General features: G+C 70.7%; 61 protein-coding genes (1 of these 61 only partly in view). 9 read left to right on the plus strand and 52 right to left on the minus strand.

Annotated features, from left to right (window positions below; all coding sequences use genetic code 11):
- Window positions 1-140: 140 nt before the first annotated feature.
- From ACZ6MA_RS30040 to ACZ6MA_RS30065, 6 genes are all read right to left on the minus strand, one after another.
- The gene (locus ACZ6MA_RS30040) at window positions 141-326 is read right to left on the minus strand and encodes an LxmA leader domain family RiPP (RefSeq protein WP_469437616.1); all 186 of its coding nucleotides are present in this window, start codon (window positions 324-326) and stop codon (window positions 141-143) included.
- 85 nt (window positions 327-411) lie between these two features.
- Window positions 412-627, minus strand: a complete 216-nt coding sequence (locus ACZ6MA_RS30045; RefSeq protein ID WP_469437617.1) for an LxmA leader domain family RiPP — start codon at window positions 625-627, stop codon at window positions 412-414.
- Window positions 628-712: 85 nt separating this feature from the next.
- Entirely contained in the window at window positions 713-1,675 is a 963-nt protein-coding gene (locus ACZ6MA_RS30050) for a T3SS effector HopA1 family protein (protein ID WP_469437619.1), read from the minus strand.
- Window positions 1,672-2,841 carry a class V lanthionine synthetase subunit LxmK gene (lxmK, locus tag ACZ6MA_RS30055; protein ID WP_469437621.1) on the minus strand — a complete coding sequence of 390 codons (1,170 nt, stop codon included), beginning with the start codon at window positions 2,839-2,841 and terminating at the stop codon, window positions 1,672-1,674. The genes ACZ6MA_RS30050 and lxmK overlap by 4 nt, the downstream gene beginning before the upstream one ends.
- A 385-nt stretch (window positions 2,842-3,226) precedes the next feature.
- Window positions 3,227-3,934, minus strand: a complete 708-nt coding sequence (locus ACZ6MA_RS30060) for a response regulator (protein ID WP_469437622.1) — start codon at window positions 3,932-3,934, stop codon at window positions 3,227-3,229.
- Window positions 3,931-4,659 carry a DedA family protein gene (locus tag ACZ6MA_RS30065; protein ID WP_469437623.1) on the minus strand — a complete coding sequence of 243 codons (729 nt, stop codon included), beginning with the start codon at window positions 4,657-4,659 and terminating at the stop codon, window positions 3,931-3,933. The genes ACZ6MA_RS30060 and ACZ6MA_RS30065 overlap by 4 nt, the downstream gene beginning before the upstream one ends.
- A 727-nt stretch (window positions 4,660-5,386) precedes the next feature.
- On the opposite strand from ACZ6MA_RS30065, the gene ACZ6MA_RS30070 reads away from it, so the two are divergent.
- The gene (locus ACZ6MA_RS30070) at window positions 5,387-6,595 is read left to right on the plus strand and encodes a THUMP-like domain-containing protein (protein WP_469437625.1); all 1,209 of its coding nucleotides are present in this window, start codon (window positions 5,387-5,389) and stop codon (window positions 6,593-6,595) included.
- A 32-nt stretch (window positions 6,596-6,627) separates the two neighbouring features.
- Window positions 6,628-7,263, plus strand: coding sequence for a Uma2 family endonuclease (locus tag ACZ6MA_RS30075; protein ID WP_469437626.1), 636 nt, complete (start codon window positions 6,628-6,630; stop codon window positions 7,261-7,263).
- A 46-nt stretch (window positions 7,264-7,309) separates the two neighbouring features.
- Here the strand turns inward: ACZ6MA_RS30075 and tsaD are convergent, their stop codons facing one another.
- Genes tsaD through tsaB form a run of 3 tightly spaced genes read right to left on the minus strand, consistent with a single transcriptional unit; the run spans window position 7,310 to window position 9,766 of the window.
- Window positions 7,310-8,455: a tRNA (adenosine(37)-N6)-threonylcarbamoyltransferase complex transferase subunit TsaD gene (gene tsaD / locus ACZ6MA_RS30080; RefSeq protein WP_469437627.1), complete on the minus strand. Its 1,146-nt coding sequence runs from the start codon at window positions 8,453-8,455 to the stop codon at window positions 7,310-7,312.
- Window positions 8,448-9,074 (minus strand): ribosomal protein S18-alanine N-acetyltransferase, encoded by a 627-nt coding sequence (rimI, locus tag ACZ6MA_RS30085; RefSeq protein ID WP_469437792.1) that lies wholly within the window; start codon window positions 9,072-9,074, stop codon window positions 8,448-8,450. Before rimI ends, tsaD begins: the two co-directional genes overlap by 8 nt.
- A 23-nt stretch (window positions 9,075-9,097) precedes the next feature.
- On the minus strand, window positions 9,098-9,766 hold the full coding sequence (gene tsaB, locus ACZ6MA_RS30090) for a tRNA (adenosine(37)-N6)-threonylcarbamoyltransferase complex dimerization subunit type 1 TsaB (protein ID WP_469437629.1): 669 nt from the start codon (window positions 9,764-9,766) through the stop codon (window positions 9,098-9,100).
- Window positions 9,767-9,893: 127 nt separating this feature from the next.
- Here tsaB and ACZ6MA_RS30095 point away from each other — a divergent pair, with 127 nt between their 5' ends.
- The gene (locus ACZ6MA_RS30095; protein WP_469437631.1) at window positions 9,894-10,484 is read left to right on the plus strand and encodes a hypothetical protein; all 591 of its coding nucleotides are present in this window, start codon (window positions 9,894-9,896) and stop codon (window positions 10,482-10,484) included.
- 766 nt (window positions 10,485-11,250) lie between these two features.
- On the opposite strand, the gene tsaE is transcribed toward ACZ6MA_RS30095, so the two are convergent.
- From tsaE to alr, 3 genes are all read right to left on the minus strand, one after another.
- The gene (gene tsaE, locus ACZ6MA_RS30100; protein WP_469437633.1) at window positions 11,251-11,814 is read right to left on the minus strand and encodes a tRNA (adenosine(37)-N6)-threonylcarbamoyltransferase complex ATPase subunit type 1 TsaE; all 564 of its coding nucleotides are present in this window, start codon (window positions 11,812-11,814) and stop codon (window positions 11,251-11,253) included.
- Between the two features lie 75 nt (window positions 11,815-11,889).
- Window positions 11,890-13,116 carry an alpha/beta fold hydrolase gene (locus ACZ6MA_RS30105; protein WP_469437635.1) on the minus strand — a complete coding sequence of 409 codons (1,227 nt, stop codon included), beginning with the start codon at window positions 13,114-13,116 and terminating at the stop codon, window positions 11,890-11,892.
- 17 nt (window positions 13,117-13,133) lie between these two features.
- The gene (alr, locus tag ACZ6MA_RS30110; RefSeq protein ID WP_469437637.1) at window positions 13,134-14,312 is read right to left on the minus strand and encodes an alanine racemase; all 1,179 of its coding nucleotides are present in this window, start codon (window positions 14,310-14,312) and stop codon (window positions 13,134-13,136) included.
- A 99-nt stretch (window positions 14,313-14,411) separates the two neighbouring features.
- Here alr and ACZ6MA_RS30115 point away from each other — a divergent pair, with 99 nt between their 5' ends.
- On the plus strand, window positions 14,412-15,842 hold the full coding sequence (locus ACZ6MA_RS30115) for an NAD(P)H-hydrate dehydratase (RefSeq protein WP_469437639.1): 1,431 nt from the start codon (window positions 14,412-14,414) through the stop codon (window positions 15,840-15,842).
- On the opposite strand, the gene ACZ6MA_RS30120 is transcribed toward ACZ6MA_RS30115, so the two are convergent.
- The 9 genes from ACZ6MA_RS30120 to ACZ6MA_RS30160 form a co-directional block, all read right to left on the minus strand.
- Window positions 15,834-19,214: an NACHT domain-containing protein gene (locus tag ACZ6MA_RS30120; protein ID WP_469437641.1), complete on the minus strand. Its 3,381-nt coding sequence runs from the start codon at window positions 19,212-19,214 to the stop codon at window positions 15,834-15,836. The genes ACZ6MA_RS30115 and ACZ6MA_RS30120 overlap by 9 nt on opposite strands.
- Before the next feature lie 105 nt (window positions 19,215-19,319).
- Window positions 19,320-19,745, minus strand: a complete 426-nt coding sequence (locus tag ACZ6MA_RS30125; protein ID WP_469437643.1) for an ATP-binding protein — start codon at window positions 19,743-19,745, stop codon at window positions 19,320-19,322.
- A gap of 357 nt (window positions 19,746-20,102) precedes the next feature.
- A complete protein-coding gene (locus ACZ6MA_RS30130; protein ID WP_469437645.1) occupies window positions 20,103-21,287 on the minus strand; it encodes a helix-turn-helix domain-containing protein in 1,185 nt (394 codons plus the stop codon).
- A 95-nt stretch (window positions 21,288-21,382) separates the two neighbouring features.
- Window positions 21,383-21,760 carry a fic family toxin-antitoxin system, toxin component gene (locus tag ACZ6MA_RS30135; protein WP_356449089.1) on the minus strand — a complete coding sequence of 126 codons (378 nt, stop codon included), beginning with the start codon at window positions 21,758-21,760 and terminating at the stop codon, window positions 21,383-21,385.
- On the minus strand, window positions 21,760-21,999 hold the full coding sequence (locus ACZ6MA_RS30140) for a hypothetical protein (RefSeq protein ID WP_469437647.1): 240 nt from the start codon (window positions 21,997-21,999) through the stop codon (window positions 21,760-21,762). The genes ACZ6MA_RS30135 and ACZ6MA_RS30140 overlap by 1 nt, the downstream gene beginning before the upstream one ends.
- Before the next feature lie 132 nt (window positions 22,000-22,131).
- On the minus strand, window positions 22,132-23,067 hold the full coding sequence (locus ACZ6MA_RS30145) for a MerR family transcriptional regulator (RefSeq protein WP_469437649.1): 936 nt from the start codon (window positions 23,065-23,067) through the stop codon (window positions 22,132-22,134).
- Window positions 23,068-23,184: 117 nt separating this feature from the next.
- Window positions 23,185-23,553 (minus strand): holo-ACP synthase, encoded by a 369-nt coding sequence (locus ACZ6MA_RS30150; RefSeq protein WP_469437651.1) that lies wholly within the window; start codon window positions 23,551-23,553, stop codon window positions 23,185-23,187.
- Window positions 23,550-25,397 (minus strand): glutamine--fructose-6-phosphate transaminase (isomerizing), encoded by a 1,848-nt coding sequence (gene glmS, locus ACZ6MA_RS30155; RefSeq protein ID WP_469437652.1) that lies wholly within the window; start codon window positions 25,395-25,397, stop codon window positions 23,550-23,552. Before glmS ends, ACZ6MA_RS30150 begins: the two co-directional genes overlap by 4 nt.
- Before the next feature lie 24 nt (window positions 25,398-25,421).
- On the minus strand, window positions 25,422-25,658 hold the full coding sequence (locus tag ACZ6MA_RS30160) for a hypothetical protein (protein ID WP_469437654.1): 237 nt from the start codon (window positions 25,656-25,658) through the stop codon (window positions 25,422-25,424).
- 259 nt (window positions 25,659-25,917) lie between these two features.
- Between ACZ6MA_RS30160 and coaA the strand changes: the two genes are divergently transcribed.
- Both coaA and ACZ6MA_RS30170 read left to right on the plus strand, forming a co-directional pair.
- Entirely contained in the window at window positions 25,918-26,910 is a 993-nt protein-coding gene (gene coaA / locus ACZ6MA_RS30165) for a type I pantothenate kinase (protein ID WP_469437656.1), read from the plus strand.
- A gap of 169 nt (window positions 26,911-27,079) precedes the next feature.
- On the plus strand, window positions 27,080-28,030 hold the full coding sequence (locus ACZ6MA_RS30170; RefSeq protein WP_469437658.1) for a DUF389 domain-containing protein: 951 nt from the start codon (window positions 27,080-27,082) through the stop codon (window positions 28,028-28,030).
- A gap of 97 nt (window positions 28,031-28,127) precedes the next feature.
- On the opposite strand, the gene glmM is transcribed toward ACZ6MA_RS30170, so the two are convergent.
- The 4 genes from glmM to ACZ6MA_RS30190 form a co-directional block, all read right to left on the minus strand.
- Window positions 28,128-29,486 (minus strand): phosphoglucosamine mutase, encoded by a 1,359-nt coding sequence (glmM, locus tag ACZ6MA_RS30175; RefSeq protein WP_469437660.1) that lies wholly within the window; start codon window positions 29,484-29,486, stop codon window positions 28,128-28,130.
- Window positions 29,487-29,665: 179 nt separating this feature from the next.
- Window positions 29,666-30,178, minus strand: coding sequence for a 30S ribosomal protein S9 (gene rpsI, locus ACZ6MA_RS30180; RefSeq protein ID WP_469437662.1), 513 nt, complete (start codon window positions 30,176-30,178; stop codon window positions 29,666-29,668).
- 44 nt (window positions 30,179-30,222) lie between these two features.
- On the minus strand, window positions 30,223-30,669 hold the full coding sequence (gene rplM / locus ACZ6MA_RS30185) for a 50S ribosomal protein L13 (RefSeq protein ID WP_469437664.1): 447 nt from the start codon (window positions 30,667-30,669) through the stop codon (window positions 30,223-30,225).
- Window positions 30,670-31,069: 400 nt separating this feature from the next.
- A complete protein-coding gene (locus tag ACZ6MA_RS30190; protein ID WP_469437666.1) occupies window positions 31,070-32,689 on the minus strand; it encodes an ABC-F family ATP-binding cassette domain-containing protein in 1,620 nt (539 codons plus the stop codon).
- 54 nt (window positions 32,690-32,743) lie between these two features.
- On the opposite strand from ACZ6MA_RS30190, the gene ACZ6MA_RS30195 reads away from it, so the two are divergent.
- Window positions 32,744-33,748 (plus strand): hypothetical protein, encoded by a 1,005-nt coding sequence (locus ACZ6MA_RS30195; protein WP_469437668.1) that lies wholly within the window; start codon window positions 32,744-32,746, stop codon window positions 33,746-33,748.
- A 47-nt stretch (window positions 33,749-33,795) separates the two neighbouring features.
- Here ACZ6MA_RS30195 and ACZ6MA_RS30200 read toward each other — a convergent pair whose 3' ends face one another.
- Window positions 33,796-34,596, minus strand: coding sequence for a hypothetical protein (locus ACZ6MA_RS30200; RefSeq protein WP_469437669.1), 801 nt, complete (start codon window positions 34,594-34,596; stop codon window positions 33,796-33,798).
- Window positions 34,597-34,745: 149 nt separating this feature from the next.
- Entirely contained in the window at window positions 34,746-35,507 is a 762-nt protein-coding gene (locus tag ACZ6MA_RS30205) for a hypothetical protein (RefSeq protein ID WP_469437671.1), read from the minus strand.
- A gap of 225 nt (window positions 35,508-35,732) precedes the next feature.
- On the opposite strand from ACZ6MA_RS30205, the gene ACZ6MA_RS30210 reads away from it, so the two are divergent.
- Together ACZ6MA_RS30210 and ACZ6MA_RS30215 are read left to right on the plus strand one after the other, a co-directional pair.
- The gene (locus tag ACZ6MA_RS30210) at window positions 35,733-37,901 is read left to right on the plus strand and encodes a glycosyltransferase family 4 protein (RefSeq protein ID WP_469437673.1); all 2,169 of its coding nucleotides are present in this window, start codon (window positions 35,733-35,735) and stop codon (window positions 37,899-37,901) included.
- 151 nt (window positions 37,902-38,052) lie between these two features.
- Window positions 38,053-40,167, plus strand: coding sequence for a glycosyltransferase family 4 protein (locus ACZ6MA_RS30215; RefSeq protein WP_469437674.1), 2,115 nt, complete (start codon window positions 38,053-38,055; stop codon window positions 40,165-40,167).
- Between the two features lie 89 nt (window positions 40,168-40,256).
- On the opposite strand, the gene truA is transcribed toward ACZ6MA_RS30215, so the two are convergent.
- From truA to rplV, 25 genes are all read right to left on the minus strand, one after another.
- Window positions 40,257-41,111 (minus strand): tRNA pseudouridine(38-40) synthase TruA, encoded by an 855-nt coding sequence (truA, locus tag ACZ6MA_RS30220; protein ID WP_469437676.1) that lies wholly within the window; start codon window positions 41,109-41,111, stop codon window positions 40,257-40,259.
- 82 nt (window positions 41,112-41,193) lie between these two features.
- Window positions 41,194-41,658 (minus strand): 50S ribosomal protein L17, encoded by a 465-nt coding sequence (rplQ, locus tag ACZ6MA_RS30225; protein ID WP_130878998.1) that lies wholly within the window; start codon window positions 41,656-41,658, stop codon window positions 41,194-41,196.
- Window positions 41,659-41,827: 169 nt separating this feature from the next.
- Complete coding sequence (locus tag ACZ6MA_RS30230) at window positions 41,828-42,850, minus strand: DNA-directed RNA polymerase subunit alpha (RefSeq protein ID WP_004946635.1); 1,023 nt, start codon at window positions 42,848-42,850, stop codon at window positions 41,828-41,830.
- Between the two features lie 204 nt (window positions 42,851-43,054).
- Window positions 43,055-43,459 (minus strand): 30S ribosomal protein S11, encoded by a 405-nt coding sequence (rpsK, locus tag ACZ6MA_RS30235; protein WP_003948617.1) that lies wholly within the window; start codon window positions 43,457-43,459, stop codon window positions 43,055-43,057.
- Between the two features lie 68 nt (window positions 43,460-43,527).
- Window positions 43,528-43,908 (minus strand): 30S ribosomal protein S13, encoded by a 381-nt coding sequence (gene rpsM, locus ACZ6MA_RS30240; RefSeq protein ID WP_130878997.1) that lies wholly within the window; start codon window positions 43,906-43,908, stop codon window positions 43,528-43,530.
- A gap of 181 nt (window positions 43,909-44,089) precedes the next feature.
- Window positions 44,090-44,203 (minus strand): 50S ribosomal protein L36, encoded by a 114-nt coding sequence (gene rpmJ, locus ACZ6MA_RS30245; RefSeq protein WP_003956441.1) that lies wholly within the window; start codon window positions 44,201-44,203, stop codon window positions 44,090-44,092.
- Window positions 44,204-44,263: 60 nt separating this feature from the next.
- A complete protein-coding gene (gene infA / locus ACZ6MA_RS30250) occupies window positions 44,264-44,485 on the minus strand; it encodes a translation initiation factor IF-1 (RefSeq protein ID WP_003956442.1) in 222 nt (73 codons plus the stop codon).
- Window positions 44,486-44,681: 196 nt separating this feature from the next.
- The gene (gene map, locus ACZ6MA_RS30255) at window positions 44,682-45,518 is read right to left on the minus strand and encodes a type I methionyl aminopeptidase (protein WP_469437679.1); all 837 of its coding nucleotides are present in this window, start codon (window positions 45,516-45,518) and stop codon (window positions 44,682-44,684) included.
- Between the two features lie 221 nt (window positions 45,519-45,739).
- Window positions 45,740-46,390, minus strand: coding sequence for an adenylate kinase (locus ACZ6MA_RS30260; RefSeq protein ID WP_469437680.1), 651 nt, complete (start codon window positions 46,388-46,390; stop codon window positions 45,740-45,742).
- On the minus strand, window positions 46,390-47,703 hold the full coding sequence (gene secY / locus ACZ6MA_RS30265; RefSeq protein WP_469437681.1) for a preprotein translocase subunit SecY: 1,314 nt from the start codon (window positions 47,701-47,703) through the stop codon (window positions 46,390-46,392). The genes ACZ6MA_RS30260 and secY overlap by 1 nt, the downstream gene beginning before the upstream one ends.
- 203 nt (window positions 47,704-47,906) lie before the next feature.
- Entirely contained in the window at window positions 47,907-48,362 is a 456-nt protein-coding gene (rplO, locus tag ACZ6MA_RS30270; protein ID WP_130878993.1) for a 50S ribosomal protein L15, read from the minus strand.
- A 1-nt stretch (window position 48,363) separates the two neighbouring features.
- On the minus strand, window positions 48,364-48,546 hold the full coding sequence (rpmD, locus tag ACZ6MA_RS30275) for a 50S ribosomal protein L30 (protein WP_087927574.1): 183 nt from the start codon (window positions 48,544-48,546) through the stop codon (window positions 48,364-48,366).
- Window positions 48,546-49,148 carry a 30S ribosomal protein S5 gene (gene rpsE / locus ACZ6MA_RS30280; RefSeq protein ID WP_116212431.1) on the minus strand — a complete coding sequence of 201 codons (603 nt, stop codon included), beginning with the start codon at window positions 49,146-49,148 and terminating at the stop codon, window positions 48,546-48,548. The genes rpmD and rpsE overlap by 1 nt, the downstream gene beginning before the upstream one ends.
- A 46-nt stretch (window positions 49,149-49,194) precedes the next feature.
- Window positions 49,195-49,578 carry a 50S ribosomal protein L18 gene (rplR, locus tag ACZ6MA_RS30285; RefSeq protein ID WP_184733900.1) on the minus strand — a complete coding sequence of 128 codons (384 nt, stop codon included), beginning with the start codon at window positions 49,576-49,578 and terminating at the stop codon, window positions 49,195-49,197.
- Window positions 49,579-49,581: 3 nt separating this feature from the next.
- Entirely contained in the window at window positions 49,582-50,121 is a 540-nt protein-coding gene (gene rplF, locus ACZ6MA_RS30290) for a 50S ribosomal protein L6 (RefSeq protein ID WP_130878991.1), read from the minus strand.
- A 21-nt stretch (window positions 50,122-50,142) separates the two neighbouring features.
- Window positions 50,143-50,541, minus strand: a complete 399-nt coding sequence (gene rpsH / locus ACZ6MA_RS30295; protein WP_087927570.1) for a 30S ribosomal protein S8 — start codon at window positions 50,539-50,541, stop codon at window positions 50,143-50,145.
- Window positions 50,542-50,797: 256 nt separating this feature from the next.
- A complete protein-coding gene (locus ACZ6MA_RS30300; RefSeq protein ID WP_030368403.1) occupies window positions 50,798-50,983 on the minus strand; it encodes a type Z 30S ribosomal protein S14 in 186 nt (61 codons plus the stop codon).
- A 5-nt stretch (window positions 50,984-50,988) separates the two neighbouring features.
- Window positions 50,989-51,549 carry a 50S ribosomal protein L5 gene (gene rplE / locus ACZ6MA_RS30305; RefSeq protein ID WP_130878990.1) on the minus strand — a complete coding sequence of 187 codons (561 nt, stop codon included), beginning with the start codon at window positions 51,547-51,549 and terminating at the stop codon, window positions 50,989-50,991.
- Window positions 51,549-51,872, minus strand: a complete 324-nt coding sequence (gene rplX, locus ACZ6MA_RS30310) for a 50S ribosomal protein L24 (RefSeq protein WP_130878989.1) — start codon at window positions 51,870-51,872, stop codon at window positions 51,549-51,551. Before rplX ends, rplE begins: the two co-directional genes overlap by 1 nt.
- A gap of 3 nt (window positions 51,873-51,875) precedes the next feature.
- Window positions 51,876-52,244 (minus strand): 50S ribosomal protein L14, encoded by a 369-nt coding sequence (rplN, locus tag ACZ6MA_RS30315; protein ID WP_099199421.1) that lies wholly within the window; start codon window positions 52,242-52,244, stop codon window positions 51,876-51,878.
- A gap of 130 nt (window positions 52,245-52,374) precedes the next feature.
- Window positions 52,375-52,656 carry a 30S ribosomal protein S17 gene (rpsQ, locus tag ACZ6MA_RS30320; protein ID WP_030026328.1) on the minus strand — a complete coding sequence of 94 codons (282 nt, stop codon included), beginning with the start codon at window positions 52,654-52,656 and terminating at the stop codon, window positions 52,375-52,377.
- Window positions 52,656-52,880 (minus strand): 50S ribosomal protein L29, encoded by a 225-nt coding sequence (rpmC, locus tag ACZ6MA_RS30325; RefSeq protein ID WP_030368408.1) that lies wholly within the window; start codon window positions 52,878-52,880, stop codon window positions 52,656-52,658. Before rpmC ends, rpsQ begins: the two co-directional genes overlap by 1 nt.
- Window positions 52,880-53,299, minus strand: a complete 420-nt coding sequence (rplP, locus tag ACZ6MA_RS30330; RefSeq protein ID WP_130878988.1) for a 50S ribosomal protein L16 — start codon at window positions 53,297-53,299, stop codon at window positions 52,880-52,882. Before rplP ends, rpmC begins: the two co-directional genes overlap by 1 nt.
- Window positions 53,300-53,304: 5 nt before the next feature.
- Window positions 53,305-54,135 carry a 30S ribosomal protein S3 gene (gene rpsC / locus ACZ6MA_RS30335; protein WP_130878987.1) on the minus strand — a complete coding sequence of 277 codons (831 nt, stop codon included), beginning with the start codon at window positions 54,133-54,135 and terminating at the stop codon, window positions 53,305-53,307.
- Window positions 54,135-54,390 carry the 3' portion of a 50S ribosomal protein L22 gene (gene rplV, locus ACZ6MA_RS30340; RefSeq protein ID WP_004571827.1) on the minus strand. The gene runs 92 nt beyond the window's last position, so the window shows 256 of its 348 coding nt (coding positions 93-348); its start codon lies beyond the right edge, outside the window — the gene reads right to left on this strand; it ends in the stop codon at window positions 54,135-54,137. Before rplV ends, rpsC begins: the two co-directional genes overlap by 1 nt.

Here is a 54,390-nt window from a genome sequence, read left to right on the forward strand (position 1 = left end):
CACTGTCACCGAGCCCTGCGGCGTGGGATCTTTGCGGGACAGACGAGGGGGGGGGGGGGGGGGGGGGTGTGGGGGGGGGGGGGTGTCCCCCCCCCCCCCCCCCCCGGGCCCGTGCCGGGCAGAGCCCGGCACGGTGGGGATCAGCAGCCGCCGGAGATGGTGCGGGCAGAGAACTGACCGGCCATCCAGGAGACGCCCGCGCTCGCCGCGGCAGCGCACAGCGGCGTGCTCGCCGGAGCGTTGCCGGTCGCGTTGACCTGCAGCTCCGCGGAGTTCGTGTAGGCGTCGTAGCCCGCCACGAGCTCCATGATCGAGGTGCTCTTCATAGGTGATTCACCTCCTTTCCGTACTCGACGGACATCACGCCGGACGGCGTGACGAGTCATGAGGAGGCAGCTGTGAAGCAGCTGTTCAGCAGGTGATCTCGTACGTCGCGCCGCTGATGGCGGAGGCGCCGGCCGAGGCCCAGCCCGCGCACTTGGCGGAGGAGGCGCGCGAGGCGACGGAGACACAGACCCAGGTGGTGGCCGGGGCGCCCGCGGCGGCGCTGACGTTCAGCTCCTCGGCCTCGGTGTACGCGCTGTAGCCGGCGATGAGGTCGGTGATGGCCATGGTCTTGTTGTTCATTGGTATCCTCATTCGTGATGTTGCTTTTCTTGATTCAGTTCTGAACTGAATCCAGGGGGCGCGCACACGCCTCCTGGAAAACACTTCAGCTCCGGACAAGTGGGGCTTCCCGCGGGTCGACGGAGTCGAGGTTGCGGGAGGGATCGGCCGGGTCGATGTTGGCCGCGGCCAGCCGGTCGTGAAGGACCCCGGCCAGCGCGCCGGGGTCCCCGGCCGTCTCGATCAGCGCCTGCGCCAGCACGCTGGCCCGGTGCTGGCCGAAGCTCAGTCCGTCCATTCCGGCCGCGGAGTCGCGGGGCTCCCAGGCCGTCGCCACACCCGGGCGCAGCCGGCGGGTGAACACCGAGGTGTCGGTGCCCACGCCGGGCAGGCCGCCGAGGGCGTCGGCGAGTTCCTGAGCGGCATCCCGGCTCCGGCTGTCGAGATAGACGACCAGGGCATCGCGCCGCGGGTACAGGTGCTTACTGGAGATGATCTTCGCGCGGTAGGTCACCGCGTGCTCTTCGAGGTGCTCCAGCGCCGTCCGCCAGATCGCGGGCGCCGCGGTCCACTCGGTGATGTGGACGTAGACGCGCAGCAGATCGGCGGACCGGTGCGGCGTCGTGCCCTCGACGAGGAAGAAGCCGGGCGACAGGGCGGGACGGCACGAGGTGTTGGCCACCCCGACCGTGGTGCCGGGGGTGATCGCGCCCTCCGCACGGATCCGGTCGGCCGGCACCCAGACGCGCACCCCGCCGAGTTCGACCAGGTACGCGGACTCCTCGGCCGCGTGGACCAGGCCGCGCAGGACCGTCTCGGAATGCGGCACGGCCGCCGCGAGCGTCCGCTCGAACTCGGCGTCCCGCAGCCGGAACGGAAGGTCGGTGTCCTCCAGGTCCAGCCCCGCGTGCAGCCCCTCGTAGAGCGCGTTGGAGAGCAGTCGGCGCAGTTCGCGGGAGGTGTCGGCCTCGATGCGCTTGGTGCCCACCGTGGCGCTGGACCGGTCCGGTGCCACCGTGATCCCGCGGGCGGCTTCGAGCAGCGGGGGCGAGACGTGGCTGCCGGTCATGGCGTTACCTCAAATCCGAGAAGGGGGGCGAACTTGTGCGGCGTGAGGAGCGCCCCGCGGCCGATTCCCGCGGCGGCCCGCTCGATGCCGGACAGCCGCTGGCTCTGCGCGGCGCCCGCGATCAGCCGGTCCAGCAGGTGCCAGCCCGCGAACGCCGTGGCGCGCACGGTGAACTCCGCGTCGAGGTCGGTGCGGACCGTCCGGTAACCGCTCCAGAAGCGGTGCACCAGGGGGAGCAGCCGCTCCATCTTCTCCGCGCCCCTGGCCAGGACCTGGTCATGGGTGAGTTCCAGGTCGTCGAAGGCCGACGACCCCGTGTCACCGCGGGGGGTGACGATGTCGAGCACCGACCGGTAGAGCCACTCCCCGGCGAACGAGCCCACGTCCCGGGCCCCGTCCGAGAGCCGGAACTCCTCCCAGTCCGTGAGGATCGGCACCCCGTCGTCGGTGACCAGCAGCTGGTCCACCCGGAAGTCGCAGTGGGAGGGGACGCGCGGGGCGCGGCTCTCCCACTGCCGGAGGTCTTCCAGGGCCTTGATCAGCGCCGCGTCGTGCTGCATGAGCCGCCAGGCCTCCAGCTCGGCGAAGCTCAGCTCGTTGTACATGGCCAGCGGCATGCCGCGCAGCAGCCCGGCGTCCGGCAGCGACGGCTGTGTCCGGTCCGGTTCACCGGCCGGGACGGCGGTGTGGAGTGCGCCGATCGCCCGGCCCACCGCGAAGGCGAGGTCGTCGCCGAACGCCTGGTCGACCATCAGCTCCGCGCCGCTCTTCGCCTCGATGTGGTCGAACACCACCAGGTGGGCGTCCTCGTCGGAGCCCAGCAGCACCGGTACGTATCCGGCGAGACCGTCGACGTCACCGACGAATTCCTCGAAGGACAGCAGCCGCTTCATCCGGGCCCGCACGTCCGCCCCGGGACCGACCAGACGCTTGACGAAGACCCTGCGCCCGCTCGTGGTGTTCCCCGCCCAGGCGTGGTTGCGGCCGACCGGCGCCGACACCGAATCACGGACGAGCGCGCCCAGACCGAGCCGGACCAGCAGCGCGTCCACTTCGGGGAACGCGTCCAGGTCGACCGGCCGGAAAGTGGGCGTGGCTTTGGGTGCCGCACTCTTTCCGAGATCTTCGATGGGTTTGTCGGCGTGTTCCGGCCGGACGGTGAGCATAACTTCCCCCGATGCAGTGATGCTGCTTTCACAATGGAGGTGGGTAGCCGTTTCGGAGAAATAGCGAAATCATTTTCGCAACGAGTGCGCATGACGCGGTTTCACTCGCACGAACATTCCGAAGAACTACGCCAGGACATCCTTGGCGGACATTCCTGCCGAGGCCCCGTTCCACTTCCTTCGAATGCCGTCGGCTCCTGTGGAGCAACGCCCTTCGAACGGCCCGGACTTTTCTTTCCCGACCTGGAACAAGAATATCTGCCGGGGCCGGCCACACCACCCGCCATTCGTTTGGCAGCGGCCAGCCAAGTGGCTGGACCCGGCACCGGCAGCCCCCCGATGGGATGGCACGCGTCCGCCCATCGGGGTAAGCGGCGGCCGGTTCTCAGCGATGCGCGTGCGTGCCCGTGAGCCGGGCGGTGTGTTCCATGCCCGGGCGTGGGCAGTACGGCAGTCGCGCGCGGTCGGCGATGACGGCCGCCTGTACGCGGTTGGCGACGCCGAGCTTTCCGAAGATTCCGCTGACGTAATCCTTGACCGTGCCGACGCCCATCAGAAGTCTGCGGCCGATATCGGCATTGGACAGCCCCTCGGACACCATCGCCAGCACTTCGTGCTCACGCTCGCTCAGCGCCGCCGTGAGCTGCCGCGCGTCCTCGACGGCGGTGGAGTTCTGGGCGTCCTCGCTCACCTCGGACAGCAGCTGTGAGCCGGCCAGGCCGGACAGGACGATATTGCCGACGGCGAGGGCGCGCACCGATGCCACCAGCTCGTCGGGCCCGGTGTCCTTCAAAAGGCACCCCGCCGCTCCCATCCGGAGCGCCGCCAGGACGGAGCTGTCGGCGGCGGGGGTGGAGAGCACGGCCACCCGGGGCGGATCGGGCAGCTCCAGCAGCCCCTTCAAGACGCCGAAACCATCGACGGAGCGCATCTGGAGGTCGAGCAGTACGACGTCCGGCCGGCAGTGCCGGGCCTCGGCCACCGCCTGGGCGCCGCCCGTGACCCGGGCGCTGAGCCGGTCCGCCGATTCGATGATCATTTGGAGGCCCGCACGCAACAGCGGGTCGTCGTTGGCGATCAGAGTGAGGGTCACGACGCCTTCCCGGCGGCTCGGCGGCTCACGACCAGCCGCGTGAGCAGCATCGCGGCGATGATGGCCAGCGAGACCCACAGGGCGTAGTCGGTCACCTTCTCGGCGATCCGCACCGCGGGAGACCCGATGGCGTAGCCCAGTCCGGTGAACAGCCCGGCCCAGGCAGCCGTCCCGATCAGGTTGAGCAGGAGGAAGGTCGTCAGCCCCATGCCCACCCAGCCCGCCGACGCGAACGCGAGCGCCGAGGGAATCAGCGGCAGGGGAGCCAGCACGACGGCCGCCGCGATGACCCGCCGGCTCGCCGGGGTCTCGCGGGCGAGCAGGCTCTGACTCCGCTTCTTCTTCCGCTCGTCCGGAGGGCCGGCGAGGAGCCGCACCAGGCCGGCGCCCCACAACCGCCCCGCCAGCCAGAAGACCCAGGCGAACTTCATCATCCCGACCACGCCGGCGAGGAGGGCGAGGACGAACGGGGCGTCACCGACGCGGGCGAACGCACCCGCGACGGTCATCGTGGTCTGATCGCCGGTCAGCACCGCCAGCAGGACCGGGTTGCTGCCGATCAGCCAGGGTTTGAGCGGCCACATCGCGAAGGAATAGGCGAATACCGCCCATATGCTGTACCAGCAGACAAGGTCCCTCTTCGAGGGAGAACCACCCCATGGCAGCCATGGCTTGTCGAGGGGGCGGGGTTTGTCGATCCGAACACGCCGAGTCTCGGTGGTCAAGCGGGAACTCCTATATCACACTGCCAAACCTCGAGGACCGAGGGACGCAAAGGCCCGCCGCGCGGCACGGCCGGCGGTGCGGAGCGGTCGACGTCCGAAAGGGCTCTCTCGAGGGAATCCTCATAGCACTGGAACCGGCGCGGTCCCCCCGGCGTCTCGCATGGAGAAACCGCGAGGGCATGCGCGTTCCCGCTAGCGCACCAGTGCGCGTACCTTGGTCGCCAAAATAGGTCGAACCATGTCTCCCCCGATGGAATGCGAATACCACGGGCGCATGTCGCATACGCCGCCGCGCGCGAAGCTTCCTCCGCGTCCGGAAATTCACATATCTTTTGTCATGTCCATAGCGCGCAAGGCGAGGGGGAACCCGCCCCTCAAACCTTACGAACTCTTCCCCGTGGGGCAGAACTGCCTGAGATTGGTCATTGGCCAGCTCTACCCGATAGGGCAAACCTAGGCGCAGAGATCCACACAAGCAAGATCACTCATGGTGACTGTGGTGCAGATCACCCACCGGGTTACCTACATTCACATGCGTGTGCAATTTCAGGGCGAGACTTTTATCCAAAAGTAAAGCAATGCCATAGGGCGCTTAATGGATGCGCCGTCCGCGAAAGCAGGAGCGGAGGGCACCGGCACCGGGCACCGCGACGGCCGCGCCCGCCCCCGCTCCCCCCGTCCGCCCCCTCCATGCCGCGGCGGCACGCCCCGGCACGTGTCGGCGAGAATGAGACACGTGCCCGCACCGAACTCATCCACCGGCTCGCCCGACAGCGCCTTCGCCGCCCTCCTGACCGACGAAGGGCGGCGGCTCCTCGACTCCCTGCGCGACTACGACCCCGCCCGGGAACTCGCCACCGCGACCCGGCTGCGCCGCGAGCACCCCGCCGAGCTGGTGTCGGCGGCGCTCGGCCAGGCGCGGCTGCGGCAGCGCGCGGTGGCGAAGTTCGGGGCCGAGGACGCGTACCGCATGTTCTTCACCCCCAACGGCGTCGAGCAGTCCACCCGGAAATCGGTGGCCGAGTACCGCGCCGGGCGCTTCGCCGCGCTCGGCGTCCGCCGACTCGCCGACCTGTGCTGCGGCATCGGCGGTGACGCCATCGCCCTCGCACGGGCCGGGGTATTCGTACTGGCCGTCGACCGCGACCCGCTGACCTGCGACGTCGCCCGCGCCAACGCGGCCGCCCTGGGGCTGTCCGACCTCATCGAGGTGCGCTGCGCGGATGTCGCCGAGATCGACACCACCGGCTACGACGCGGTGTTCGTCGACCCGGCGCGGCGCGGCGGCCGGGGCCGGATCTTCGACCCCGAGGCGTACTCGCCACCGCTGTCCTGGGCGGTCGGGGCGGCCCGTACGGCCCCGCGCGCCGCGCTCAAGATCGCACCCGGGGTGCCGCACGAGGCGATCCCCGACGACGCGGAAGCCGAGTGGATCTCGGACGGCGGTGATGTGAAGGAGGCCGTGCTGTGGTTCGGCACGGAGCCGGGGGCGCGCCGGGCGACGCTGCTGCCCGGGCCGGCGTCCTTGGCGGGCCGGGGCCTGCCGGACCCGGCCGTACGGCCCGTGGGCCGCTATCTCTACGAGCCGGACGGCGCGGTCATCCGCGCCCACCTCGTCGCGGAGGCGGCCGAGGATTTCGACGGTGGGCTGATCGACGAGACGATCGCCTACGTGACGAGCGACGAGCTGCGCCCGACGCCGTACGCGGCGGCCTACAAGATCACGGACGTGCTGCCCTTCAACCTGAAGAAGCTCAAGGCCCTGCTGCGCGAGCGCGAGGTGGGTGTCGTGACGGTGAAGAAGCGCGGCTCGGCGGTCGAGCCGGAGGAGCTGCGCAAGAAGCTCAAACTCGAAGGGGTGAACTCCTGCACGATTCTGCTCACCCGGGTGGCGGGTGCCCCGACGATGCTGCTGGGGCATCCAGTCCGGGCGTAGCCTGGCATGAGCGACAAGGGAGGACAGCGAGAATGGCCGCCGATCCCATCACCGAGCCGATGAACAAGCCGCACGAGCAGGACCCCATCGATCTGCTGATCGCGTTCGAAGAGGCATCCGAGGTGCCGATTCGACCGGAGTACTTCGAGGGGATGGTGTTCGTGCCACCGCAGCCGGACTTCGATCATGGCGACGTTACCGGGGACCTCTACCACCAGTTCCGCTCCGCCGGAGTCCGGCTGGCCGGTATGGGGATGGGGTTCCGCACCGGGGTGAACCAGGAGGGCGTGGACGAGACCCGCTCCTTGGCCATCCCCGACTTCTATGTCCTGCGGCGCAGGCCCACCGAGCTGGACGAGGCGTACCGCAAGGCCCACAAGGGCTGGTACTCGATCGACCTCCTCGCTCTCGTCGGAGAGGTCACGTCCAGCAACCACGAGACGGACACCGGGCCCAAGTACCGCAGCTACGCGGCGGCCGGGATCCCGGTCTATGTGCTCGTCAACCGCAAGGACGGCCGGGTGTACGTGCACACGGAGCCGGTCGGCGACCCGGAAGACCCGGGCAAGAGTCACTACCGCACCACCACGAGTACCGAGCTGGGCGGCAAGGTCGGCCTCCCGGACCCCTACCCCCCGCTGGACACCTCAGTGCTGCTGCTCCCCTGACCCGACGCGGCTCCTCAGGATCAGGGAAGCAGCACACCGCGTCCCGCTAGTACAGATTGTCCTTGCTCAGCTCGTGGAAGTGGTCGTGGTCGTGCGCGTGGCCATGACCGTGGCCATGGCCGTCTCCGTGGTCGTGGTCCTCGTCGTGTGTGCCCGGCACGTGGGGCTCGGTGACCGGGAGCGACGAGTCGGCCGAGAGGTCCCACGACGACGCCGCGCGGCCCCGGGCCACCATCTCCGCGCCGAGCGCCGCGACCATCGCGCCGTTGTCCGTGCAGAGCTTCGGATTGGGTACGCGCAGCACGATGCCCGCGTCCTCGCAGCGGCGCTGGGCCATGGCGCGCAGCCGGGTGTTGGCGGCGACACCGCCGCCGATCATGAGGTGGTCGACGCCGTTGTCCTTGCAGGCGCGGACGGCCTTGCGGGTGAGGACGTCGACGACGGCCTCCTGGAAGGACGCCGCCACGTCCGCGACGGGCACGTCCTCGCCCGCCGCGCGCTTGGCCTCTATCCAGCGGGCCACGGCGGTCTTGAGGCCGGAGAAGGAGAAGTCGTAGATCGGGTCGCGCGGGCCCGTCAGACCGCGCGGGAACTTGATCGCGGCCGGGTCGCCCTCCCGGGCGTAGCGGTCGATGACCGGGCCGCCGGGGAAGCCGAGGTTCAGGACGCGGGCGACCTTGTCGAAGGCCTCGCCCGCCGCGTCGTCGATGGTCGAGCCGAGCGGGCGGACGTCGGCGGTGATGTCGGGTGCCAGCAGCAGGGACGAGTGGCCGCCGCTGACCAGCAGTGCCATCGTCGGCTCGGGCAGCGCGCCGTGTTCGAGCTGGTCGACGCAGATGTGCGAGGCGAGGTGGTTGACGCCGTAGAGGGGCTTGCCGAGCGCGTACGCGTACGCCTTGGCCGCCGAGACGCCGACGAGCAGGGCGCCCGCGAGGCCGGGGCCGGCGGTGACCGCGATGCCGTCGAGGTCCCGGGCGCTCACGCCCGCTTCCTTCAGGGCCCGCTGGATGGTCGGGACCATGGCTTCGAGGTGGGCGCGGCTGGCGACCTCGGGGACGACGCCGCCGAAGCGGGCGTGCTCGTCGACGCTGGAGGCGACCGCGTCGGCGAGGAGGGTGTGGCCGCGGACGATGCCGACGCCGGTCTCGTCGCACGAGGTCTCGATGCCGAGGACGAGGGGTTCGTCAGCCATGGGTCATTCCTTGCTCGGTGTTCTTCGCGGCGGGGCCGCTGTCGGAAGCGGAAGGGTCGGACGGGGCTTCGGTCGCGAGGCGCATGACCAGCGCGTCGATGTTGCCCGGCTGGTAGTAGCCGCGCCGCACCCCGACCGGTTCGAAGCCGAAGCGCTCGTACAGCCGCTGGGCGCGGGTGTTGTCGACCCGCACCTCCAGGAGCACTTCGCGGCACTCGAAGTCGGTCGCGGTGGTGAGCAGCTCGGTGAGGAGGCGGGCGCCCAGGCCGGTGCTCCAGTGGTCGTAGGCCACGGCGATGGTCTGTACGTCGCCGGTGCCGTCGATGGCCGCGAGGCCCGCGTAGCCGACGATGCGGCCGCCGGTGGGGGTGGTGCCGGCGCCCGCGCCCGGGCCGCCGGCCGCGCCGGCGTGGCGCCCGGCCACCCCGGCGTCACCGGCGCCCGGGGAGTCCTCGGCAAGGTCCGCGCCGACGGGCAGCTCGGCGACGACGTAGCGGCGGTTGGCGTTGGCCCCGCGCGCGTGGGCCAGCTCGGACCAGAAGAGCCCCTTGGACCAGGCGTCGTCGGGGAAGAGCGCGCGCTCCAGCTCCAGCACCGGTGCGATGTCCCACCAGCGCATCTCACGGATCCGCACGGCCTGGCTCACTTGGGGGTGACCACCTTGTAGTTGGCCGGCACCTGCGCGTCCGGGCGGCGCAGGTACAGGGGCTGGTCCGGCAGGAACGCGCCGCCCGTCCGCAGCTTCTCCGCCGCGAGGGCCGCCAGCGCGCCCGCCGACTGGTGCCGGGGCAGGTCGGCCCGTACGTCCGAGAACGCGTCGGGGTACAGCACGGCGCCCGCGCCGACGGCCGTGAGGCCCGCGAGCGGCTCGGTGAGGTCGGCGGGGCGGTCCACGGCGGGCTCGCTCACGCGGGTGCGCGCGTCCGCGTAGCGGGCCCAGTAGACCTCCTTGCGGCGCGCGTCCGTCGCCACCACGAACTCGCCCTCCAGGCCCGCCTGGCCGGCGGCGTACGCGATTCCGTCGAGCGAGCACAGGCTGTGGACGGGGACGGACAGCGCGGCGGCGAAGGTCGCGGCGGTGACGATGCCGACGCGCAGACCGGTGTACGGTCCGGGGCCCACGCCCACGACGATCCCGGTCACGGCGTCCAGCTTGCGGCCCGCCTCGCCGAGTACCCGGTCGACGGCGGGCAGCAAAAGCTCGCCGTGGCGGCGGGCGTCCACCTGGCTCGATTCGGCGACGACGGTGTCCCCGTCGTACAGGGCGACGGTCACGGCGGGGGTGGCGGTATCAAGAGCGAGCAGCAGCACATGGACAGCCTACGGCGCGCGAGGGGGCGTCCGTCGCGCGCGGCCGCCTCCGCCGAGAGCACGACGGGGGCGTGGGCGGTGCTACGGTCAGCCGCAAAGTCGTACGTAGGACGAAAGGGTGCGCAGCGTGGCACGCAGCAGCGCGGGGGCAGTGGTGGCCGGGCTCACGGCGGCGGCGCTGGCCGCGGTCGGCTTCCTCGCCTTCCAGGCACAGGCCGCACCCGACCGCCCCGCCCGGGCCACCGCCTCGGACTCCGCCGGCAAGACCGGGGAGAAGGCCAAGGGCGGCCAGGACGCGTCCGGCAAGGGCGAGACGGGCCGGGAGAAGGCGGCGGCCCCCGTCCCGGCCGGTTCGGGCACCGGAGCGCGGGTCGTCTACGCGCTCGGGCAGAAGCGGGTCTGGCTGGTCGGCGCCGACGGCAAGGCCACCCGGACGTTCGAGGTCACGCCCAGCACGGCCACCCTGAAGCCGGGGACCTACGCGGTCACCTCGCGCGGCCCGCAGGTCGTCGGCTCGGACGGCACCCCCGTCGAGCACGTGGTGCGCTTCCACAGCCTGCCCGGCATCGTCTTCGGATTCAGCGCGGCGGTCGACGGCTCGATGCCGGCTCCGTCGGCGACCGCGAAGAAAACGGGCGGCATCCGGGAGACCCGGGCGGACGGCAACGCGATGTGGGCGTTCGCGGTCAGAGGGATGAAGGTCGTCGTGGTTCCGTAGCCTCTGCCCTGGCCGGGCTTTGGGTCACTCGTACGGGTGCCTTCTCGCCTGGCCGGCGCCTTCTTCGACCACGGGCCGTCCTGGCCGCCTGCGGCGGCGAGCGCCTCTCGCCTGGCCGACGTCTTCTCCGACCGCGGGCCGTCTTTGCAGCCTGCGGCGGCGAGCGCCCTGCGGGCGCGTCCTCAATCGCCGGACGGGCTGGTTTTGGCTGGCCTCGGCCCCAAAACCAGCCCCTCAAACCAGCCTGCCCGGCGATTGAGGGCACAGCTCAGCCACATCAAGCCCGTCCGGCGATTGAGGACACCACAGCCGAAACCAAGCCCCCGGCGCTTCGAGGACACACCTCAGCCAAAACCAGCCTGCCCGGCGATTGAGGACACCACCGCGCAGCGGGGGTGCAGGCGGCACCGGCCTAGGCCGCGTCCCGCTCCCCGGCGCCTTCGGCGCCTTCGGCGCCAGCGGCGCCAGCGGCGCCATCCGCATCCGGCGCCAAAGGCGCCAAAGGCGCCGCCGGCGGAGTCGAGACCGCGTCGGCCGCCGCGCACGACGCCAGGAGGTCGCGCATCGACGGGGGGCGTTCGTCGGAGCGGTTCACCACGGCGGCTGTGGGCTCTGGGGCCGACATGTAAGCCTCCTGGGGCAGCTGGGCAAGGTCAGGTGGTAGTTAGGTACACCTAACCGAGTCTCTGTCTCCATGTGACCATGCCCGGCACCGCCGACGCAACACGTTGCCGACGACTTGTCGGAACGTACGGACAGCCGTCTTCTACCCCAGTGGCGCGAGGTCCACGCCCGCCCAGCGCGCGCCGACCCCGGTCACCGTCACACCGCGCTCGTCGTCGACGTCCTCGGCGCCGTCGAGGTCGGCGAGGCCGGGGGCGTCGGCGCCCAGGGCCCGTTCGATGACGACGTGCAGCCGGTCGTCGGACAGCTCCTCGACCTTGCCGTCACCCCACTCCACGACGATCACCGACTCGGGCAGCGAGACGTCGAGGTCGAGGTCCTCCATCTCGTCCAGGCCGCCGTGCAGCCGGTAGGCGTCGACGTGGACCAGGGCGGGGCCGTCGCCGAGCGGCGGGTGCACCCGGGCGATCACGAAGGTGGGGGACGTGACGGCACCGCGCACGCCCAGGCCCTCCCCCAGGCCGCGGGTCAGCGTCGTCTTCCCGGCGCCCAGCTCGCCGGTGAGCAGCACCAGGTCACCGGGGCGCAGGAACGTGGCCAGTCTGCGGCCGAGTCCTCGCATGTCCTCGGCGGACGTGACGGTGACGTGGGTGGTGGTGGCGGCGTCGGCCGGGGCTTGGTGGGCCGTGTCGTGCGGGGCGCTCATACCCGCCGATGGTACGGGCTCGGGCCCCTTCGGGGCTCAACCGTGCCGACGTCCGTTCGAGCCCTCGCCCGGCCCTCAGCCGTGCCGGCGCGCCCCGGCCGCCCGCCGCTGCGCGATCTCGCGGGCCGCCTCGTCCGCCCCGGCCGCCGCCAGCATCCCGGCCAGGTGCTCGTCGACCGTCCCGGGGTGCTCCAGCATCACCAGGTGCCCGGCGTCCGGCACGAGCACCAGCTCGGCGTCCGGCAGGGCCGCCGCGATGGCCTCGCTGTGCTCGCTCGGCGTCATCAGATCCTTCGTCCCGGCGAGGACGAGCACCGGCAGGTGGTCGAAGGCGCACAGCGCCTCCACCTTGTCGTGCTCGGCGAAGGCCGGGTAGAACTCGGCGACGATCTCGACGGGTGTCGCCTCGATGAGCCGCTCGGCGAACCGCGCCACCGCCGGGTCCACGTCCCGTGAGCCGAACGAATAGCGCTTGATGAGCCCCGCGAACAGGTCGGCGGTGGCCCGCCGCCCCCGCTCGACCAGTTCGGCCTGCGCGTTCATCAGCCGGAAGACGCCCGGCAGGATCCGGCGGGCCACGTTCAGCCCGCCGACGACGGGAAGGCCGTAGGTGAGTTCGGCGAGCCGCCCCGACGAGGTGCCGACGAAGGCCGCGCCCACCACGCGCTCGGCGACCAGCTCGGGGTACTGCGCGGCCAGCGCCATCATCGTCATGCCGCCCATCGAGTGCCCCACCAGAACCAGGGGCCCTTCGGGGGCGGCGGCGTCGATGACGGCCTTGAGGTCGCGGCCCAGCAGGTCGATGCTGACGGGCGCCTGCCGCTCCCGCTGGGCGACGCCGCGCCCGGAGCGGCCGTGACTGCGCTGGTCCCAGAAGACGCACCGCACCGCACCGCGCAGCGCGGCCCGCTGGAAGTGCCAGGCGTCCTGCCCCAGGCAGTAGCCATGGCTGAAAACGACGGTGACGGGCTGGGCCGGGGGCCGCGCCGGGCCCTTGAAGAGCCGCCGGCGCGGGGCCGGGGCGTCCGTCGCGGCCGGGACGTCGACCTCGTCGACCTCGTAGTACAGCTCGGTGCCGTCCTCGGCGACGGCCGTGCCCGCGGTGCCGCGCAGCGTCCCGAACGGCGCCGTGGCGTCCAGGGCGAGCCGCGCCTTGCGGCGGATGCCACGGCCCACCGTCAGGCGTTCCACCGCCACCCCGACCGCGGCCCCGGCGGCGACGACCCCGATCGCGGCGCCCGCGAACCCGGCGCCCCGCCGCCAGTCGGCGGCGTCCACGCCCGTGGTTTCCCCTTCGCGCATTTCCGGTCCCCCGTGTCCTAGCTGTGGTCCACGTCCTCGGCGGTCTCGTTCCCGTTCTCACCGACATAGACGCGGGGCACCCTGTGCGAGATGCGCGTGACGACCTCGTAGGCGATCGTGCCGGTGGCACGCGCCCAGTCCTCGGCGGTCGGCTCGCCCCGGTCGCCCGGGCCGAACAGCACCGCCTCGTCACCCTCCCGGGCGCTGTCGCCGCCCAGGTCCACGACGAACTGGTCCATGGCCACCCGGCCCGCGACCGTCCGCCACTTGCCCCCCACCAGCACCGGCCCGGTGCCGGAGGCGGCCCGCGGAATGCCGTCGGCGTAACCGACGGGGACGAGGGCGAGGGTAGTCGCGCCGGGGGTCGTGTAGTGATGCCCGTACGAGACACCGTGTCCGCCCGGCACCCGCTTGACCGAGGCGAGGGACGCGGACAGCGTCATCACGGGCTTGAGGCCGAAGTCCTCCGGCGTGCCGACCTCGGGGCTCGGGGAGACGCCGTAGATCGCGACACCGGTGCGCACGAGGTCGAAGTGGGCTTCGGGGAGCGTGAGCAGCGCCGGGGAATTGGCGATGTGCCGCACCTCGGGGGCGATCCCCTGGCCCTCGGCATAGCCGACGGCGTCCTTGAAGACCCGCAGCTGCGCCTGGATGGAAGGATGGCCGGGCTCGTCCGCGCAGGCGAAGTGCGACCAGATGCCGGTGACCCGGATCAGGCCCTCGGTCTCGGCCGCGCGGGCCGCGAGAACCAGTTCCGGCCAGTCCCCGGGCTGGCAGCCGTTGCGGCCGAGCCCGGTGTCGATCTTCAGCTGGACGCGGGCCCGCAGACCGCTGTCGCGGATGGCCGCCGACAGCTCCTCCAGCGCCCACAGGCCGCTGACCGAGACGTCGATGTCGGCCTCGACGGCCTCCCGCCACGGCCCGCCCGGGGTCCACAGCCAGCACATCAGCCGCCCGGTGTCCCCGGCGTCCCGCAGCGCCAGCGCCTCCTGCGGCGTGGCCGTACCGAGCCACTCGGCCCCGGCCTGCCGCGCCGCACGGGCGCAGCGCACCGCGCCGTGGCCATAGGCGTCCGCCTTGACCACGGCCATCAGCTGCGCCCGGGGCGCACGCGCGCGCAGCGTCATCACGTTGGCCCGCAGGGCGGCCAGGTCGATCACGGCACGGGCGCGCATCGGCATCGGTGTCTCACTCATCCCCGTCAGTGTCTCAGGCCCCCCGGAGGCGGTGGGCGCGGTGGTGCCGAGGGTGTCATGTTCCGGGCGGACGGACGCGACGGCGGCCACACTGTGGGCATGAGGACTGCTTACCGTGTCGAGACCGTACGGGCCGCCGAACGCGCGCTCATGGCCGAGCTGCCCGAGGGCGCCCTGATGCACCGCGCGGCGGCCGGCCTCGCCGCCGCCTGCGCCGGTCTGCTGGGGAAGGTGTACGGGGCACGGGTGGCCCTGCTGGTCGGCAGCGGCGACAACGGCGGCGACGCCCTGTACGCGGGCGCCCGGCTGGCCCGGCGCGGCGCCGGGGTGAGCGCGGTGCTGCTCGCCCCGGACCGCGCGCACGCGGGCGGCCTGGCGGCGCTGCGGGCGGCGGGCGGCAAGGTCGCCTCCGCGGAGGAGGGCGACCGGGTGGTCCGGCGCGCGGACCTCGTCGTCGACGGGATCGTCGGCATCGGCGGCCGGGGCGGGCTGCGCCCGGACGCGGCGTCCCTGGTCGCGGCGGCGGCAGGGGCCCTGGTGGTCGCCGTCGACCTGCCCAGCGGCGTCGACGCGGACACCGGCGAGGTACGCGGCACGGCGGTCAGGGCGGACGCGACCGTCACCTTCGGCTCGTACAAGCCGGGTCTGCTCGTCGATCCGGCCCGGGAGCACGCGGGCGCCCTGCGCCTGGTCGACATCGGCCTCCGCCTGCCGGGCGTACCCGAGGTGGAGGCGCTCCAGCACGCGGACGTCGCCGCGCTGCTGCCCAGCCCGTCGGGCGAGAGCGACAAGTACCGCCGGGGCGTGGTGGGGGTGGTGGCCGGCTCGGACCGCTACCCCGGCGCCGCGGTCCTCTGTGTCGCGGGCGCCCTGCACGGCGGCGCGGGCGCGGTCCGCTATGTCGGGCCCGCGGCCGACGCGGTCGTCACCCGCTTCCCCGAGACCCTGGTCTCGGCGGGCCCGCCGTCGAAGGCGGGCCGGGTCCAGGCGTGGGTGGTCGGCCCGGGCCTCGGCGACGACGCGCGCGCCCGCCGGGCCGTCGACGACGTCCTGGCCTCGGACGTCCCGGTGCTCGTCGACGCGGACGGGCTGCACCTGGTCTCCGCCGACGCGCTGCGGGCCCGCTCCGCCGCGACCGTCCTCACCCCGCACGCCGGCGAGGCGGCGGCACTGCTCGGCTGCTCCCGCGAGGACGTGGAGTCGGCCCGGCTGGAGTCGGCCCGCGCCCTGGCCGAACGCTTCGGGGTGACGGCCCTGCTCAAGGGCTCGACGACGGTGGTGGCCCCGGCCTCGGGCGAGGCGGTGCGGGTGAACCCGACGGGGACACCGTGGCTGGCGACGGCGGGCAGCGGGGACGTGCTGTCGGGGCTGACGGGGTCCTTGCTGGCGGCGGGGCTGCCGGGGCGGGACGCGGCGTCGGTGGGGGCGTATCTGCACGGTCTGGCGGCCCGGTCGCTGGGCGCGGCGCCGCTGACGGCGATGGGGGTGGCGGGGAAGCTGCCGGAGGTGTGGCGGGGGGTGTCAGGGTGACGGCGCCACGACGGTCAGCCGGGAGCCGGGGGCGAGCAGCTCCCGGTGCACCACCGGCCCGGAATGCTCGACGCGGACGGCCACCGCTCCCAGGGCCCGCAGCGGTGCCAGGTCGAGGGGGTCCTTGGCGAGCGGGGAATTGGTGATCCGGATCTTCCGCAGTCCCGGGTAGGCCCTGGGCACATGGGTCAGCCCGCAGATCCCGTCCGGATCGCGCAGGTTCAGCGTCGTCACTTGCGGCATCGGCTCCCGGGTCCGCAGCGACCACAGGTCGTCGTGCAGGACGGTCAGCGTCCGCAGCCCGGGTGTGCTGCTCACGGCGAGCCATTCCGAGCGCCGGACACCGATGCTGTCGAACAGCAGCGTGTGGAGCGAGGGGTGGCGGCGCGCCCGCGCCAGCCAGGGGCCGGCGGCGATTCCCTGCCCGAGGCCGAGGTACTGGAGCTTCGGCGGCAGCACCCCCACCAGGGCGTCGGACAGCCCCGACCGATGGCCTTCCAGCGGCGGGGACCAGTCGAGGGACAGGATCCGCAGCTCGGCCATGCCCGGCACCGTCTCCAGCCCGCCGGGGCAGTCGGCGAGTGACAGGTTGAGCATGTGCAGCCGTCGGCTGTCCAGCGCGTCCAGGTGGGCGACGCCCTTGGAATGGGAGACCCGCAGCGTCCGCAGGGGCGGGCACGCCCGCAGGGCGCGCAGGTCGACGACCTCCGGATTTCCCTGGAAGGCCAGGTCCGTGAGGGCCGGAGTGGGCAGGTCCGCCAGGTCGTCGGCGGCCAGCGGCCCCCGGCACTGCACCCAGGGCCGCCCCCCGAGTCTCTTGAGCGCGGCGAGGTGTGCCCGCGACTTCACCACGAACTCCAGCATCTCCCCGTCGGCGTCGGCGTAGGGGAGCCTGCCGATCACCGCGTCCGCGTACCGGTCGGTGTCGAAACGGTCCCAGGCCCAGACGAGTTGCGCCCTGACCTCCAGGTACGGGTGGGTGGCGTACTCGGCCAGCAAGGGCACGGCCCGCTCGTCCGCGACGGTGGTGGCCGCCACGACGACGGCGTGCGCCACCTCGTCGGCCAGCCCCTCGGGCCCCGGCAGCAGATCGATCACCACCTGTCCCGCCGCCGCGAGGCTCTTCGCGGACTCCAGGTCGCCCGGCGGCACCAGCTCGGCGGTCGCCGCCTCCACCCGGGCGCGCACGGCCGGGTCCACCTCGGTGGCGTGCTCCAGACACGCCGCCGCCAGCAGACGCAGCCGGTTGCGGTGCGCCGGTTCGCGCGCGCCCCGGGCCAGCAGCATGCCGAGCAGCTCGGCACGCGCGCGGGGCGGCGCGTGGCCGACGGCCATGCGCAGCACGTCCTCCCACTGGTCGTCGTGGGCGTTGTTGACCAGCAGGTCGAAGTCCCAGTCGTCCATGGCGGCCTGAGCCCCCAGATAGTCCTGGAACGTACGGTGGATGAAGTCCAGGGTCTCGCTGGTGGGCCGGCGCAACAGCCCGCTGCGCAGGACGAGGTGGTGCAGGATCCCCTCGGCGTCACCGCGCGCCGCCACCGACGGCATGGCGGGCAGCGCCCGCTCGACGATCTCCACGGCCCTGCGCCACTCGATCTCGGAACGGCCGTTGCGGATCAGCCAGTAGGCGATCTTCTGGAGCAGTGCCACCTGCTGGGCCTGGTCCAGCTCGGGCCGGTCGGGGCCCATGAGGATCTCGCGTTCCCGGTCCCGGCGGACGAGCAGCAGCTCCAGCGCGGCGCGGTACAGCTGCATCCGGCCATGGGGCAGATATCCGCGCCGGGCCCGGTTGAGGGCGCAGATCAGCGCGCACATCAGCGGATTGGTGGCCAGCCGGCCCAGATCCGGCTTGGCGACCACCGCGGCGGTCAGGGCCTGTTGGAAGGAGCGCAGCCGCTCGTTCTCCTGCCCGCCATGGGGGTCGGCGCAGCGTGCCGCCGCCGTGTGCCACCGCTTGATGAAGGTCGCGACGTCGCTCTGGCTCATCGGGAGGAGTTCCAGCTCGGTGAACCCGGCGTCCGCGAGCCATCCCTCCCGCACGGCGGAGGGCCGGGTGGTCACGACGTAACGGGCCTCCGGGTAGGCGGCCAGCAGGTCCTTGAGCCAGACCAGGGTGCGCCGACGGTCGGCTTCGGGGACCTCGTCCACGCCGTCGATCAGCAGCAGCACCGTGCCCGCGGTGAGCCGGTCGGTCACCCACCCCTCGGTGCCGGGCAGCCCGGCCAGCGGGCCGGCGGCGACGGCGAGGAACTCCTCCGGCCGCGGCAGCGTGCCCTCCCGGATGAGGGTGCGCAGCGGCAGGGTCAGCGGTACGCACCCTTCGAGGTGGCCGAGCCCGGGCGGCAGTTCGGTCTTCGCGGTGATGGTGGCGAGCCATTGCAGAAGCGTGGTCTTCCCGGACCCGGCCGCGCCCCTGAGGAGGACGCGCTTCTGTCCGGCCAGCGCCTCTTCCACGCGCTGCGGAGAGGGCCCGACGGGCGCAAGGGGGTTCTCGAAGCTCATGGCGGTCACCGGCGGCACGACGCTCCGCTGGTCGCGCGTCTCCCGTGGTGTCGCGCCCGTCAGTTCGAGACTGAGATACGCGGCGTCCAGCGGCCAGGCCTCACCGTCGGCGTCGGAGAGCGTGAGGCCGACGATGGTCAGCTCACCGGCCTTCTTGACGAGGTAGTCCCGCAGCCTGCTCTCGAACGCCACGGTCTCCAGCTCCCGGGGCGAGGAGAGGGGGCCCCAGGTGATGGGGTGGCCCGCCTGGGCGCACTGAGCGGAGTAGTCGCCGTTGAGCACCAGGGATCGCATGGGCGTCGTCGTCAGCCGGCCGTGCCGCCAGCCCGCCGGGTCCTCGCACACGACCCCGACGAGCATGCCGTTGACGAAGACGGCGGCGCCGGACATGCCCGCCCACGGCGACTGCCCTTCCGTCGGCGCCCGCGGTGCGATGTGCGCGATGTCGAGCACATGACGGCCGCTGAGCATCTGACTGCCCGGCTTGAACGTACCCACGAGCTGCTCGGTGTCGAGTTCGCCGTCGGCATCCCGCGCGAGGTGGGGAAACCCGACGGCCAGGGCGCCCGGCCAGACCCGCAGATCCGCGGCCAGCCCCACGACCAGCGGCTCGAAGGAATGCGCCACGTCCACCGACACGAGCGGGGAGTCGGCGACGAGCAGGGCGGCATCGCCCTCGCCCCACTGGTCGTCCCGCGTCCACACCACCCGGCAGGTGACGGTCCCGAGCCCGCCCGGCACGATCACCCGCACCTCGTCCGCGCCCCGCACCACGTGCCCGGCGGTGAGCACCAGGCGCGGCGTCAGCAGATACCCGCTCCCCTGGCGCGCCCCGAACACCGCCGCGATCCGTTCCTTCGCCGGGTGCACAGCCTTCCCCCGTCCGCCCCCAACCACGACCGGTCAGACGATACGGCAGGCGGGTTGGGCGGATGGGGAAATCACCGCGAGAGCCGGACGCGGTGGCCGTGGCCGTCAGGCCGTCACGGCCAGACGGCCTTCTCTCACTTCTCTCGCTTCTCTCAGCTCGAACCAGACTTGTTTGCCGACCAGTTCCAGCCCGTCCCACACCCATGTGACGCCGGAGGCGTGCGAGAGGCGGCGCACGAGCATCAGCCCCCTCCCGCCCTCCTCGTCCACCCGCGCCCGCCGCGGCCACGGCAGCCTGCGCAGGTCGTCGTCCCGGACGGCCACCACGACGTGCTCCGCCCCGACGGTCACCTCCACGGCCAGCACGGGCACGCGCGCGTGCCGCACGACGTTCGTCACGGCGTCCGAGACGCAGACCCGGGCGTCCTCGATCAACGGCCGCCGCTCGGCGGCGACGAGAGCGGCCGAGACGAACTCCCTGGCCAGCCGGGCGGAGGTCGGCACGGCGGGGGCGACGAGCCGGTAGGTCATCGGTTCGCCTCCACGCCGTGCGGTGGGCGGGGAACGATGTTGATGCCGTGGGCTGTCGCCCATAGGGCGTAGGGGGCGGCGTGTGCCGGGGCGGGTGTCGGTGGTTGCGTGACCACGCGCGTGGCGGTGGCGGTGGCGGTACGACGGGAAAGCAGGGCTCTCGCCCAGCGGCTCCAACGACGGATAAAGTCAGGCATGTTGACGCTCCAGCTCAGCGTTGGCCATGCCCCCGGGCCGTTCGCAGCGGTCGCGGGGGTCCTTCGGCCATCACAGAGTGCCGACACACCAAGGCCGGAACTATCAGAGGTCGCTGATAGCCCCGGCCAATGGATAGCCGGCGGTCACAGCGGCGGGCGGTCACATCCCCAGCCACGCTCCATAGTTGCCGAACGTCTCCGGCATCCTCCGCTTCGCCGACTCCAGCCCTGCGTACGTCTCCCGTACCGTCGGGTGGTAGCGCGTCTGCTGGGGCGCCAGCTTGCGCGCCTTCTGCAGGTTCTTGAAGGCCGCGTCCGTGCTCCCGGTCCACATCAGGGCCTGCGCGACCTCGGTGTAGTGGTGCGCCAGCCGGGAAGGGGCCCACCCCTCGGGGATCGTCGTCTCCTGTGCGGTGCGCACCGCCTCCGGGTACTGGCCGAGTTCGGCGAGCACGCTCACGCGGTGCACATCGACGTTGGTCGGACCGAACGAAAGCCAGTGCACCTCTTCCGCCGGTCCCGTCCGCTCGGCGATGCGCCGCGCCTCGTCAAGGTGCGCCTCGGCCTTGCCCGCATCCCTGGCCCGACCCGCCAGCACGGCGGAGCCCAGGTGCAATTGCCCGGTCGCGACGTCGCGAACCCTGCCCGCCTCCGCCTGCTCCAGAGCGGACCTGCCCAGGCGGACCAGTCTCTCCCCGGTCCGGCAGTCACCCGCCCGAAGGTAGGCCGCCCCACGGAGGTACTGGCGGATCCCGCCGAGAATCGGGTCCGAGGCCCGCTCGGCGGCCCAGCCCATTCGGTCCAGTGCGACCATGCCCAGATCGGGATAGCTGAGCTTGGTGGTCACGTCGTAAGCGGTGCGGTACGTGCTGGCGAGCAACCGCCAGCTCCGAGCGCTCCGAGCGGTGTGGGCCGTCGTGGTGGCCTCGTGGATCAGGCCGGGCAGGTCGGTGGCGGCCTGCTTGATGTTCGTGGCGCGAACCAGGGCACACAGCGTGTCCGCGTGCTCCTCCAACTCGGTTATCGGGCGCGGCGTTACGTCCGGATCCGGCCCGAGGTCGTAGACATTCAGCGCCTCGCGAATGGGCTGGATCAGCCCGTCGAACTGATCCTTCCGCAGCTCTTCGAGATACGGCTGACCGGTCAGTTCCGTGACGGGAACGGAAAGAGTCCGCGCCAGGGTCCCGATGACGGAAGGGCTCGCGGGCAGCACACCCTGCTCGATTTTCGTCAGGGCGCTGTACGAAACGTGGGACAGGTCGGCCAGTTCGCGCTGCGTCAGCCGACGCACCTTGCGCGCGTGCGCGATGCGCGTACCGGTGTGCTCGTCAATGTACGGGGGCATGGTGAGCTCCGTTCTGACTGGACATCTGAACGGTACCGCCGCCCCGTCGCGGGGTAACGACGAACGGCCCCCGCTGGTCGGTGGCGCAAACGGTGTCAGCTCGCGGTGGGCCAGGCGCGGAGGAGCGTCGCGATCTGGGGGGCGGTGCAGGCTGGGCTGAGGAGCAGGTCTCGCAGAGCGGTGGCATCGGTGCGTGTGGGCTTGACGGAGACGCCACAGGCTTCCAGGTACATCACTCCGCTCGCGGCGGCGACGGTCAGGTTCGAGCGCTCCAGCCAGCGACAACGGCCCAGCGTATGAACCAGGGCCGCAGCCCTGGCGTAGGGGCCGTCATAGACCGGCCGGTCGAGAAGCTCGGCCTGATGGCGGGCACAGGCGGCGACCGGAACACCGTAATCATCCGGAGAAGGGTCTCGGACACCGGCGATCTGGGCGACCTGCAGAATCCAGGCCACATCGATATGCAGTTCCATTAGGCGGCGCGCGCCCCCGGACCGGCCTGTCGGCCCTCTTCGGCCTCGTCGAAAACCGCGCCGTGATCCTCGATGAACCGCGCCGCCGCGGCCATGGCACGCTCCCGGATCCCGCTGGCGTCCTCCATCACGAGCTGTGCCAGATAGTCGCCGAGGGACAGGTTCCGAGCGGCCGCCCTCTGACGGGCCAGCTCAGCGACCTCCGCATCGACCCGTGCACCGAGTTGAGTTTTTCCCATACGCACACGGTAACAGCTGTTACCACACTACGGGCAAGGAATGACGCACACGCGTCGGTAGTCCACCCGGTGGCGGGGGAACGACGAACGGCCCTGCCCCGCAGGGCCGTTCGCCTCCTCGGATCACAGCAATCAGCGGCCCGCGCGAAGCCCCGCGATCAGCCACTCCACCGCCGGGCCCATGCTCGGGGCCGGCCAGCCGTTGATCACGGCGATGAGCCGCCAGTAGCGCTCGTACCGCGAGTCATGGCCGATCTCCATCCGTTCCAGCAGCCAGGCCCGGAACTCCGGGCCGTCCTCGCGGCCCGACAGTTCCGCGCTCCGGGCCACCAGCTCGTCGACCGTCGGCCGGGCCGCCTCGGAGGCCGGGTCGATACCGGCTTCCCGCGCCGAGGCGGTCCGTTCCATGATCAGCTCCGCCAGACGGCGGGCATCCTCCGGGGCGGGCGCCCCGGCCTCCTTACGGGCCCGGAGCTGGTCGACCGCGGCCTTGCGCATTCCGGCACGGAAGTCGGCGTCCTGGACCAGCTCCGCCAGTTCCACCCAGGCGTCGATCTGCTCGGGCGCCGGGTCCTCCGGCAGCTCGGGCATCGCGTCGCGCATCGTGGCCAGGAACGCGTCGTCGGCGTCGAGGCCGTCGAAGGCGTGGTCGATGAAGTCGTGGATCAGGCGGCGGCGTTCCTGATCGGAGAGGTTGGCGAGCTTGTGCATGAGTTCCATCTCCTCGGGTGTGGACCCGCGTCCGGCTACCGCTCGCAGGACGGCCTGGCGCAGCCGCAACGTGCGGATCTGCACGTCGAGCGCCTCGGCATGTACGGCGGCGACCTCGGCGACGGTGATCTCGCGCTCCAGCACCCGCTGGATGGCGGCGAGACCGACACCGAGTTCGCGCAGCGTATGGACGAGGCCGAGTCGGGCCAGGGCATCCTGCCCGTAGAGGCGGTAGCCCGCGGGCGTACGGTCGGTCGGCGGCACCACTCCCGCATCGGACCAGAACCGGATGGTCTTGACCGGCAGCCCGGTCAGCCGGGCCAGGTCACCGATGGAATGGAGGGTGTCGTCGTCCATGTCCGCCACCTTGGTGTCTCCCGTCGCTGGAGAGTCAACGCCGGGGCGCCCGGCGCTCCGTCCGGGAATCGCCGCGGGCGCCCGTCGGCGTGCGGCGCCCGCGACCGGCCCCCGCCCCTACCCCTCCGCGATCACCACCGCCGACGCCACCCCCGCGTCGTGGCTCAGGGAGATGTGCCAGGAGCGCACCCCCAACGCCTCCGCGCACGCGGCCACCGTGCCGGTGACCGTCAGGCTCGGGCGGCCGCTGTCCTCCGTGGTGACCTCCGCGTCCGTCCAGAGCAGGCCCGCCGGGGCGCCCAGGGCCTTGGCCAGGGCTTCTTTCGCGGCGAAGCGGGCCGCCAGGGAGGCGACGCCCCGGCGTTCGCCGCTCGGCAGGTACAACTCCGCTTCGACGAACAGACGGTCGGCGAGGCTCGGTGTGCGTTGCAGGGCCGCGTCGAAGCGGTCGATCTCGGCCACGTCGATACCGACGCCCACGATCATTCGACCGTCACCGACTTCGCCAGGTTGCGCGGCTGGTCGACCTCGTTGCCGCGGGCCGTGGCCAGCTCGCAGGCGAAGACCTGGAGCGGGACGGTGGCGACCAGGGGCTGCAGGAGCACCGGGGTGGCGGGGATCTCGATGAGGTGGTCGGCGTACGGGCGCACCGCCTCGTCGCCCCGCTCGGCGATGACGATCGTGCGGGCGCCCCGGGCCCGGATCTCCTGGATATTGGAGACGATCTTGTCGTGCAGGACGGACCGGCCGCGGGGTGACGGGACGACCACGACGACCGGCAGATCGTCCTCGATGAGCGCGATGGGGCCGTGTTTCAGCTCGCCCGCCGCGAAGCCCTCGGCGTGCATGTAGGCGAGTTCCTTGAGTTTCAGCGCGCCTTCCAGGGCCACCGGATAGCCGACGTGCCGGCCGAGGAAGAGGACCGTGTTCTTGTCCGCCAGGGAGCGGGCCAGCTCACGGACCGGCTCCATGGTCTCCAGCACCTCCTCCACCTGCGTGGCGATGGCCGACAGCTCGTGGACGACGGAGACGATCTCGTCGCCCCACTTGGTGCCGCGCACCTGGCCCAGGTAGAGGGCGACGAGGTAGCAGGCCACCAGTTGCGTCAGGAACGCCTTCGTGGACGCGACGGCGACTTCCGGGCCCGCGTGGGTGTAGAGCACCGCGTCGGACTCGCGGGGGATCGTCGAGCCGTTGGTGTTGCAGATCGCCAGGACCTTCGCACCCTGCTCCCGCGCGTGCCGCAGGGCCATCAGGGTGTCCATCGTCTCGCCGGACTGGCTGATGGCGATCACCAGCGTGCGCTGGTCGAGGATCGGGTCGCGGTAGCGGAACTCGCTCGCCAGCTCCGTCTCGCAGGGCACACGCGTCCAGTGCTCGATGGCGTACTTGGCGATCATTCCGGCGTGGTACGCCGTGCCGCACGCGACGATGACGACCTTGTCGACCTCCCGCAGCACGGACGCGGGGATGCGGACCTCGTCCAGCAGCAGCGCCCCGGACGCGTCGATGCGGCCCAGCAGCGTGTCCGCGACCGCCTTCGGCTGCTCGGCGATCTCCTTGAGCATGAAGTAGTCGTAGCCGCCCTTCTCGGCCGCTGCGGCGTCCCAGTCCACGTGGTAGGTCCGCACGTCCGCGGGGGCGCCGTCGAAGTCCGTGACGGTCACGCCGTCCCGCCGCAGCTCCACGACCTGGTCCTGGCCCAGCTCGATCGCCTCGCGGGTGTGGGCGATGAAGGCGGCGACGTCGGAGGCGAGGAAGTGCTCGCCGTCGCCGACGCCGACGACGAGGGGGGAGTTGCGGCGGGCGCCGACGACCACGTCCGGGTCGTCCGCGTGCACCGCGACGAGCGTGAACGCGCCCTCCAGGCGGCGGCACACCTGGCGCATGGACTCGGCGAGGTCGCCGCAGGAGGAGAAGGCCTCGGCGAGCAGATGGGCGACGACCTCGGTGTCGGTCTCGGAGGCCAGGGTGTGGCCGCGCCCGGCCAGCTCGGCGCGGAGCCCGGCGAAGTTCTCGATGATGCCGTTGTGGACCACCGCGACGCGCCCGGCGTTGTCCAGGTGCGGGTGGGCGTTGGCGTCGGTGGGACCGCCGTGGGTGGCCCACCGGGTGTGGCCGATGCCGGTCGGGCCGGACGGCAGCGGCCGCTCGGCCAGCTCCTTCTCCAGATTGGCGAGCTTGCCCGCCTTCTTCGCGGCGGCGAGACCGCCGTCGGCCGGCACCGCGACCCCGGCCGAGTCATAGCCGCGGTACTCCAGGCGCTTCAGGCCCGCCAATACGACGTCGAGGGCGCACTGCCCTCCCACATAGCCAACGATTCCGCACATGGAGTGCAGCGTAAGGCCCAGGACTCAACGCCCGCGGTCGATCCGGTCGATGGCCTCCTGGACGAGTTCGAGGTACTCGACCTCCTCGCAGCGCGGCTTGCTGCCCAGCTCGTAGCCGACCAGGCAGTCCTCCAGGTCCTGCCCGAGGTCCTCGTCCGGCAGGTCGTCCGTCAGTTCGCTCCGCACCCGGTCGGCGAACGCGGCGCGGCTCGCCGGGGCGGAGCGGGACCGGCGGCGGCGTAAGGCTCGGAGAGCGAACACGGTGTCCCTCTGCTGGTGGGGGCTCCGGCGGCGGTGGGGGTCCGGAGTGGCTGGGAACGTAGTCGCGACCCGCCGGTAGGTACAGGGGGCGAGGCCGAACGTCACTCGCTTGTGTCCCCCCGCCCCTCCCCCGCGCCCCATAAACCCCACAAAGACCACCCGAATCGCACACCCACCTCCGCCGGTGAGGTAACCGCCGGTACGCCCTCCAAGGAGCCCCCGAAGTGAGCCCCGCCCGCCACCCGCGCAGAATGGGCCCGTGCCGACCACCACAGAGCAGCCGCAGCAACGACGCCGCGCCGACTCCTCCCCGTACGTGGATCTGACCCGTGCGGAGTGGAGCGCCCTGCGCGAGAACACCCCGCTGCCGCTGACCGCCGAGGAGGTCGAGCGGCTGCGCGGGCTCGGCGACGTCATCGACCTGGACGAGGTCCGGGACGTCTACCTCCCGCTCTCCCGGCTGCTCAACCTCTACGTCGGCGCGACCAGCGAACTGCGCGGCGCCCTGAACACCTTCCTGGGCGACGTCGGGGGCGGCCACGGCTCACAGCCCGGGACGCCCTTCGTCATAGGCGTCGCGGGCAGCGTCGCGGTCGGCAAGTCGACGACCGCCCGTCTGCTCCAGGCGCTGCTGGCCCGCTGGCCCGAGCACCCGCGCGTCGAGCTGGTCACCACGGACGGCTTCCTGCTGCCCAACGCCGAGTTGCAGCGGCGCGGCCTGATGTCACGCAAGGGCTTCCCCGAGTCCTACGACCGGCGCGCCCTGACCCGCTTCGTCGCGGACGTGAAGGCCGGCAAGGCGGAGGTGTCCGCCCCGGTCTACTCCCACCTGATCTACGACATCGTGCCCGAAGAGCGGCTGACCGTGCACCGCCCGGACATCCTGATCATCGAGGGCCTCAACGTCCTCCAGCCCGCACTGCCCGGCAGCGACGGCCGCACCCGCGTCGGTCTGGCCGACTTCTTCGACTTCAGCGTCTACGTCGACGCGCGGGCCGACGACATCGAGCGCTGGTACTACGAGCGCTTCAGGAAGCTGCGCGCGACGGCGTTCCAGGACCCCGAATCCTATTTCCGCAGGTACACCCAGGTCTCCGAGGAGGAGGCGCTGGACTACGCCCGGCGGAACTGGCGCACCATCAACAAGCCCAACCTGCTGGAGAACGTGGCCCCCACCCGGGGCCGGTCGAACCTGATCCTGCGCAAGGGCCCCGACCACAAGGTGCAGCGGCTGTCGCTGCGCAAGCTCTAGGCCGCGTCCGGCCGGTCCTGCCGCCGGCATGGCTCGCACATGACCGGCCGGAGACGGCCCAGAGTCTGGCACACCCGCAATCGCCGGGCGGGCCTGATTAGGCTGGGCCCAGCCGTTCACAGCCCCGGGGCCCGGGGTGGCCCGGCAGGCCCGACCCCGAGGAATCCCCATGCTGCACCTGCGGATGATCACCCCGCCCGACCGCACCGACGAGATCGTGGGACTGCTGGAGCGGACCATCGGCGTCACCCACGTGGCCGTACTCGCCAGGGCGGCCCGTCACCCCAAGGGCGACATCGTGCTGTGCGACGTGGCCCGCGAGGCGGCCGACGGGCTGCTGGCCCGGCTGCGGGCGACCGGGCTGCCGGACGTCGGCTCGATCTCCGTCGACGACGTGGGGCTGATGCTCTCCCGGCGCGCGGAGGAGGCCGAGGAGGCGGCACCGGGGGACGGCGCGGACGCGGTGGTCTGGGAGTCGCTGGTCGAGGAGACGCACGAGGAGTCGACGCTCAGCGTCACCTTCCTGGCGTTCCTGACCGTCGCGACGATGCTCGCCGCCTGCGGCGTGATCATGGACAGCGCGATCCTGATCGTGGGCGCGATGGCGGTCGGCCCGGAGTTCGGCCCGCTGGCCGGGCTGTGCACGGCGATCGTCCGCCGGGCGCCGCGCCTGGCCTGGCGCTCGGTGCTGGCGCTGCTGGTGGGCTTCCCCGTGGCGATGGCGCTGACCGGCGGCTTCAGTGTGCTGATGGACTGGGTGGGGCTCTTCCACGAGGCGAAGTTCCTCGCGGACCGCCCGCAGACGTCGTTCATCTGGCAGCCGGACGCCTTCTCGTTCGTGGTGGCGTTCCTGGCCGGCATCGCCGGGATCCTGTCGCTGACCTCCGCGAAGTCGGGGGCGCTCATCGGAGTGGCGATCTCGGTGACGACCGTGCCCGCGGCGGCCAACGCCGCCGTCGCCCTCTCCTACGGCGACTGGTCGGAGACCCGCGGCTCGGCGGTGCAGCTGGCGCTGAACCTCCTGGGGATCATCGCGGCCGGGACGCTGACGCTGGTCGCCCAGAAGGCGTTCTGGTCGGCGCAGCGGCGTCGCGCCGCCGCGCGCTCCGCGACGGGGTGACCCTTGGCGGCGCGGTGTCCTCAAGCGCCGGACGGGCTGCATTCGCAGCCCGTCCGGCGCTTGAGGACGCGCCCTGGCCCAGAGCCCTGGCCCGGACCTAGCCCAGAGCCGACTTGACCACGTCGGCCAGCCGCTGGGCCACCGTCCGTGCCTGCTCGATGTCCGCGGCCTCGACCATGACCCGCACCAGCGGCTCCGTGCCGGAGGAACGCAGCAGCACCCGGCCCGTGGCACCCAGCTCACGCTCGGCGTCGTTGACGGCGGCGGCCAGCTCGGGCGAGGAACCGACCCGGGCCTTGTCGACGTCGCGCACGTTGATCAGGATCTGCGGCAGTCGCTCCATGACCCCGGCCAGCTCCGCGAGCGAGCGCCCCGTGGCGGCGACCCGGGCGGCCAGCATCAGGCCGGTCAGGGTGCCGTCACCGGTGGTGGCGTGGTCGAGGACGATGACGTGGCCGGACTGCTCGCCGCCGAGGGCGAAGCCGTTCGCCTTCATCTCCTCCAGGACGTACCGGTCGCCGACCGAGGTCTGCACGAGGTCGACGCCCTCGCGCTCCATGGCCAGCTTGAAGCCCAGGTTCGACATGACGGTGGCGACCACGGTGTTCTTCCGCAGCGTGCCGGCCTCGCGCATGGCGAGGGCGAGCACGGCGAGGATCTGGTCGCCGTCGACCTCCGCGCCGGCCGCGTCGACCGCGAGACAGCGGTCGGCGTCACCGTCGTGCGCCACACCCAGGTCCGCGCCGTGCTCGACGACGGCCGCGCGCAGCTTGTCCAGGTGCGTGGAGCCGCACTCGTGGTTGATGTTGAGGCCGTCGGGGTCGGTACCGATGGTGATCACCTCGGCGCCGGCGCGCGCGAAGGCCTCGGGGGAGACGCGGGAGGCGGCACCGTGGGCGCCGTCGATGACGACCTTGAGGCCGTCCATGCGGTTGGGCAGCACACCGATCAGGTGCGCGACGTAGTTGTCGAAGCCCTGGTCGTACTCGCGGACGCGGCCGACGCCGGCACCGGTGGGGCGGTCCCAGGGCTCGCCGGAGGCGTGCGCGCGGTAGGTCCGCTCGATGCGGTCCTCCAGCTCGTCGGCGAGCTTGTGGCCGCCGCGGGCGAAGAACTTGATGCCGTTGTCGGGCATGGCGTTGTGGCTGGCGGAGAGCATCACGCCGAGGTCGGCGCCGAGCGCGCCGGTCAGATAGGCGACGGCCGGCGTGGGCAGCACGCCCACCCGCAGGACGTCGACGCCCGCGCTGGCGAGCCCGGCCACCACGGCGGCCTCCAGGAACTCCCCGGACGCGCGCGGATCACGGCCGACCACGGCCACCGGCCGATGGCCCTCGAACGTGCCCGCCTCGGCGAGCACATGCGCCGCCGCGACCGACAGGCCGAGCGCCAGCTCCGCCGTCAGGTCGGCGTTGGCGACACCGCGCACACCGTCCGTACCGAAGAGTCGTCCCACTGGTGTCCTCCGTAAAAACGCGGGTGGGGGGAGGGGGTGTCGCCCCCGCAGATGAGGTGTCGGATCCGGGACCGGGGCATTGCGTCCAGGTATACGCCCCGTGCCGCCGATAGCCGAACGCCCCGGCGGCACGGATCGTGCCGCCGGGGCGTTCGAGCAGAAGCAGCGAAGCCGCTTGTTTAGCGCTTGCTGTACTGCGGAGCCTTGCGGGCCTTCTTGAGACCGGCCTTCTTGCGCTCGACCGCACGGTCGTCACGCGAGAGGAAGCCGGCCTTCTTGAGCGCGGCGCGGTTGTTGTCCACGTCCGCCTCGTTCAGCGCACGGGCCACACCGAGGCGCAGGGCGCCGGCCTGGCCGGACACGCCGCCACCCGAGATGCGGGCGATGACGTCGTAGCGGTCGTCGAGCTCGAGCACCTTGAAGGGCTCGTTGACTTCCTGCTGGTGCACCTTGTTGGGGAAGTAGTCCTCAAGGGTGCGACCGTTGATCTTCCACTTGCCGGTGCCCGGGACGATCCGGACGCGGGCGATGGCGTTCTTGCGACGGCCCAGGCCGGCGGCCGGCTGCGGGTCGCCGAAGCGGGACGCGAGGGACTCGCTGGTGTACTCGGTCTCCTCGGACTCGAAGGTCGCGTCGCCCGCGAACTCCTCGGTGATGTCCTCGATGGGCGTCTCGGCGGTGGTCTCAGCCACGATTCTCCTCAGATGCTTTCTGTCTGGTGCGGCGGTGGCCGGGACTAGCCCTGCTTGACCTGGGTGATCTCGAACGGAACCGGCTGCTGCGCGGCGTGCGGGTGCTCGCTGCCCGAGTACACCTTCAGCTTCGAGAGCATCTGACGGCCGAGGGAGTTCTTGGGAACCATGCCCTTGATGGCCTTCTCGACGGCCTTCTCGGGGTTCTTGTCGAGCAGCTCGTCGTAACGAACCGAACGCAGACCGCCCGGGAAACCGGAGTGGCGGTAGGCCATCTTCTGGGTCTTCTTGTTGCCGGACAGGTGAACCTTGTCGGCGTTGATGATGATGACGAAGTCACCCATGTCCATGTGCGGCGCGTACACGGGCTTGTGCTTGCCGCGGAGGAGGTTGGCGGCCTGAGCGGCCAGACGACCCAGGACAACGTCCTGCGCGTCAATGATGTGCCACTGGCGCTGGACATCGCCGGGCTTGGGGCTGAACGTACGCACGGTCGTAGCCTTCGCTTCGTGTGTGAGTGGGTCCTGACAAGGCCACCCGGACGATCACGACAGCCTTGGCCGCACCCGGGGACGCAACCCGAGTACCTGCCGCTGGTCATCGGCCCGGTGGACAAGCGTAAGGGCCCCTCGCGTGAGAACGACCAAGCCAATACGCATAACGAACTGGCAGACTACCGTCCGGCCCCCATCCGGGTCAAAACGTGGCGCCTGCGGCTTGCGGTATGCGGTGCCCGCACGCTAAGCGCCGACCGTTGGATCTTCGACTGCGGGCCGTCGTGCCGCCTGCGGCGGCGGGCGCCCTGCGGGCGCGTCCTCAATCGCCGGACGGGCTTGATGTGGCCGACCTTGGCCAGAACCAGCCCGTCCGGCGATTGAGGACAAGGCACAGTCAACGCTTGCGTGCCACGCGGCCCTCGTCCCAGACCGGCTCGGAGACCTCGCGGACGACGCCGTCCGCTCCGAAGACCAGGAAGCGGTCGAAGGAGCGGGCGAACCAGCGGTCGTGTGTGACGGAGAGCACCGTGCCCTCGTAGGACTCCAGGCCCTCCTGGAGGGCCTCCGCGCTCTCCAGGTCGAGGTTGTCGGTCGGCTCGTCGAGCAGCAGGGCCGTGGTGCCGGACAGCTCCAGCAGCAGGATCTGGAAGCGGGCCTGCTGGCCGCCGGAGAGGCGCTCGAAGAGCTGGTCGCCCTGCTTCTCCAGCTCGTAGCGGCGCAGCACCGACATCGCGGCGCCGCGGTCCTTGGCGTTCTCCGTCCACAGGATGTCGACGAGTGTGCGGCCGAGCAGCTCGGGGTGGGCGTGAGTCTGGGCGAAGTGGCCGGCCACCACGCGGGCGCCCAGCTTCCAGGTGCCGGTGTGCTGCACGTGCTCCCCGGCCAGGAGCCGCAGGAAGTGGGACTTGCCGGAGCCGTTGGAACCGAGGACCGCGACCCGCTCGCCGTAGAAGACCTCCAGGTCGAACGGTTTCATCAGGCCGGTCAGCTCCAGCTGCTCGCAGGTCACCGCGCGCACGCCGGTACGGCCGCCGCGCAGCCGCATCCGGATGTCCTGCTCGCGCGGCGGCTCCGGCGGGGGCCCCGCCTCCTCGAACTTGCGCAGCCGGGTCTGCGCGGCGGCGTAGCGGGAGGCCAGCTCATGGCTGATGGAGGCGGCCTGGCGGAGGCTGAGCACCAGCTTCTTCAGTTGGGCATGCTTCTCGTCCCAGCGGCGGCGCAGTTCCTCGAAGCGCGCGAAGCGCTCCTTGCGGGCCTCGTGGTACGTCCCGAATCCGCCGCCGTGGACCCATACGTCCGACCCGGCCGGGCCCGGCTCGACGCTGATGATCTTCTCGGCGGAGCGGGCCAGCAGCTCCCGGTCGTGGCTGACGAAGAGCACGGTCTTCTTCGTCTCGCGCAGCTTCTCCTCCAGCCACCGCTTGCCGGGCACGTCCAGATAGTTGTCCGGCTCGTCCAGCAGCAGCACCTCGTCGCTGCCGCGCAGCAGCGACTCCAGGACCAGCCGCTTCTGCTCGCCGCCGGAGAGGGTGCGCACCTGGCGCCACTGCGCCTGCTCGTAGGGGACGCCGAGGGCGGCCATGGTGCACATGTCCCAGGTGGTCTCGGCCTCGTAGCCCCGCACCTCGGCCCAGTCGGAGAGGGCCTGGGCGTAGGCCATCTGCGCGGCCTCGTCGTCGCGCGTCATGATCGCGTGCTCGGCCTCGTCGACGGCCGCGGCGGCCTGTCGGATGCTCGGTCCGGCCACGGAGACCAGCAGGTCACGGACGGTCCGCTCGTCCCGCACCGACCCCACGAACTGCGGCATCACGCCCAGCCCGCCGGTGACCGACACGGATCCGCCGTGCGGCTGCAGCTCGCCCGCGATCAGCCGCAGCAGTGTGGTCTTGCCCGCGCCGTTCGCCCCGACGAGGGCGACCGCGGCGCCTTCCCCGACCCGGAACGACACATCGCCGAGCAGCACCCTGCCGTCCGGAAGGTAGTACTCCAGATGTCCCGCTTCCACGTGTCCCATGCCCGAATTCTCGCCGCTCCCGGGGCGGTGACCAACCGGTTTACGATGCACGCCATGAGCTTTGGGCAGGGAGGGCCGCACGAGGCCCCCGGGGGATCTCAGCCGCCGACCCCTGGATGGGGTCCGCCGCCGCCGAACTTCACCCCGGAACCGCAAGGGCCACCGGGCGGGCCGTTGCCGCCGGGCGGGCAGATACCCGGCCCGTACGGCGGGCCGCCCCCGCACGCGGACGCGCCGACGCCGGACTGGGCGGCGCTCGCCGCCACCACGGAGGCCCGCGGGCGCCGCCGCAAGTGGCTGCTGGCCGGCGGCGGTGTGCTGGCCGCCGGCGCGGTGGCCGGGATCGTGGCGATGGCCGTGGCTAGTTCCGGCAAGCAGGACAAGAAGCTGCCGGCCGCCGAGAAGCTGCCCAGCGCCGGCGCCTCGCCGGAGCCGTCGTTCTCCTCCGTCGCGCCACCGCCCCCGCCCAACCCGCGGGAGTTCATCGCCAGCGCCGACAAGGACAAGGCGCCGCTCACCACGAAGTCGCTCTTCCCGCACTCCAAGCCGTCGCTCAACAAGCGCACGTACAAGAAGGTGGCCACCGACACCACCACCGACTGCGCCTCCGCCGCCCAGGGCGGCCTGGGCTCGGTGCTCGGCGACAACGGCTGCCGCAAGGTGCTGCGCGCCACCTACGTCCGGGACGGGGTCGCGGTCACCGTCGGCGTCGCCGTCTTCGACACCAAGGAAGCGGCCGACAAGGCGAAGTCGCAGTCCACCGGCAACATCGCCGCGCTGCCCGACGACGACGGTCCCGCCTTCTGCAAGGGCACCGCCTGCCGGCTGACGGCCAACGCCGAGGGCCGCTACGCCTACTTCACCGTCGCCGGGTACACCAGCGGCAAGGCCGTCGACTCGGACGACACCAAGGCGCGCACCGCCGGGCGGGACGTGTCGGGGTACACCTTCCGGCGCATCATGGCCCGGGCCAACGCCCAGGCCGCGGACTCGGTGAAGTCGCCGTCCCCCAAGTCGACCAAGTCGCCCAGGCCGACCGAGTCGAGCAAGAACGCCTGACATCCGGGCCGGGCCCGGCCGGAGCCGGGCCGGACCCGCTATTCGGCCTATTCGGCGCTGTCCCCCGCCTCGCCGCCCTCCGGCGCCACGAGCGTGGAGGGCGGGGGCGGCGCGGTCGGCATCCGCTCCGCGTTCGCCAGCCTCTCCACCTTCCCGACCTGCGCCTCGACCAGTTCCCGGGGGATTTCCACGCCCTCGGGGTCGGACAGGCTCGTCGCGAAGAACAGGGAGAGATTGCCGCCGGTCCGGACGACGGTGACGAGGCTGGGTGCCTTCTCCGCCGCGTTGGCCAGGCGGTAGGCGACGGCCTCGTCGCCCAGCTTCGGCGGCGCGAGCGTCTGGACCGCCTTGAAGGTCTGCGGCTGGCCCTCCCCGGTCGTCATCGCGAAGCCGTCCGCGCAGGCCGCGGCGGCCAGCCGCAGCTGCTTGAGCGTGGCGGCCGCGCCGTCCCGGTCGTAGGCGGAGACGCGGATCGTGCCCAGCAGGCCGTCGAAGTGCCGGCCGTCGCCCGCCTTGGCGAAGGTGTCGACCACCGAGGCGGCGGGCGCGGGCTGCGGTCTGGAGCCGAGGAGGGCCACCAGCGGCCGGCAGGGCGCGCTGTCCGTCCGGGGCATGCCGTGCCCGGCCGTCCCTATGGAGGCACGCTCGATCTGGAAACCGGGGACCTCCCTCGGCCCCAGCTCGGCGTGTCGGAGCTGATCGGTGCTGAGCACCCGCCCGGCGTCCTGCCGGTCCTTGGCCTCGGTGTCGTCGCCGCGGTCGGCCGGACCCTCGGTGCACCCGGCCGTCATGGCCAGTGCCGTCAGAACCACCGCCGCGGCCACGGAGGCCGCCACCTTCGCTGTCACGTCACCCAGCCTCCCAGCGCCCGCGGGGCCCGCGACGACGCCACGCCCGGTGCTCGATTACCCGCCATGAGACGGTCTCACGCGTGGCGCGCGGCCGGGGGCGGACGGGCGGCGGTGCGCGGCGTCGCGCGGGCGGCGGCCCCCGGGGGTCAGCCCGTCGCCCTGGCGGTCTTCTCCACCTTGGCGACCTGCGCCTTCACCAGATTCGCGTCCATCGTGGCCTTGGCCGGGTCCATCATGTTCGCGGCGAAGACCATCGAGACGTTGGCCCCGCTGCGCACCACGGTGTAGAGGCTCGGCGCGCCGGAGGCCTTGTCCACCGCGCGGTAGGCGATGGCCTCGTCGCCCAGCTTCGGCGCGTCGAGGGGCTCGACCGAGCCGAAGGTCTGCTTGGTGCCCGCGCCCGTGGTCATCTCGAAGCCGTCCGCGCAGTCCCGGACGGCCTTGCCGAGGTTCTGCAGCGTTCTCGCGGCGCCGTCGCCCTCGAACGAGGACACTTCCAGCATGCCCATCCCGCCCATGGCCCCGGCCTTGGAGTCCTGCACGCCGAAGGTGCTGACGGCCCAGGCCGTGGGCGCCGGGTCCGGGGAGGAGCCGAGGAGGGCCGCGAGCGGCTGACACTCGGCGTCCTTCGCCTTGGGGGCCTTGGCGCTGGTGAACTCCTCCCTCGACATCCTGGTGATGGCGTACCCCTTGACCTCCGCCGATTCCAGGACGGCCGAAGCCACCCGCGACGTGCCGAGTGCCTTGGCCCCGGAGCCGGGGCCCTTGGTGGTGGTGCGGTCGTCGCCCAGGACCTTCGCGGGCTTGTCACCGCCGCTCCCGCCGCCGTCCGAACCACCGCACGCGGTCGTCGCCCCCAGCACCGCCACCGCCAGCACGGCCCCCATCAGACGCACCACAGTTCGCATCACAATCCCCAACCCCTTGCGTTCGCGGTGATAAGCGCCGTATATCCCCTATCGGCGCTTGCAGGCCCTTTACCTGGACATCTACAGTTCGTTCACTCGTATCGTTCACTCGTACTAACGCGCGTACTCCACGCGCACCGTACCGAGCGGTAGACCAGTTCCGCAGGGATCGCCAGGGGAAGGGGCCCGCGCGGCGCCCCGGGGGCGGCGTGCTTCCGTACGCTCATGAAGATCGCGTTTCTCATTCACAACGCCTACGGCATCGGCGGCACCATCCGCGCGACCGCCAACCTCGCGGGCGCCCTGGCCGCCCGCCACGACGTCGAGATCGTCTCGGTCTACCGCGGCGGCGACACGCCCCAGCTGCCCGTCAGCGGCAAGGTCAAGCTGACCTCGCTGATCGACATCCGCAAGGACGCGGCCGGCTGCGAGAGCGACAACGAACTCCAGCAGGAGCCGAGCGCCCTGCTGCCGCACCCCGAAAGCTCGGTCAAGGCGTTCACCCGCCTCGCCGACCTGCGCGTCTCCCAGTACCTGGAAGCCACCGACGCCGACGTCGTGATAGCCACCCGGCCCGGGCTGCTGGTCTACCTCACCGAGTGCGCCACCGACCGCGACTTCCTGCGCATCGGCCAGGAGCACCTCATCCACGGCTCCCACGCGCCGGCCGTCCGTGCCGCCCAGGACCGGGCCATCCCCCGCCTCGACGCGCACACCACCGTCTCCGAGGCCGACGCCGCCACCCACCGGGAGCACTTCCCGGACGCCCGCACGCACATCGTGGCGCTGCCCAACGGCGTGCCGTCCACCGCGGTCGAGCCCTCCCCGGGCGATTCCAAGCTGGTCGTCGCCGCCGGGCGGCTCATCCCCGTCAAGCGCTACGACCTGCTCGTCGAGGCCTTCGCCAAGGTGGCCGCCGAGCGCCCCGACTGGACCCTGCGCATCTACGGCCGCGGCCCCGAACGCGCCACCCTCCGCACACGGATCGACGAACTCGGCCTGAACGAGCGCATCCAGCTCATGGGCCCCCACTCCCCCATCGAGACCGAGTGGGCCAAGGGCTCCATCGCCGCCGTCACCTCGGACTACGAATCGTTCGGCATGACGATCGTCGAGGCCATGCACTGCGGTGTGCCCGTCGTCGCCACCGACTGCCCGCACGGCCCCGGCGAGATCATCGACGACGGCACCGACGGCCTCCTCGTCCCCGTCGGCGACGCCGACGGCATCGCCAAGGGCCTCCTCAAGCTCATCGAGGACGACGAACTACGCCGCGCCATGGGCGCCGCCGCCCGCGTCTCCGCCCAGCGGTACGCGCCCGCCCGCATCGCCGAGCGGTTCGAGGAGATCGTCCGCACGCTCCGCCCCGAACTGCTGCCCCCGACGGCTCCGTCCGCGGCCCCGGCGGCCAAGGCCGCCACGACGGCCGGCCCGGTGAGCGGTCTGCGCCGCACCGCCGCCCGGCTCGTCCGCCCGCTGCGCCGCAAGGCCGCGCCCGAGGCCCCCGCCCCCGTCGCCGCGCCCACGCCCGCGCCGCTGAAGCCCCTGCGGCCCAAGGCGGCCGCCCGTGCCACCGCCGACGGCGGTCTCACCGTGCGACTGCCCCGCGCCGGGGTCACCGGCGAGTGGCTGACCCTCGTGGGCCGGCTGCGCGGCACCGACGGCACCGGCGCCGGCGAGCGCGTCGTGCTCCCCCTCGCCCACCCCGGCTACGGCAAGGGCCCCCTGACCGCCGTCCTCGACCGGGCCGGCACCCGGCTCGCCGAGGGCCGCTGGGACTTCCACGTCGAGCGGGCCGACGACGACAAGCGCGCCCGCGTCGGCGCCGCCCTCGTCGAACAGGCCCGGCTGCTGACCCTGCCGCTGAACACCGACGGCGGCCAGGTCTCCGCCTGGGTCCCCTACACCACCGCCGGGGGCTCCCTGACGCTGCGCACCTGGCTGCGCCCGGCCCACGCCGAGCTGGAGCGCATCGAGGTCGGCGAGGACTCCCTCACCGTCACCGCCACCCTCTACGGCGACGCCGCCACCCTCGATGCGGACTCCACGACCCTGGTCGCCGTGTCACCGGAGGACAGCGCGTACGACGTCGAACTCCCCGTCACCGTCCTCGACGGCCGGCGGCTGCGCTGCACCCTCCCCTACGAGCGGCTCCTGACCCGGCGCGGCACCGCCCGCGACGTCTGGCCGCTGCGGCTGCGCCCCGCCCCCGGCGCCCCGCTCGTGCCCGTGGGCCAGCTCGCCGGCGACAGCGTGGACCGCAAGCGCACCGACGTCCACCCGGCCCGCACCCTTACCCACCCCGAGCGCGGCCCGGTCGCCGTCCGACCGGTGTTCGACCCCGAGAACGACCTCACCCTTGACGTACGGGATGTGACGGAAGCCACAATGTAGGCTGCGCAGGCAACCGATATCCCTCCCAACGGTCTTAACCGGCGGATCGGACCGCAGCCACCAAGCGATCCGGTCAAGAGGGGACGACTCGGACACCCAGGCCAGGGGGAAGGACGGACGCGACGCCGCGACGTGTCGCGCACACATCGCCATGAAAATCTCTTTCCTTTTGCAGAACGCCTACGGCATCGGCGGCACCATCCGCTCCACCTTCAACGTCGCCGGGGCGCTCGCCGCCCGGCACGACGTGGAAATCGTGTCCATCCACCGCACCGGTGGCACGCCCAAGCTCCCCCTGCACCACAAGGTCAAGCTGGTCCACCTCGTCGACACCCGGGCCGAGACCGGCGCCGACCGGGACAACCCGCTGCTCCAGCAGGACAGCGCGCACGTCCCGCCCGTCGAGGCCAAGGGCGCCCACTTCAGCGCCCTCACCGACAAGCGCGTCGCCGAGCACCTCGCCCGCACCGACGCCGACGCCGTGATCGCCACCCGGCCCGGCCTGGTGATGTACCTCGCCGAGTTCGGCCAGGACCGCTATCTGCGCATCGGCCAGGAGCACCGGATCTACGGCACCCACGAGCCGAACATCCGCGCCGCCCAGGACCGCGCCATCCCGCACCTCGACGCGCACACCGCCGTCTCCGAGGCCGACGCGACCACCCATCGCGAACGGTTCCCGGACATCAAAACCAAGCTGATCGCCCTGCCCAACGGCGTCCCGGCATCCGAGGTCGAGCCCTCCGACGGCAGCGCCAAACTGGTCGTCGCCGCAGGCCGTCTCATCCCCGTCAAGCGCTACGACCTGCTGGTCAAGGCCTGGGCCACCGTCGCGGCCGCCCACCCCGACTGGCGCCTGCGCATCTACGGCCGCGGCCCCCAACAGGCCAAGCTGCGCCAGCAGATCGACACCCTCGGCCTCAACGAGCACATCACGCTCATGGGCGCCCACTCCCCCATCGAGACCGAGTGGGCCAAGGGCTCCATCGCCGCCGTGACCTCCCGCGAGGAGTCCTTCGGCATGACGATCGTCGAGGCGATGAACTGCGGTGTGCCCGTCGTCGCCACCGACTGCCCGCACGGCCCCGGCGAGATCATCGACGACGGCACCGACGGCCTCCTCGTCCCCGTCGGCGACGCCGACGGCATCGCCAAGGGCCTCCTCAAGCTCATCGAGGACGACGAACTACGCCGCGCCATGGGCGCCGCCGCCCGCGTCTCCGCCGAGCGCTACCACCCCGACTCCATCGCACGCCAGTACGAGGAACTGATCGCGAGCCTGGGCGGCGACACCGCCGCCACCACCGCGAGCGGCCCCACCGCGGACGCGACCCCGTCCGCCCCCGTACCCCTGGCCAAGGTGCTGCGCCGCACCGCCGGGAAAATCATCCGCCCGCTGCGCCGCACGGTGGCCAAGCCCGCCAAGCCCACGGTGAAGGCGGCCCTCAAGGACATCGTCCGCAAGCCGCTGCGCTGCACCGCCTCCTGCCGCGTCGACGCCGACGGCAACATCCACGTCTTCGTCGACCGCAAGGGCCTGACCGGCGACAACCTCTCCCTGACGGTCACCCGCCGCAAGGAGGGCAAGCCCATCAGCGTCCCGCTGACCCGGCCGGCCACCGCGACCGGCCCCTGGACGGCCGTCCTGGACCGCCGCGAACTGCGCCTCGGAGAAGGCCGCTGGGACCTGCACGTCGTCCGGGGCGAGGACGGCGCCCGCCGGCGCGTCGTCTCCCACCTCGCCGAAGGCCGCGGCCTGGTGGAACTGGAGCCCCTGCCCGGCGCCCCGTTCACCTGGTGGATCCCCTACCCGACCGTCGACGGCTTCCTCGCCCTGCGCGCCTGGCACCGCACCCGGCACGCCGAGGCCCGCACGGTACGCCAGAGCGGCGCGGCCCTCCTCGTCGAAGGCACCCTGCACGGCGCGGAGTTCACCGCGGAGAGCACCCCGGTCGTCGTCGGCACCCCGCGCGTCGAGGGCGCCGAGCCGGTCACGGCGGAGGTGATCGTCGTGGACAAGGCGGCCTTCAGCGTCGCCCTGCCCTACGAACGGCTGCGCGCCGCCCGGGCGGTCGGCGAGAACACTGTCTGGGACCTGGCCCTGCGCCTGACCCCGGACGGCGAACCCATCAAGCTCGCACGGCTCGTCGGCGACATCGTCGACCGCAACAAGACGGACCTCTACCCGACCGTCGACGGCGTCCGCCCGTACTTCACGGTCAACAGCGACCTGGCGGTCAACTGCCCGGCCCCTGACGGGTCCTGACACCACCTCAGCGGCATCGGCCGGACGGGCTGCGACAAGAAGCCCGTCCGGCGATCGAGGACCGGGGCCCGGGGCGGAGCCCCGAATCCCTAGCAGCAACCCCCACCAGGCAGCGTCCGCTTATTGCGCGCTTCCCGGTTACGCGCGGCAAGCGCAGAGTCCGCCGGATACCCGACCTCCTCCAGCGTCAGCCCGTGCGGCCGCACCACGTGCACCGCCGAATCCCGCACCCGCGCGGCGAGGACCTTGCCGGGCCACTCCACCGGCCGGTGCCCGTCGCCGACGAACAGCAGCGCGCCCACCAGCGAACGCACCATGTTGTGACAGAAGGCGTCCGCCCGCACGGTCGCGGTCACGACACCGGACGCGTCGCGCTCCCAGCTCAGCTGCTGCAGCGTACGGATGGTCGTCGCACCCTCGCGCTTCTTGCAGAACGCGGCGAAGTCGTGCTCCCCGAGCAGCGCCCGCGAGGCGGCGTTCATCGCCTCGACGTCCAACGGCCAGTCGTGCCACAGGACATGACCGCGCAACAACGGGTCGACGCCGCCGATGTGGTCGACCACCCGGTAGGCGTACCGCCGCCAGATCGCCGAGAACCGCGCGTTGAAACCGGCCGGTGCCTCCGCGACCTTCCACACCCGCACATCGTGCGACAGCCGGCCGGCGAGCCGGCGCAGCAGCTTCTCCTCGTGCTCGGCCCACACCTCGGCCGGCAGATCGACGTGCGCGACCTGGCCGCGCGCGTGCACGCCCGAGTCCGTGCGCCCGGCGACCGTCAGCTCGTAGGTGCGGTCGGAGCGGGTCACCGTCCGGAGCGCGTCCTCGATCTCGCCCTGCACGGTCCGCAGGCCCGACCGCTGCTTGGCCCAGCCGGAGAAGTCCTTGCCGTCGTACGACAGGTCCAGCCGCACCCGGACGAACCCGGGCTCCGCCTCGTCACTCACCAGAGTTCCTCTCAGAAATGCGGGACGGGCCCGCCCCCTGGCAAGAGGGAGCGGACCCGTCCGTACACACGCATCAAATGCGTCAGGCGTCCTTGGACTCCTCGGCCGGAGCCTCGGCAGCGGCCTCGGACTCCTTGACCGCGCGCTTGGTGGCGGCCTCGGCCTCGGCGACGGTCGCCTTCTTGGCGATCTCGCCCTCGACCAGCTCGATCACGGCCATCGGGGCGTTGTCGCCACGACGGTTGCCGATCTTCGTGATACGGGTGTAACCACCCGGACGCTCGGCGAAACGCGGGGCGATCTCGGTGAAGAGCACGTGGACGATGCTCTTGTCCGTGATCGTCTGCAGCACCTGGCGACGGTTGTGGATGTCGCCCTTCTTCGCCTTGGTGATCAGACGCTCGGCGACCGGACGAAGGCGACGGGCCTTGGCCTCGGTGGTGGTGATGCGGCCGTGCTCGAAGAGCGACTTGGCGAGGTTCGCCAGGAGCAGCTTCTCGTGCGCGGCGCTGCCGCCCAGACGGGCACCCTTTGCGGGACGCGGCATGGTGTTTCTCCTTGTTCTCTGCACCGGCCGTATCAGGTACCGGTGTCAGGTCTGGCTGGGCGGTCGCCCACCAGAAGACTTGGTGTGCCGGGGCAGGCGGACCTGCCCCGGCAAAATCCAGCCCGTCCGGCGATTGAGGACAAAGCCTCAGCCTCCGGACGGGGCGGGATCAGTACTGCTCGGTCTCCACGAACCCGGCGTCCGCGTCGTCGTCGGCGCCAAAGGCATCCGCGGCGGCGGTCGGGTCGAATCCGGGCGGGCTGTCCTTGAGGGCCAGGCCCATGCCGGCCAGCTTCGCCTTGACCTCGTCGATCGACTTCGCACCGAAGTTGCGGATGTCGAGCAGGTCGGCCTCGGAGCGGGCGACCAGCTCACCCACGGAGTGGATGCCCTCACGCTTGAGGCAGTTGTACGAGCGGACCGTGAGCTCGAGCTCCTCGATCGGCAGCGCCAGATCGGCGGCGAGGGCGGCGTCCGTGGGGGACGGGCCCATGTCGATGCCCTCGGCGTCGATGTTGAGCTCGCGGGCCAGGCCGAACAGCTCGACCAGGGTCTTACCGGCGGACGCCATGGCGTCACGCGGGCGCATGGCCTGCTTGGTCTCGACGTCGACGATCAGCTTGTCGAAGTCGGTGCGCTGCTCGACTCGGGTCGCCTCGACCTTGTAGGTGACCTTGAGAACCGGCGAGTAGATGGAGTCGACCGGGATACGGCCGATCTCCTGGCCCACCTGCTTGTTCTGGACGGCGGAGACGTAGCCGCGACCGCGCTCGACGGTCAGCTCCATCTCCAGCTTGCCCTTGGCGTTCAGGGTCGCCAGGACCAGGTCGGGGTTGTGCACCTCGACGCCGGCCGGGGGGGCGATGTCGGCAGCGGTGACCAGGCCGGGGCCCTGCTTGCGCAGGTACATCACGACCGGCTCGTCGTGCTCCGAGGAGACGACCAGCTGCTTGATGTTGAGGATGAGGTCGGTGACGTCCTCCTTGACGCCCGGCACGGTGGTGAACTCGTGCAGGACACCGTCGATGCGGATGGACGTGACCGCCGCACCCGGGATCGAGGAGAGGAGCGTACGACGCAGGGAGTTGCCGAGGGTGTAGCCGAAGCCCGGCTCCAGCGGCTCGATCACGAACCGGGAGCGGAACTCGTCGACGACCTCTTCGGTCAGCGAGGGGCGCTGAGCGATCAGCATGCGAGGAATCCTTCAGTCATGGGCACCCACTATTTGATGCCCCGAGGTACTACAAGGGTACGGGCGGTACGGCCCCGAGGAGCCGTACCGCCCGTGTGCCGTGCGAAGCGGCGCGAAGAACCAAGCGGGTCGAGGACCCGTTGGATCAGACGCGGCGGCGCGGGTCACCTCCGCTCACGCGGAGAGACAGCCCGCGCGACCGGGTCAGACGCGGCGGCGCTTCGGGGGACGGCAGCCGTTGTGCGGGGTCGGGGTGACGTCCTGGATGGAGCCAACCTCGAGGCCGGTCGCCTGCAGCGAACGGATGGCGGTCTCACGACCGGAACCCGGACCCTTGACGAAGACGTCGACCTTGCGCATGCCGTGCTCCTGCGCGCGACGGGCAGCCGACTCGGCGGCCATCTGCGCGGCGAACGGAGTGGACTTGCGCGAGCCCTTGAAGCCGACGTGGCCGGCGGAGGCCCAGGAGATCACGTTGCCCGTGGGGTCCGTGATCGAGACGATCGTGTTGTTGAACGTGCTCTTGATGTGGGCGTGCCCGTGAGCGACGTTCTTCTTTTCCTTGCGGCGCACCTTCTTGGCTGCACCCTGACGGCCCTTAGGAGGCATGTCTTACTCCTGTGGAGTGGAGGTGATCGGTCCTACAGCGAAGACCGCTGATGAGCGTCCGCTGAGGACTACTTCTTGCCCGGCTTCTTCTTGCCGGCGATCGCGCGACGCGGGCCCTTACGGGTACGAGCGTTCGTGCTGGTGCGCTGACCGTGGACGGGCAGGCCACGACGGTGGCGCAGACCCTGGTAGCAGCCGATCTCTACCTTGCGGCGGATGTCGGCCTGGATCTCGCGACGGAGGTCACCCTCGGTCTTGAGGTTGGCGTCCACGTACTCGCGGAGCTTGACCAGGTCCTCTTCGGCCAGGTCACGAACGCGCGTGTTGGGGTTGACGCCGGTCGCTTCCAGTGCCTTCTGCGACTGGGTGCGCCCGATGCCGAAGACGTAGGTGAGGGCGACCTCGACGCGCTTGTCGCGCGGGAGGTCAACGCCGGAAAGGCGTGCCATTGATTGGCTCCTGTGTGTCGGAGGTCTTCCGCAGCACCGTTCCCGTAAGAGTTACGAGCCGGGTCCCCGGCCTCCGCCGGGGGTGTCGTCCCCTCGCGTGAGCACGCGGGGGTCGGGTGTCTGCGTATGTACGAAATTCGCTGTGCGTCGCGCGAAGTACTGCGAGGTGCAGGTTTTAGCGTCAGCCCTGGCGCTGCTTGTGGCGCAGGTTGTCGCAGATGACCATGACCCGGCCGTGACGGCGGATCACCTTGCACTTGTCGCAGATCTTCTTGACGCTCGGCTTGACCTTCATGGGATGTGAGGTTCTCCGGGTCAGTGCCGTCACCCCACCGAAGAGGGGCGTCGACAAGATCTACTTGTAGCGGTAGACGATCCGGCCACGCGTCAGGTCGTAGGGAGAGAGCTCCACGACGACCCGGTCATCCGGGAGGATGCGGATGTAGTGCATCCGCATCTTGCCGCTGATGTGCGCGAGGACCTTGTGACCGTTCTGGAGCTCCACCTTGAACATCGCGTTCGGCAGAGACTCGATCACGGTGCCCTCGATCTCGATGGCACCTTGCTTCTTGGCCACGCTTCGCCTTTCGAATCGGCTACCTTGATCGACTCTCCTGTGTCCATACCTATACGGACGCAGGCATGGGGATACACGAGAGCCGACGCATCAGTCTACGTCAGGGCAACCGGAAAGACTAATCCAGGTCCATTGCCCCGCCGCAAAGATCCTTAAGCCGGCGGAGCGGCTCGCTCGGACGTACGGTGGGCCCGGCTCAGGCCAGCGGGTCCGGCGCCGTCTCGATGCCGTACTCCGCGAGCTTCGCCTTGCCGCCGTCGACCGCCGTGAGGACCAGCGGGCCCTGCTCGGTGAGCGCGACGGAGTGCTCCCAGTGCGAGGACCAGGTGCCGTCGTTCGTCAGGACCGTCCACTCGTCCTCCAGGACGTGCGTACGGGCCGTGCCGAGGCTGACCATGGGCTCGATGGCGATGCAGAAGCCGGGGACCAGCTTCGGGCCCTTGCCGCGCTTGCGGGCGACGTAGTTCAGCAGGTGCGGGTCCATGTGCATCTCGCTGCCGATGCCGTGCCCGCCGTAGTCCTCGATGATCCCGTACTTCCCCGAGGCCGGGCGGGGCTGGCGGCGGATGTAGCCCTCGATGGCCCGGGAGATGTCCACCAGGCGGTTGCCGTTGCGCACGGCGGCGATGCCGGCCCACATCGACTCCTCGGTCACCCGGGAGAGCTCCAGCAGCTCCGGGGCGTGCCCGGTGCCCACGAAGGCCGTGAAGGCGGCGTCGCCGTGCCAGCCGTCGATGATGGCGCCGGCGTCGATGGAGATGATGTCGCCGTCCTTGAGGACGGTCTTGGCGTCCGGGATGCCGTGCACGACGACCTCGTTGACCGAGGTGCAGATCGTGGCGGGGAAACCGCCGTAACCCAGGAAGTTCGACTTCGCACCGTGCTCGGCGATCACCTTGCGGGCGACCTCGTCCAGGTCCTTGGTCGTGGCGCCCGGTACGGCCGCCTCCCGGGTGGCGGCGTGGATGGCGGCGACGACCAGCCCCGCCTCGCGCATCTTCGCGATCTGCTCCGGGGTCTTGATCTCGACCATGACGGCTGGCGCCTTTCTCAACGACGGATGGAACGTTCTGCCGGCTCCGCACCGGCCCGGGCCCCGCGGCCTCGCGGCGGGCGCGGAAGCGGGCCCGGATCCCGCTCGGCGAAGCCGTGGCGGCCCGCATGGGCACGGGGTGTGCCCGCCCCAACACCATACGGCCGCGATGCCCGGGCGGGCATCGCGGCCGTATGAGAGTGCTGGTGTGACCGGCGAGGTCAGTCGCGCTCCAGCGCGGCCATGGCCCGCTGGGTGACCTCGGCGACCTTGCCGAGCGCCGAGATCGTCACCACGAGGCCCTGGGCCTTGTAGTAGTCGATGATCGGCTCGGTCTCGCTGTGGTAGACCTCGAGGCGCTTGCGGACGGTGTCCTCGCTGTCGTCCTCGCGCTGGTACAGCTCGCCGCCGCAGGCATCGCAGACGCCCTCGGTCTTCGGCGGGTTGTAGATCGCGTGGAAGACGTGGCTGCTCTCGTTGCGGCAGATGCGACGTCCGGCGATCCGCTTGACGACCTCGTCCTCCGGGACCTCCAGGTCCAGAACGGCGTCGAGCCCCAGCCCGTCGCCCTTCAGGATCCCGTCCAGCGCCTCGGCCTGGGCCAGGTTGCGCGGGAAGCCGTCCAGCAGGAAGCCGTGGGCGGCGTCGGGCTGCTGCATGCGGTCCCTGGCCATACCGATGGTGACCTCGTCCGGCACGAGCTGACCGGCGCGCATGTACTCCTGGGCCTTCTGCCCGAGCGGTGTGCCCTGGCTGATGTTCGCCCGGAAGAGGTCGCCCGTCGAGATGTGCGGGATCGCGAGGTTCTTGGCAAGGTACGCGGCCTGCGTTCCCTTGCCGGCGCCGGGCGGCCCGACGAGGACGATTCGCATCAGCGGAGGAACCCTTCGTAATTGCGCTGCTGAAGCTGGCTCTCGATCTGCTTCACAGTCTCCAGGCCAACACCGACGATGATCAGGATGCTGGTTCCACCGAACGGGAAGTTCTGGTCCGCGTTAAGTGTGACCAGAGCCACGGTCGGCACGAGGGCGATCAGGCCCAGGTAGAGAGAGCCGGGCCACGTGATGCGATTCAGCACGTAGCTCAGGTACTCCGCGGTGGGACGTCCCGCCCGGATACCCGGGATGAAGCCACCATACTTCTTCATATTGTCGGCAACTTCTTCGGGGTTGAAGGAGATGGCGACATAGAAGAAGGCGAAGAACACGATCAGCAGGAAGTACGTGGCCATGTAGATCGGGTGGTCACCCTTGACCAGGTTGGCCTGGACCCAGTTCGCCCAGCCCGCCTTGGAGTTGGTGAACTGCACCAGCAGGGCCGGGATGTAGAGCAGCGACGAGGCGAAGATGACCGGAATCACGCCCGCCTGGTTGACCTTGAGCGGGATGTAGGTGGACGTACCGCCGTAGGAACGGCGGCCGATCATGCGCTTGGCGTACTGCACGGGGATCCTGCGCTGGGCCTGCTCGACGAAGACCACGAGGCCGACCATCGCCAGACCACAGAGGATGACCAGGCCGAACTCCAGCCAGCCGCCCATCAGCTTGCCCTGCATCTTGATCGCCCAGAGGGCGCCCGGGAAGCCGGCGGCGATGGACGTGAACATCAGGATGGACATGCCGTTGCCGATGCCGCGGTCGGTGATCAGCTCACCGAGCCACATGATCAGCGCGGTGCCCGCGGTCATGGTGATGACCATGACGGCCGTGGCGAAGATCGACTTGTCCGGCACGATCTGGTTGCCGACGGTGCAGTTGCCGAACAGCGCGCCATTGCTGGCGGTGGCCACCAGGCCGGTGCCCTGCAGGATCGCGAGGGCGACGGTCAGATAACGCGTGTACTGCGTGATCTTGGCCTGGCCGGTCTGGCCCTCCTTCTTGAGGGCTTCCAGACGTGGAATGACGACAGTGAGCAACTGCAGGATGATGCTCGCCGTGATGTACGGCATGATCCCGAGCGCGAAGATCGTGATCTGCAGCAGCGCGCCACCGCTGAACATGTTCACGAGGCCGAAGAGGCCCTGACCGCTCTTGGCCTGGTCCATGCACGTCTGAACGTTCTGGTAGTCGACGCCGGGAACGGGTACGTGCGCCCCGAGCCGGAAGAGCACCATGATGCCCAGCGTGAACAGCAGCTTCTTGCGCAGGTCGGGCGTCTTGAACGCCCGGGCGAACGCGGTGAGCACGGTGCCTCCTGCGCCCCTCACGCAGCCGCGCGAGAGGTGACGGTCTTGAGGATCGACGAATACATATCAGTCAAAATCCGCACGGACTCATGCCGCGCGGACTGTAACAGTTGCACGCCACCTTACCGGCGACCGTGCCCCCCTTGGAACGACCAACCGGGGATGCCCCTTTTGGGACATCCCCGGTGGTCGGATCAACGAGCTCAGACGAGCTCGGTGACGGTGCCGCCAGCGGCGACGATCTTCTCCTGGGCGGAGCCGGAGACGGCGTCAACCGTCACCTGCAGCGCCACGGAGATCTCGCCGGTGCCGAGCACCTTGACGAGCTGGTTCTTACGAACCGCGCCCTTGGCGACCAGATCGGCCACCGTGACCTCGCCACCCTGCGGGTAGAGCGCGGCCAGCTTGTCCAGGTTCACGACCTGGAACTCGACGCGGAACGGGTTCTTGAAGCCCTTGAGCTTCGGCAGACGCATGTGGAGGGGCATCTGCCCGCCCTCGAAGCGCTGCGGAACCTGGTAACGGGCCTTGGTGCCCTTGGTACCACGACCTGCGGTCTTACCCTTGGACGCCTCACCACGACCCACACGGGTCTTGGCGGTCTTGGCGCCCGGGGCGGGCCGGAGGTTGTGGACCTTCAGCGGGTTCTGCTCCGCCATGTCAGTCGACCTCCTCAACCGTCACGAGGTGGCGGACGGTCTGCACCATGCCGCGGATCTCGGGACGGTCCTCCTTGACAACCACGTCGTTCAGGCGCTTGAGCCCGAGCGAACGCAGGGTGTCGCGGTGGTTCTGCTTGCTACCGATGTAGGACTTAACCTGCGTGACCTTGAGGCGAGCCATTACGCACCCGCCCCGGCACGCGCCCGCAGCAGTGCGGCGGGGGCGACGTCTTCCAGCGGCAGGCCACGACGGGCCGCGATCTCCTCGGGGCGCTGAAGGCCCTGAAGCGCGGTCACCGTGGCGTGCACGATGTTGATCGGGTTCGAAGAACCGAGCGACTTCGACAGGATGTCGTGGACGCCGGCGCACTCGAGCACCGCACGCACCGGGCCACCGGCGATAACACCGGTACCGGGGGAAGCAGGCTTGAGCAGGACGACGCCCGCGGCCTTCTCGCCCTGGATCGGGTGCGGGATGGTGCCCTGGATACGCGGGACCTTGAAGAAGTTCTTCTTGGCCTCTTCCACGCCCTTGGCGATGGCCGCGGGAACTTCCTTGGCCTTGCCGTAACCGACACCTACGGTGCCGTCACCGTCGCCCACCACGACCAGCGCGGTGAAGCTGAAGCGGCGACCACCCTTGACAACCTTGGCGACGCGGTTGATCGCGACAACGCGCTCAACGTAGGCGGTCTTCTCGGCGGCAGCGCCACCGTCGCGACCCTTCCGGTCCCGCCGCTCGCCGCCACCGGCACCGCTTCCGCGGCGCTGGGGTCCAGCCATTGGATTTACCTCTCTCTGTTACGTCCGCTAGCTCCGGAACCGGGGCTTAGAACTTCAGCCCGGCTTCGCGGGCGGCGTCCGCCAGAGCGGCAATGCGCCCGGCGTACTGGTTGCCACCGCGGTCGAACACGACGGCCTCGACGCCGGCGGCCTTCGCACGCTCGGCGACAAGCGCGCCGACCTGCTTGGCCAGGGCGCTCTTGTCACCCTCGCCGCCACGGATGGACGTGTCCAGGGTCGACGCCGACGCGAGCGTGTGGCCCGCGATGTCGTCGATGACCTGGGCCACCATGTGGCGGTTCGAGCGCGTCACCACGAGGCGGGGACGCTCGGGCGTGCCGGAAATCCGCTTACGAACGCGGATGTGGCGACGCTTGATGGCGGCACGCTTGTAGGCGTCGCCCTTAGCGATCTTCACACCGTATGCCATGGCTTACTTACCAGCCTTTCCGACCTTGCGGCGGATGACCTCACCCGCATACTTCACGCCCTTGGCCTTGTAAGGGTCAGGCTTGCGAAGCTTGCGGATGTTGGCGGCGACCTCGCCGACCTTCTGCTTGTCGATGCCCTCGACGCTGAGCTTGGTCGGGGACTCCACCTTGAAGGTGATGCCCTCGGGGGCCTCGATCAGGATCGGGTGGCTGTAGCCCAGGGCGAACTCCAGGTTGGAGCCCTTCGCCTGGACGCGGTAACCGACACCGCTGATCTCAAGAGCCTTGCTGTAGCCCTGGGTCACGCCGGTGATCATGTTCGCCACCAGCGTGCGGGACAGGCCGTGCAGGGCCTTGTTCTGACGCTCGTCGTTCGGACGAGTGACGACAAGAGTGCCGTCCTCGGCCTTAGCGATCTCGATGGGCGCGGACACGGCGTGCGCGAGGGAACCCTTGGGGCCCTTCACATGCACCGTACGGCCATCGATGGTGACGTCCACACCAGCGGGAACCTGGATGGGCAGCCGTCCAATTCGCGACATTGGCTATTCCTCCGTTCCCGATTACCAGACGTAGGCGAGGACTTCCCCACCCACGCCCTTCTTGCTGGCCTGCTGGCCGGTCAGGAGACCGTGGGACGTGGAGATGATCGCCACGCCCAGGCCGCCGAGGACCTTCGGCAGGTTGGTGGACTTTGCGTAGACCCGCAGGCCCGGCTTCGAGATGCGCTTGATGCCGGCGATCGAGCGCTCGCGGTTCGGGCCGAACTTCAGCTCGAGGGTCAGGGACTTGCCGACCTCGGCGTCCTCGACCTTCCAGCCGGTGATGTAGCCCTCCTGCTGGAGGATCTCCGCGATGTGCGACTTGATCTTGCTGTGCGGCATCGACACGGAGTCGTGGTATGCCGAGTTCGCGTTTCGCAGACGGGTCAGCATGTCTGCGATCGGATCGGTCATGGTCATGTTTGGCCTTCGGCCTCTCTCGCCGTGGTTTCCTATCTGCGCCATCCCTCTCCCCGATCAGAGTCGGGACGGGTGCGGTGCGGGGACCTACGGCGTAGTAAGCGACTTTAAGCGGGCTTGCGCCCGCGGGCGGTCATGGGCGGCGGGCGCCCAACCCTTCTACTGTACGCGAGCGAAAACGCGACGCGACAAGATCGGGTCGGGCGACCGCCATCCAGGATGCTTACCGAGAGCCCTGGTCACCCCAAGTGGGGTGTTACCAGGAGCTCTTGGTCACGCCCGGCAGCTCGCCACGGTGAGCCATCTCACGAAGGCACACGCGGCACAGGCCGAACTTGCGGTAAACGGAGTGCGGACGGCCGCAGCGCTGGCAGCGGGTGTACGCGCGCACACCGAACTTAGGCTTGCGGGCAGCCTTGGCAATAAGAGACTTCTTCGCCATCTCGCTTACGCCTCCTTGAAGGGGAAGCCGAGGTGACGAAGGAGGGCACGGCCCTCGTCGTCGTTGGTCGCCGTGGTGACCACGGTGATGTCCATACCCCGGACGCGGTCGATCTTGTCCTGGTCGATCTCGTGGAACATGACCTGCTCCGTGAGACCGAAGGTGTAGTTGCCCCGACCGTCGAACTGCTTCGGGGACAGACCACGGAAGTCGCGGATGCGCGGCAGCGCGAGCGACAGCGTACGGTCCAGGAACTCCCACATGCGGTCACCGCGGAGGGTGACGTGGCAGCCGATCGGCTGCCCCTCGCGCAGCTTGAACTGCGCGATCGACTTGCGGGCCTTGGTCACGGCCGGCTTCTGGCCCGTGATCGTGGTGAGGTCGCGAATCGCGCCGTCGATCAGCTTGGAGTCGCGGGCGGCGTCGCCCACACCCATGTTGACCACGATCTTGGTCAGGCCGGGGACCTGCATGACGTTCTCGTACGAGAACTCCTCACGGAGCTTCGCGGAGATCTCGTCGCGGTAGCGCTGCTTGAGACGCGGTGCGTTGGTGGTGGCAGTCATCAGATGTCCTCACCGGTGCGCTTGGCAACGCGGATCTTGTTGCCCTCGTCGTCGAAGCGGTAACCGACACGAGTGACGACCTTCTTGCCGTCCTTCTCCACGACGAGCTGAACGTTGCTCACGTGGATCGGGGCCTCGGTCGTCACGATGCCGCCGGTCTGCGAACCACGAGCGGTCTGGCCGGCCTTGGTGTGCTTCTTGACCCGGTTGACACCCTCGACGAGGACGCGGTTCTCGCGGGGCATGGCCACGATGACCTTGCCCTGCTTGCCCTTGTCCTTACCGGTGATGACCTGAACCAGGTCGCCCTTCTTGATCTTCATCGGTTACAGCACCTCCGGCGCGAGCGAGACGATCTTCATGAACTTCTTCTCGCGCAGCTCTCGGCCCACCGGGCCGAAGATACGGGTGCCGCGGGGGTCACCGTCGTTCTTGAGAACGACAGCGGCGTTCTCGTCGAAACGGATGTACGAGCCGTCGGGACGGCGGCGCTCCTTGACGGTGCGAACGATGACGGCCTTGACGACGTCACCCTTCTTCACGTTGCCACCGGGGATCGCATCCTTGACGGTGGCGACGATGACGTCACCGATGCCCGCGTAGCGGCGACCCGAGCCACCGAGAACACGGATGCAAAGGATCTCCTTGGCACCAGTGTTGTCGGCGACGCGAAGTCGCGACTCCTGCTGGATCACGTCTATCTCCTGATCGTCTGCCGGTTCCCGGTGAGGGGCTTTTTGCGAAGCCCCTCACCGAGCCTGGCGGAACTTGCCTGAGGACTAGTGCCCCCAGGCGTGTCTTTTGGAATTCCCTCGCGGGAATTACCTACTTGGCCTTCTCGAGGATCTCGACGATGCGCCAGCGCTTGCTCGCCGACAGCGGACGCGTCTCCATGATGAGGACGCGGTCGCCGACACCGGCAGCGTTCTGCTCGTCGTGCGCCTTGAGCTTGTTCGTACGGCGGATGACCTTGCCGTACAGGGCGTGCTTGACGCGGTCCTCGACGGCGACGACGACGGTCTTGTCCATCTTGTCGCTGACGACGAGACCCTCACGGGTCTTGCGGAAGCCGCGCTCGTTCGTCTCAGTCACATTCTTCTCGCTCATCAGGCGCTCTCCACCGTCTCGATGCCCAGCTCGCGCTCGCGCATCAGGGTGTAGATCCGGGCGATGTCCTTACGGACGGACTTGAGCCGACCGTGGTTCTCGAGCTGCCCGGTCGCCGCCTGGAAGCGGAGGTTGAACAGCTCTTCCTTGGCCTCACGGAGCTTCGCGACGAGGTCCTCGTCGTTCAGCTCACGCAGCTCGGTCGCCTTGATACCAGCGGCCATCACGACTCACCTGCCTCGCGCCGAACAATCCGGCACTTCATCGGAAGCTTGTGAGCAGCGCGGGTGAGCGCCTCACGAGCAGTCTTCTCGTTCGGGTAGGACAGTTCGAACATCACCCGACCGGGCTTGACGTTCGCGATCCACCACTCCGGCGAACCCTTACCGGAACCCATGCGGGTCTCGGCAGGCTTCTTCGTCAGCGGACGGTCGGGGTAGATGTTGATCCACACCTTGCCGCCACGCTTGATGTGGCGGGTCATGGCGATACGAGCGGACTCGATCTGGCGGTTGGTGACGTACGCCGGCGTGACGGCCTGAATGCCGTACTCGCCGAACGCCAGCTCCGTGCCGCCCTTGGCCATACCCGACCGCTTCGGGTGGTGCTGCTTGCGGTGCTTGACCCTGCGAGGGATCAGCATGTCGGTCAGGCCTCCGTTCCGGTGGTCTCTGCCGGAGCAGCGGCGGTCGCGTCGGCCTTGGGGGCCTCGGCGGCAGCGCTCTGCTGCGGCTTGCGGCCGCGGCCGCCACGCTCGCCGCCACGGCCACCACGGGCCGGACGGTCCTGGGCGCCACCGCGCGACGGGCGGTTGCCCGCACGAGCGGCAGCGTTCTCGGCGCGGACCTCGGCGATGTTCTTGACGTCGCCCTTGTAGATCCAGACCTTCACACCAATACGACCGAAGGTCGTCTTGGCCTCGAAGAAGCCGTAGTCCACGTTCGCACGGAGCGTGTGCAGGGGCACACGGCCCTCGCGGTAGAACTCCGAGCGGGACATCTCGGCGCCGCCGAGACGGCCACCGCACTGGATCTTGATGCCCTTGGCGCCGGCCTTCATGGTCGACTGCATGCTCTTACGCATGGCGCGACGGAAGGAGACACGGGAGGAGAGCTGCTCGGCGACGGCCTGGGCCACCAGCTGAGCGTCCACCTCGGGGTTCTTGACCTCGAGGATGTTCAGCTGGACCTGCTTGCCGGTCAGCTTCTCCAGCTCGCCGCGGATGCGGTCGGCCTCGGCGCCACGGCGGCCGATGACGATGCCCGGACGAGCGGTGTGGATGTCGACGCGGACGCGGTCGCGGGTGCGCTCGATCTCAACCTTCGAGATACCGGCGCGCTCCATGCCCTTCGTCATCATGCGACGAATGGCAACGTCTTCCTTGACGTAGTCCTTGTACAGCTTGTCGGCGTACCAGCGCGACTTGAAGTCGGTGGTGATGCCGAGCCGGAACCCGTGCGGGTTTACCTTCTGGCCCATTACCGGGTTCCTTCCTTGCTGCTGACGACCACGGTGATGTGGCTGGTCCGCTTGCGGATCCGGTAGGCACGGCCCTGGGCACGCGGACGGAACCGCTTCAGGGTCGGGCCCTCGTCGACGTACGCCTCGCTGATGACCAGCGAGGAGGCGTCAGTGTGGTCGTAGTTGTGCGCGGCGTTGGCAATGGCGCTGTCGAGCACCTTGCCAACCGGCACGCTGGCGGCCTGCGGGGCGAAACGCAGGACCGCCTGAGCC

The sequence above is a fragment of the Streptomyces sp. NPDC042259 genome (genome assembly GCF_055582085.1).

Bases quoted from the DNA above. Each gene is read 5' to 3' on its own strand.
- ACZ6MA_RS30040 (WP_469437616.1), bottom strand. From the start codon at position 326: ATGAAGAGCACCTCGATCATGGAGCTCGTGGCGGGCTACGACGCCTAC.
- ACZ6MA_RS30045 (WP_469437617.1), bottom strand. From the start codon at position 627: ATGAACAACAAGACCATGGCCATCACCGACCTCATCGCCGGCTACAGC.
- ACZ6MA_RS30050 (WP_469437619.1), bottom strand. From the start codon at position 1,675: ATGACCGGCAGCCACGTCTCGCCCCCGCTGCTCGAAGCCGCCCGCGGG.
- lxmK (WP_469437621.1), bottom strand. From the start codon at position 2,841: ATGCTCACCGTCCGGCCGGAACACGCCGACAAACCCATCGAAGATCTC.
- ACZ6MA_RS30070 (WP_469437625.1), top strand. From the start codon at position 5,387: ATGAGACACGTGCCCGCACCGAACTCATCCACCGGCTCGCCCGACAGC.
- ACZ6MA_RS30075 (WP_469437626.1), top strand. From the start codon at position 6,628: ATGGCCGCCGATCCCATCACCGAGCCGATGAACAAGCCGCACGAGCAG.
- tsaD (WP_469437627.1), bottom strand. From the start codon at position 8,455: ATGGCTGACGAACCCCTCGTCCTCGGCATCGAGACCTCGTGCGACGAG.
- rimI (WP_469437792.1), bottom strand. From the start codon at position 9,074: ATGCGCTGGTGGGACATCGCACCGGTGCTGGAGCTGGAGCGCGCGCTC.
- tsaE (WP_469437633.1), bottom strand. From the start codon at position 11,814: ATGAGCGCCCCGCACGACACGGCCCACCAAGCCCCGGCCGACGCCGCC.
- ACZ6MA_RS30105 (WP_469437635.1), bottom strand. From the start codon at position 13,116: ATGCGCGAAGGGGAAACCACGGGCGTGGACGCCGCCGACTGGCGGCGG.
- alr (WP_469437637.1), bottom strand. From the start codon at position 14,312: ATGAGTGAGACACCGATGCCGATGCGCGCCCGTGCCGTGATCGACCTG.
- ACZ6MA_RS30115 (WP_469437639.1), top strand. From the start codon at position 14,412: ATGAGGACTGCTTACCGTGTCGAGACCGTACGGGCCGCCGAACGCGCG.
- ACZ6MA_RS30125 (WP_469437643.1), bottom strand. From the start codon at position 19,745: ATGACCTACCGGCTCGTCGCCCCCGCCGTGCCGACCTCCGCCCGGCTG.
- ACZ6MA_RS30130 (WP_469437645.1), bottom strand. From the start codon at position 21,287: ATGCCCCCGTACATTGACGAGCACACCGGTACGCGCATCGCGCACGCG.
- ACZ6MA_RS30135 (WP_356449089.1), bottom strand. From the start codon at position 21,760: ATGGAACTGCATATCGATGTGGCCTGGATTCTGCAGGTCGCCCAGATC.
- ACZ6MA_RS30140 (WP_469437647.1), bottom strand. From the start codon at position 21,999: ATGGGAAAAACTCAACTCGGTGCACGGGTCGATGCGGAGGTCGCTGAG.
- ACZ6MA_RS30145 (WP_469437649.1), bottom strand. From the start codon at position 23,067: ATGGACGACGACACCCTCCATTCCATCGGTGACCTGGCCCGGCTGACC.
- ACZ6MA_RS30150 (WP_469437651.1), bottom strand. From the start codon at position 23,553: ATGATCGTGGGCGTCGGTATCGACGTGGCCGAGATCGACCGCTTCGAC.
- glmS (WP_469437652.1), bottom strand. From the start codon at position 25,397: ATGTGCGGAATCGTTGGCTATGTGGGAGGGCAGTGCGCCCTCGACGTC.
- ACZ6MA_RS30170 (WP_469437658.1), top strand. From the start codon at position 27,080: ATGCTGCACCTGCGGATGATCACCCCGCCCGACCGCACCGACGAGATC.
- ACZ6MA_RS30190 (WP_469437666.1), bottom strand. From the start codon at position 32,689: ATGGGACACGTGGAAGCGGGACATCTGGAGTACTACCTTCCGGACGGC.
- ACZ6MA_RS30195 (WP_469437668.1), top strand. From the start codon at position 32,744: ATGAGCTTTGGGCAGGGAGGGCCGCACGAGGCCCCCGGGGGATCTCAG.
- ACZ6MA_RS30205 (WP_469437671.1), bottom strand. From the start codon at position 35,507: ATGCGAACTGTGGTGCGTCTGATGGGGGCCGTGCTGGCGGTGGCGGTG.
- ACZ6MA_RS30210 (WP_469437673.1), top strand. From the start codon at position 35,733: ATGAAGATCGCGTTTCTCATTCACAACGCCTACGGCATCGGCGGCACC.
- ACZ6MA_RS30215 (WP_469437674.1), top strand. From the start codon at position 38,053: ATGAAAATCTCTTTCCTTTTGCAGAACGCCTACGGCATCGGCGGCACC.
- rplQ (WP_130878998.1), bottom strand. From the start codon at position 41,658: ATGCCGCGTCCCGCAAAGGGTGCCCGTCTGGGCGGCAGCGCCGCGCAC.
- ACZ6MA_RS30230 (WP_004946635.1), bottom strand. From the start codon at position 42,850: ATGCTGATCGCTCAGCGCCCCTCGCTGACCGAAGAGGTCGTCGACGAG.
- rpsK (WP_003948617.1), bottom strand. From the start codon at position 43,459: ATGCCTCCTAAGGGCCGTCAGGGTGCAGCCAAGAAGGTGCGCCGCAAG.
- rpsM (WP_130878997.1), bottom strand. From the start codon at position 43,908: ATGGCACGCCTTTCCGGCGTTGACCTCCCGCGCGACAAGCGCGTCGAG.
- rpmJ (WP_003956441.1), bottom strand. From the start codon at position 44,203: ATGAAGGTCAAGCCGAGCGTCAAGAAGATCTGCGACAAGTGCAAGGTG.
- map (WP_469437679.1), bottom strand. From the start codon at position 45,518: ATGGTCGAGATCAAGACCCCGGAGCAGATCGCGAAGATGCGCGAGGCG.
- ACZ6MA_RS30260 (WP_469437680.1), bottom strand. From the start codon at position 46,390: ATGCGAATCGTCCTCGTCGGGCCGCCCGGCGCCGGCAAGGGAACGCAG.
- rplO (WP_130878993.1), bottom strand. From the start codon at position 48,362: ATGGCGGAGCAGAACCCGCTGAAGGTCCACAACCTCCGGCCCGCCCCG.
- rpmD (WP_087927574.1), bottom strand. From the start codon at position 48,546: ATGGCTCGCCTCAAGGTCACGCAGGTTAAGTCCTACATCGGTAGCAAG.
- rpsE (WP_116212431.1), bottom strand. From the start codon at position 49,148: ATGGCTGGACCCCAGCGCCGCGGAAGCGGTGCCGGTGGCGGCGAGCGG.
- rplR (WP_184733900.1), bottom strand. From the start codon at position 49,578: ATGGCATACGGTGTGAAGATCGCTAAGGGCGACGCCTACAAGCGTGCC.
- rplF (WP_130878991.1), bottom strand. From the start codon at position 50,121: ATGTCGCGAATTGGACGGCTGCCCATCCAGGTTCCCGCTGGTGTGGAC.
- rpsH (WP_087927570.1), bottom strand. From the start codon at position 50,541: ATGACCATGACCGATCCGATCGCAGACATGCTGACCCGTCTGCGAAAC.
- ACZ6MA_RS30300 (WP_030368403.1), bottom strand. From the start codon at position 50,983: ATGGCGAAGAAGTCTCTTATTGCCAAGGCTGCCCGCAAGCCTAAGTTC.
- rplE (WP_130878990.1), bottom strand. From the start codon at position 51,549: ATGACTGCCACCACCAACGCACCGCGTCTCAAGCAGCGCTACCGCGAC.
- rplX (WP_130878989.1), bottom strand. From the start codon at position 51,872: ATGAAGATCAAGAAGGGCGACCTGGTTCAGGTCATCACCGGTAAGGAC.
- rpsQ (WP_030026328.1), bottom strand. From the start codon at position 52,656: ATGAGCGAGAAGAATGTGACTGAGACGAACGAGCGCGGCTTCCGCAAG.
- rpmC (WP_030368408.1), bottom strand. From the start codon at position 52,880: ATGGCCGCTGGTATCAAGGCGACCGAGCTGCGTGAGCTGAACGACGAG.
- rplP (WP_130878988.1), bottom strand. From the start codon at position 53,299: ATGCTGATCCCTCGCAGGGTCAAGCACCGCAAGCAGCACCACCCGAAG.
- rpsC (WP_130878987.1), bottom strand. From the start codon at position 54,135: ATGGGCCAGAAGGTAAACCCGCACGGGTTCCGGCTCGGCATCACCACC.